This window comes from Arthrobacter sp. B055-34 (assembly GCF_059090425.1).
In genome coordinates this window covers 1-50,420 of record NZ_JBNHFQ010000017.1, presented here as the reverse complement: position 1 = coordinate 50,420, position 50,420 = coordinate 1, and the positions used below count along the sequence as shown (strand labels likewise).

Below are 50,420 nucleotides of genomic sequence, written 5' to 3'. Positions count from 1 at the left end.
ACTGCACCCGGGAGGGTGTGGGAGAGTAGGTCACCGCCGGACATCTTTTGAGCGTGAAGGGCTCCACCATGACGGTGGAGCCCTTCACCCATTTAAGCCGCAAATAAGTTGGGTCCATCCCGCTAGGCTTGGGGTATGAGCCCATCGCTGTTCTCGCACGCTGCTGAGGAACCTCAGCCTTCCAAAGCCTTGGAACCGATTACCTTTGAAGTCACGGTTCCGCACCCGCCGGAACAGGCTTTTGAGGGTTTCACCGATCTCATCCATCTGTGGTGGCCGGTGGATACCCAGAGCATCTTTGGCCCCGGCGCACATATTGAGTTCGAAGAGACAGTCCTGACAGAGACATCGGACCGGGACGAGGTCCGCAACTGGGGCGACATTCTTGAATGGGAGCCGGGCCGGCTGCTATCCCTGACCTGGCACCCCGGAGCCGGGCCCTTATCAGCCACCAGACTCGAAGTCCGGTTCACTGCGGAGGGCCAAAGCACCCTCGTCCGGCTGCGACACTCAGACTGGGACCAAACAGCCGATGGCGCAGAACGCCGACTAAGGTACCAGCAGGACTGGCCTTCCGTGCTGAGCAAATATGCGAGGTTCATGGGAGCCATTCGCTGAAGTAACGCTCCCCGGACATCGATACGGCATGGGCCCCTGGCTCTGGCAGCTTTCCGCGCCGTGCACAGCTCGCTTCTTCGGACCGAAAATAGTGAACGACGAGATTCGGAAGGCCCTACTTAATGACTGACTCAATCATTAGCGCATTGCAAGCTGCACTGCCAGCAGAACAGGTGAGCGTACGGGAGGACGTACTGGCCGCGCATGCGCTGGACCAAGGTCCCGTGATGGCCCACGAGCTCCCCATCGCCGTCGTGTGGGCGCAAAGCGTCGAAGACGTGCAGACCGTCATGAAGGTGGCCTACACGCACAGTGTTCCGGTAGTTTGCAGAGGCGCCGGTACAGGAGTGTCCGGCGGGGCCCATGCCACGACCGGATGCCTCGTCCTGAGCCTGGAACGAATGGACCGAATACTCGAGGTCCACCCCGAGGACGAAATTGCCCGTGTGGAGCCCGGAGTTATCAACGCCGATCTGAACACGGCAGTGGCGGAATACGGGCTGATGTATGCTCCCGATCCGGCCAGCTACAAAATATCCACGATCGGCGGCAACGTCGCGACGAACGCCGGAGGCCTGCGCTGCGCCAAGTACGGCGTTACCCGTGAGTCAGTCCTGGCTCTCGACGTCGTCCTTGCTGACGGCACGCTTATCCGAACCGGGCGACGGTCCTTCAAGGGCGTGGCGGGCTATGACCTGACGGGTCTTTTTGTGGGATCCGAGGGCACCTTGGGCGTCGTGGTGGGAGTTACGGTGCGGCTGCGCTACCTTCCTGCCGATGTGCAGACGATTGCAGCGTTCTTCCCCGAAGTGACGACGGCCGCGGCCGGTGTCCTGGCGGTCGGCAAGGCGCGTGTGCAGCCGGCCATCATGGAATTGCTCGACGGCAATACGCTGGTCCAGCTGGACGCAGAACAGGGCTCTGACCTGCGCCAGCGTGGCGGTGCGCTGCTGTTGATCCAGACCGATGGCTTTGCGGCAGAGACCGAAGCGAAGATCGTCCGGCAGGTGCTGGGGGATATCGGTGCCACCGTTACCGCTGAAGTTAGCGAGGAAGCAGTCCGATTAGTGGAGCTGCGCAGGCACAGCCGGGGCGCGGAGGTGGACGATGTCTTTCGTGTGGGTGAGGATGTTGCCGTGCCTCGGTCGCAGCTGGTCCATTACATCGCCGAGCTCGAACGCATTGCCGCCGACCACGAAGTGGGGCTCAAAGTTGTTGCGCATGCGGGCGACGGGAACCTCCATCCAACCTTTTGGGTGTCGGCCGGGGAGCCGGAGAAGGTTCCCGCGCTTAACGCCGCATTGGATGAGTCCATCGAGGTGGGCCTTGCGCTGGGCGGCACCATCACCGGCGAACACGGCGTCGGCCAGTACAAAGTGCGTTGGCTCCCGCTTGAACAGCGGGAAGAAGTGCTGGAGCTGCAGCGCGGGATCAAGGCATTGTTCGATCCCAAAGGGCTGCTGAACCCAGGCAAGGCCTTGCCGGAACGGATCGAGGCGTAGGCTGTGGTTGTGCGTAAAGAGACATTATGGGAAGCCCAAAAGCGTGAGAACCCGGGCCATTCGGCCTGGTACATCAAGCGCTTCGAGAACATGCGGGCCCAAGGAAACGACCTTCACGGCGAGGCCCGGCTGATCGATGCGATGGCAGAGCGCGGCAGCACGATTCTGGACGCAGGCTGCGGTCCGGGCCGGCTGGGCGGTGAGCTGGCGGTCCGCGGGCACCACGTGGTGGGGGTCGACATCGATCCGGAGCTGATTGAAGCGGCGCGGCGCGACCACCCCGACGTCAACTGGCTCGTCGGGGACCTAGCGGAGCTGGATCTGCCTGCACAAGGGATTACCGAAGCCTTCGACCTGATCGTCTGTGCAGGCAACGTGCTCACCTTCCTGGCTCCGGGTACCGCTCCGGAAGTCCTGGCCAGACTGGCGCGGCATTTGGCGCCGGAAGGCCGGCTGGTGACCGGGTTCGGCGCGGGCAGGGGATACGACTTGGACACGTTCATGGCGGACGCCGCCGGCGCTGGCCTGGCCGCAGAACACAAGTTCGGGACCTGGGACTTGCGCCCCTTCACACCGTCGTCGGACTTCCTGGTGGCTGTCTTCAGCCTGGCCGCGTAAACGCAGCGGGCGAGCCCCGGCAGGAGGCTCCACGACGGCCGTGCGGTTCCGGGGCCTCCACGCCGTTCCGTGGGGCTCCCGGGCCGGGCCTATTCGTCGTCGTCGTTGTCGAGTGCGTTCGCGGCGAGTAGCCGGGCGGTCTTGTCGTCGGGGTTGAGTAGAATCGCCGCTTCGTCCCGGCGGTGGCGCAGCACGTCGTCGATGTAGGCCTGGACTGCTTCCGCCAACGGCACGTTGCGGCGCTGGCTTTCGGAGATGTACCAGCGGTGCTCGAGCACTTGGTGGACCACCTCGGCCGGTTCCAGCTTGCCCGCCAGCTCGCGCGGAATGGCCCGCACTACCGGCTCGAAGACGTGGCGGACCCACGCGTGGGCGCTGATTTCCTCGTCCAGATCCGGATTGTTGTCCGCCCGGTAGCCGTCCAGGTCATTGAGCAGCCGCCGCGCTTGGTTTTCCTGCACGTCCAGCCCGGTCAGGCGGATCAGCCGGCGCTGGTGGTGCCCGGCATCCACGACCTTGGGCTGGAGCTGGATCTGGGACCCGTCCGGCGTCGTTTTGATGGAGAACTCTTCGACGTCGAAACCCAGATCATTCAGTCTGCGGATGCGGGCATTGACCCGCCAGCGGTCGCCCAGCTCGAAGGACTCCTTCTCGGTCAGTTCCGCCCAGAGCTTGCGGTAGCTGTCCATGATCCGCTCGCTGGTGGCCAGCGGGTCGACCTTGTCCTCGATCAAGCGGCCTTCAAGCAGATCCATCAGCTCGCCGGCAATGTTGACCCGTGCTATCTCCAGATCGTACTCACGCTGGCCGGTGGAGAGCTTCGGGTACAGCTCGCCCGTCTCGGCATCCACCAGATAGGCGGCGAATGCACCGGCATCCCGCCTGAACAGGGTGTTGGAGAGGGACACGTCGCCCCAGTAGAAGCCGATAAGGTGCAGCCGGACCAGCAGTAGGGCCTGGGCATCGATCAGCCGGGTCAGCGTGTCTTTGCGCAGGGTCTGGGAAAACAGCGCACGGTAGGGGAGCGAGAACTTCAGGTGCCGGGTGACCAGCACCGGATCCAGCTCCGCACCGTCCGTGGTGTGCCGGCCGCTGATGACGGCGACCGGCTCCACGCAGGGCACGTCCAGCCGCTGGAGCTTGCGGAGCATGTGGTATTCGTGCCGGGCGATATGCTCGCTGGTTTCCTTGATGGCAATGACGGAACCGCTCAGATGCGCGAACCGGACAATATGCCGGGAAATACCGCGCGGAAGAGCGGCCAGGTTTTTCGCCGGCCACTCTTCCAACGCGATGTGCCAAGGCAGGTCAAGCAGGCTCTCGTCCGTGGTGGCCGAGGTGATGTTCAGCGAACCCAGAACTGCGGCCGCTCCGCCATTGTGCGGGCGCGGCAGTTTTCCCACCTGGCCGAAGTCGGTAGGTTCGTTGTGCCAGTTGGCGTCCATCTGCACCGATCCGTCGAAAGCGCTGCCGGAACTCAGGCCTTGTCCGCCTCCAGCGGACGGTCCAGATCAGCCAGGGACGCGTGGGGTGCCGCCGGCGCATTATCGCCCAGCCGGAGGCCGGTCTGGGTGTCGAACAGATGCACGTGGCCCTGCTTCGGACGCACGTACACGGTGGTGCCGGCCTTCGGCGGCGTGCGGCCGTCCACGCGGCCCGTGATGTCGTGGCGGCTGCCGTTGACTTCAGTGTGGCCGTACACGTAGGCGTCGGCACCGAGTTCCTCGACCACATCGATCTCCACGGCCAGACCTTGGCCGTCCGGGGCCTGCTCCAGATCCTCTGGACGGACTCCGAGCATGACGGTGCTGCCGTGCGCCGCACCGAGAACGTCCCGCGGCACCGGATAGACCGTTCCGCCGAACTGGACGCCGCCGTCGGCCACGGGCAGTTCCAGCAGATTCATGGCCGGCGAGCCGATGAACCCGGCCACGAAGATGTTGGCCGGGGTGTCGTAGAGATTGCGCGGGGAGTCCACCTGCTGCAGTATGCCGTCCTTGAGCACGGCGACGCGGTCGCCCATGGTCATCGCTTCGACCTGGTCGTGGGTGACATAGACGGTGGTGACGCCGAGGCGCCGGGTCAGCGAGGCGATCTGCGTCCGGGTCTGGACGCGCAGCTTGGCATCCAGGTTGGAGAGCGGCTCGTCCATCAGGAAGACCTGCGGATTACGGACAATCGCGCGGCCCATGGCAACACGCTGGCGCTGGCCGCCGGAGAGCGCCTTCGGCTTGCGGTCCAAATATTCCTCGAGGTCCAGCAGTTTGGCTGCCTCGCGGACGCGCTGGGCGCGCTCCTCCTTGGCGATGCCCGCGATCTTGAGGGCAAATCCCATGTTGTCCGCCACGGACATGTGTGGGTAAAGCGCGTAGTTCTGGAACACCATTGCAATGTCCCGGTCCTTCGGCGGAACGTCGGTGACGTCGCGGTCGCCGATCAGGATCCGGCCCGAGTTCACATCTTCCAGGCCCGCCAGCATCCGCAGGGAGGTGGACTTGCCGCAGCCCGAGGGGCCGACGAGGACCAAGAATTCGCCGTCCGCGATCTCCAGGTCAAGCTTGTCCACCGCCGGCTTCTCTGTGCCCGGGTACAAGCGCGTAGCATTATCGAACGTTACCGTTGCCATGGTGTTTCCCTTCACGGGCAGGTACGTGCCCGACGATCCGTTGTGATGGGTTGATATTCAGTTAGGTGAGCTGGCTCACGGAACCAAGTATGGCATGCGGGGGCAAATTCCGAGGTTTTGCGGGCGGAGGCTCAGTTTTGTGGGGAGGCCCGGCGCAGTTCCGCCAGGGTCTCGAGTACCCGGGCAAAAGCGTCCGGGGAGTCCACCCGGAAAGCCGCTCCCGACTCTCCGGGGCCGATCTTGACGCCAAGATCCTGCGGCTGCAGGGCCTTGATGGCGTCCTCGTCCGTGACGTCGTCGCCCGCGAAGAAGACCGCCGTAGCCTCCGTAAAGGCGCGCAGGAGCTCCAGTCCCTGCCCCTTGTCGGAGCTCAGGACCGAGGTCTCGAGCACCCGCTTGCCGTCCGTCAGGTGCAGTCCCTCGATGGAGGACAGCTGGCGGCGTGCTTCCTCGGTGGCCGCTTCGGCCACCGGATCTTCCGCGGTGCGGGTATGGAGTACGACGCCGGCCGGCTTGGCTTCCAGCCTCGTTCCGGGGTGGGTTGCGACCACCTTTTCAACCACCGCGGTGGCCTGGCGCAGCGCCATCGCCTGTGCCTGATCCAGGGTCAGGGCGGGGCTGCCGGGGCCGGTGAAGACTTCCGCGCCGTGGGAACCGATGAGCAGGGTTCTATCGTCCGGCGAGGCAACCAGCCGCAGACTCTCGAGAGCGCGGCCGGAAATGAACGCCGTCGTTGTTTCGGGTAGTTCGAGCAGTTCCCTTACGGCAGCGGCGGCGGCCGGCAGTGCCCGGGCGTCTTCGGCACGCGCGACAATCGGCGCCAGCGTGCCGTCGAAGTCCAGCGCCACGAGCAGCCGCGGCGTGCTGCTGATTTTCTCCAGCGCACGGCGCAGCGCCGGACCCAGCTCCCCGCGGTTCTCGCTCGTTGCGGCAGGGTTCTCATTCATTGCCGCGTGCTCCTTACTCATTGCCGCTCCCCGCGGTTTTGCCCAGGGTTTCGCCATCGAGGGCGCGCAGGAAACTCTGGGACCATTGCTCGACGTCGTTCTGCAGGATCTGGCGGCGCATGACGCGCATCCTGCGGGTGGATTCGCCGGGCGCGATTTCGACGGCGCGCATGATCGCGTCTTTGAGCCCGTCGATATCGTGCGGGTTCACCAGGATGGCTTGTTTCAGGTGGTCGGCGGCGCCGGCGAACTCGCTGAGCACCAGCGCACCGTTGACGCCGGTCCGCGACGCCACGTATTCCTTGGCCACCAGATTCATCCCGTCGCGCAGGGCCGTGACCAGCATGACGTCCGCCGCAAGGTAGAGCGCCACCATCTCTTCCTTGGGATAGCTGTGGTGGAGGTAGCGGATGGCGGTGTTGCTCAGAGTGTCGTAGGTGCCGTTGATCCTGCCTACCGCGCCCTCGATCTCCTCGCGCAGCAGCCGGTAGGACTCGACGCGCTCGCGGCTGGGGCTTGCCACCTGGATCAGGGCCGCATCCTCCACGGTGACGCGGCCGTCTTCGAGCAGTTCGCCGTACGCCTTGATCCGGTGCTGGATGCCCTTGGTGTAGTCCAGCCGGTCCACGCCCAGCAGTACCGTCTTGGGATTGCCCAGCTCCTCGCGGATCTGCCGGGCCCGTTCGATCACCTCGGGGCTCTTAGCCAGCTGGTTGATCTGGTCCACGTCGATCGAGATCGGGAAGGCGCCCGCGCGGCAGATCCTGTCGCCGTCGTCGGTCCTGATGTTCACATGTTGGGACTTGATCGTGTGTCCGCTGAAACGCCGGACGCAGCGCAGGAAGTTGCTTGAGTCGCTGGGACGCTGGAAGCCCACCAGGTCCGCTCCCAGCAGCCCCTCGATCACCTGGCGGCGCCAAGGCAGCTGGGCAAATATCTCCAACGGGGGGAAGGGGATGTGGTTGAAGAATCCGATCTTGAGGTCGGGCCGCAGCTCGCGCAGCAGTTTGGGGACCAGTTGCAGCTGGTAATCCTGGACCCAGACGGTGGCTCCTTCCGCCGCGGATTCGGCGGTGGCCTCGGCGAAGCGCCGGTTGACTGCCTTGTAAACCTCCCACCAGGTACGGTGGAACTCCGGCGGGGCGATGACATCGTGGTAGAGCGGCCAGAGCGTCGCGTTGGAGAATCCCTCGTAGTACAGCTCCACATCATCGGCACTGAGCTCAACCGGCACCAGACGCATATTGTCGTGGTCGAAGGGCTTCAAGACTTCATCCGCGGCACCGTGCCAGCCGATCCAGGCCCCCTCCGTTTTCGCCATCACCGGTGCCAGGGCGGTGACCAGGCCTCCCGGCGACCGGCGCCAGCTGTTGCCGCCGTCCTCGCCTGTAACGCGGTCTACCGGCAACCGGTTGGAGACTACGATGAAGTCATAGTCTCCATAGCCGGATCCGTCCGACGCGCCAGAATTGTTCGCCTTGGTTTCCGCCATGTGACTCTCCTGACCGTAGTGAATCCTGATATTGACTCTATAAGACAGGAACCATCCGGCCGGCCCGGTGCGTTAATAATGAGTATAAGTGCGGTGAGTTCCACCACGAGAGCACTGCGAATATTGTAGTTTCAACTAAGCTGTTGCTCGGGCGGCCGGACGTGGCCGTCAGCAGAGCCGAAAGACTTGAGGACATATGGCATCCCAGAACACCCCCAGGCCCAGCAAGGCCGAGCGCACTGCCGAGGCGCGTGAAAAGGCCCGTCAAATGCGTGAAACGCAGCAACGCAAGGAAAAGCGCAATTCGCTGCTGGTCCGCTGGGGTGTTATCGGAGCCGTTGTCGCGATCGTCGCCATTGTTGCCATCATCGTGGCCACCAACCAGCGCGGCGACTTCCCGGATGCCGGCCCCACTCCGGCCAACGGCAACGAATACGGCGGCATCACGCTGACGTCCAGCACCGAGCTGGAGCCGACCACACAGACCACGGTGGACGTGAACAGCATCGACGCCGAGGCAGAGCCGCCGGCCGTGCCCAGCGGCATCGCCGAGGCCCCCGCGGGCGAGCCGGCCCAGGTCGTCATCTACGTGGATGCTGCCTGCAGCCACTGTGCCACCTTCGAAGCCACTTACAGCGATCAGCTGAAGGAGTGGCTGGACAACGGCGACGCCACGGTTGAATACCGCGCGGTGGCATTCCTCGACCAGCCGGCCACCGGGAACTACTCTTCCCGCGGCGCCAACGCCCTGGCTTGCGTGGCCGAGTCTTCGCCGGAGAACTACCTCTCCTTCATGGAACTGCTCTTCGAAAAGCAGGTACCCACAGGTCTCTCAAGCGATGAGCTCGCGGCCACTGCCGCCGAGGCCGGTGCCGACGGTGCAGAAAGCTGCATCCAGGACGGGACCTACCGCCCCTACGCCGCGTACGCCGATGCTCTGGCCCGTGCTGACGGCGTCGGCGGAACCCCTGCTGTTTACGTTGACGGCCAGGTCTGGGATAACACCGGCGACTTCGTTGAGTTCGCCCAGCCGATCATCGACGCCCGCTCCTAATCCACATTCCGAAGGGGATGCCCGGTTGGATGCTTTGCGTTTCGCGCGAAGCGCCCAACTGGGCTAACCTTATCTAGCTGGAATTTCCAGCAGAGCTGGCTGCGAAGCCAGTACGCCTCCTTAGCTCAGTTGGCCAGAGCACCTGTCTTGTAAACAGGGGGTCGCCGGTTCGAATCCGGCAGGGGGCTCCAGCACGAGAGGCTTCGGTTCCTTAAAGTTAGGAACCGAAGCCTCTTTTTGTTTTTTTGACAGTCCGTTGCGGACGCCCTGATGGTCTCCATGCGATGCGCCGATGCGGCTTCCCCGGAAGCTCATCGAGGGGAAGAATGAAACGATGACGGACGCGCACGTTCCTGCAGTGCCCGGGAGAGTGGATCCCGGGGCAAATGGTGGAGCAGGAGCAAGCCCGTGAAATCTGTGCCGGTCGGCGTCATTCTGGTCACCTGGGGGACAGCCTCCGGCGCCATCGTCGGTGCTTTCTACGGGTTCGTGCCCACGGCATTGTTTGCGTTCGCCAATACACCGGCAACGGCTCGCGCCGGTGGCGTGGACATGGGGCAGTTTGCCCTCATACTCGGCGCCATTGCCGGGGCTTTCATAGGGATCACAGCCAGCGTCGTATCGATCACGGCTCTTCTCATCACCGGGCGCCGGTTTCAGGGCAGGCTGTGGCTCAGGGCGGCTGTTGCCGGAGCCGGAGCACTGCTGGGCGCCGCTTTCGCATTCATTCTGATGATGACTGTACTGGGCGGCGGGGTTCCGTCCTGGGCGGAACTGCCCTCGGCCGCGCCTGTCTTCCTCGCCGCGGCAATGTTGGCGGCCGCGGCCGTCTTGCTTCTTGACCGAATTCGGGACTAAAAGCGGACACGCCGGAGCGTCATCCTTGACCGAGGGGCGAAATGTGGTTAAAGGATTTCCAAAAAACGTTCCATCAGGCGAGGTAAGCATCTAAGCTTCTACTTGTGCAAAAAACTGTTAAACCATTCATTGCCTTGGCTGTGCTGCTGATGATGCTGCTCCTGTCCGGGATGGGGCCTGCATCCGCGGTCACCCGGACGGCCAGCGACCCCTTCGTCAAGGAGGTGTTGCGCCTGATCAACGAGGAACGGGCCGGCCATGGACTGTCACCGGTGGTCTGGAACCAGAGTGTCGGCAACGTCTCCCAGCAATGGGCGGAAGAGCAGAACAACCGCATCAACCGGGACAAGTACAGCCTCTCGACGATCCATCGGCCCGGGTACGGAAGCCAGCAAATCCCCGACGGTTACGACTGGTACACGGAAATCATCGGCATCAACAACAATGCTCAGCAAATTGTGGACTGGTGGATGAACTCTCCTGTGCACAAGGCAGGTATGTTGAGTCCAAGCGCCACGGACATCGGCATCGGCTACATGAAGACGACCAAGTCCGGCTGGTACGGCATGTATGTCGTCGTTGCCAATATCGCTGGCTATCCTGGCACACGCGCGGAACTGCCGCCGCACCCGGGCATCAACATGGCGTCTTTCAATGATGGCGACGTCGCCGCCGTCGATTCCGCCGGAAACCTGTACAACTATCCCACCGCCTTCGGCGGCGACCTGTGGAAGCGCAGCTACATCGCCTCCGGGTTCAAAGGCGTGCTTGAAGTTGAGGTTGCCGACTGGAACGCTGACGGTATTCAGGACGTTATAGCCAGATGGAGCTCAGGAAAGCTGACCGTGCATTACGGGCTGGCGCGAGGAGGTCTGGCAGCTGCCCGTACCGTGGGCAGCTCCGGTTGGGCCAACTACGACATCACGGTGAGCGAATGGAAGCAGGGGGACCTGTACCCGGGAATCGTTGCCAAGAACGAGTCGAACGGCAGGCTCTATTACTACAACAATCCTTACGGCGAACGGCACGGCTCCCGCTTGCAGATCGGTGCCTCAGGGTGGGCGAACCTGGAAATATTCACGCTGGACTTCGACTACGACGGCATGATGGACTTGGTCGCCAAGACACCGCAAGGCCAGCTGAAGCTGTACCGCACCCACGGCAATGCACGGTTCGTTTCCGAATATCGTAGGATCATCGGCGCGTCCGGCTGGAACACCATGCACCATCTGTCTTCCATCAACAATCATCTGGGGAATAGCAGGCCGGGCATTCTGGCACGGGATAGGTACGGGAACCTGCATCATTACCCGGTCTCGCCGAACCAAGTCAACCGGCGCAGCACCATCGGCCAAGGCGGCTGGGACACACTCATGCTAGGGAGCTAACAGCGGGCCTGATCCGTTCAGGTTTCACGCTTTCGCCCCGAAGATCAGCGGGTCCGGCCTATAGTGGGCGGAGGAAGTCGAGGAGGCGGATTGTGAGCGAAGATAAACCGGAGCTGGATCCGGAGATTGACCAGCGGGAAGACGGAGTGGTCATTGAACCCGGGTCCGAGATCGACGAGGACCTGGAGGGCACGTTGCCCCCAGCTTCGGAGGGAACGGGCGACGCAACATCCTGATTGCAGTGCCCGCGGCACTGGGCCACCGGCCTAAGGCCAAGCTTCCGCGGGACCCGGTGTCCGTCTGGTCAGGAAGCCTTGGCTATCGCCGGATAATGGCTCCAAGTGCCGTGGTCTACCTCGAGGACCGTGCCGCGCTCGCCGTAGAGGACGTTGACCGATTCTCCGAAGTGCTCGCAACCTTCATCCGGGCACGTGTCCGAGAGGTCTCCGGCGTAGTCGTTGGCGAACCGCTGTTGCCATTCGTCTACTTTGCCCATAGCCCAGGCATTCCCCTCATCCGCCAGGGCTTCAAGCTCTTCGATGCTGTAACGCCGGCCCCGATGAGGATGCCGGGCGGCTGTGGTTTCGCCGCCGCGTTGCAGTGATTCGGTACTGGGTGTGTTCTTCGTGCTCATGCTCCCAATTTACGTCCCGCCACTGACGGTATTTGGTCTCTGCGTCGGCGCGTCCGGTATCAGGGAAACTCAGGCCGAATGCCCGGCGTCCAGATCCAGTACCTGGGAAAAGTGCAAGGGCTCTGTTCCCGGATTAGCCTCTATCTGGGAAGGGGCCAGCAGGAAGCCCACATGGTCGCCCAGATCAAACCGGTCCAGGACGTCCGCGATCATCCTGCGGGGACAGTCGGTCAGGACAGGAACGCCGCCTGGTCCCTCCCGCCAATTGCAGGAGCCGAACTTGTCCACCTCGTCGCCCGTATTTTCCCCGAACAGGGCAGCGAGCTCCCGTTGGCCGGAACCTGGAACATGAACTCCAAGCACGTTGGCGTTCCGGGCCACACGGTAGGTGCGGTTCTGCCTGGAAATGCAGACCATGAACCTGACGGGGTTGATGCTGCACTGGGTGGCATATCCGACCAGGCAGCCGGACGGCGACGTATCGCCGCCTTCGGTCGACGCTGCCGTGACGATGTACATCGGATAATCGAGCCCGGAGACAAAGGCATCCGTGTCCACATCAGTGCTCATGCTTTCTCCCGCCGCGCGTCACGCCAATGCCGGTGTCCGGCCGTTTGCTTCCATCCTACGTGCGGGTGTGCCGGTCTAAGAGCCGTCCTCGCGGCGAGGCAGCAGGGGTTCTTCAGGGCTGCTGCCACGGAGGAAGAACGCGCCGACGGCACCTGCCAAGGTGGCGAAAACGGCGACAGAATAGACCGCCAATAGCACTTCCAGCAGCCGCGCGAAGCCGCCCGCAGCAGTCAGTTCGCTGCCGGTAATGGTCGACATGGCAGCTTCATGCAGGGCATCGCCGTACCGCTGATAGGAGCCGGATACGTAGAGCAACTGGCTGGCGACCATCATGACCATGGCCGTGACTGCTGCGAGCCAACCGATCCGGCCCGAAAGCAGTCTGGCGGCTGAACGCCCGCCGCGGATACCGGCGGAGAGGACACTGCCGAACCTGGCCAAACGCGCCGCCCGGAACACCCGGAGCGCCTGCAACGCACGGAAAAAGCGCAGGAAGGGCACCAACAGGAAGATGATCTGCCACCAGTTGCGCTTCCAGAACCGGCGCTGGAACCTGGCTATGTAGGCGCGCAGCAGGAATTCCGCGACGAAGATGCCCCAGAACAGCCAGCCAAGAACCGACAGGATTGTCAGCAGCCCGGGCCGGGTGGCCAGCATCTGGCCGAGGACGACGAACACAAACAGCAGGCCCAGGACGCCCATCGGCCGGTCGAGCCGGGAGGCCAACACCTCTGCGCGGTCCAGGCGTGCCGCTGTTTCCAGATCGTCGCGTGGCTGCGCCATGTACCCTCCAGCTCGTCCGTGCTGTGAACGACAGGTCATTTACTGGGTCATTCCCTGCCAACGCTAGCGACTGGACGGGGCCTCGGCCAGCCGCTGAATCCAGGTCCTGCCAAGGCGCGGGCCGGTTTTGCCCATTCTCCGCCTGGGCCTTGACGTCATCACGACGACGGCGTTGGCTGGTGACAGTGCGAAGGAGACAACGATGCGGCTGCATTTCCGGACAAAGCCAGTGCCCAACGGCCCGCCTGCAGACAGCGGTGGCAGCGGTGCTGGCAGGGCCAGGGAACACAGCCGCAACGTAAGGCGGACCGGCGCAGCGGCCGCGGTCGCCGCCGTCGTGCTTCTATCCGGTTGTACCGCAACGGAGCAGGAGCCGGGCACGCAGACGGAGGGTGCAGCCTCATCCCCGGCAGCAGGAGGGGCGCCCGAACAAGGCGGCAGCGAAGGCGTTTCCATCCCGGACATCGTCGCCAGCGTGGAGCCATCCGTGGTGACCATCTTTACCGCGAGAGGCGGCCTGGGCAGCGGAGTCATCTACAGCGCGGACGGACTGATCCTGACGAACGAACACGTGGTCCGCGGGACGGATGAGGTTGACGTTGGTTTTGCCGATGGCAAGCGCGAGGCCGGTACCGTGGTGGCGGAGGACCCGGTGACGGACCTGGCCTTGGTCCAGGTGGAGCGGACCGGGCTGCCCGCGGCGGAATTCGAACCGTCGCTGCCCAGGGTGGGGGAGTTGGCGGTGGTGATCGGGTCTCCGCTCGGCTTCGCGAACACGGCGACGGCGGGGATCATTTCGGGGCTGCACCGCGAAATTCCCGGCTCGGCTTCCAACAGCCAGTCGCTGGTGGACCTGATCCAGACCGATGCTCCGATCAGCCCGGGCAACTCGGGCGGGGCCGTGGTCAACAGCGAGGGGAAAGTCATCGGCATCAGCGAGGCCTACATTCCGCCGCAGGCGGGGGCCGTAGCGCTGGGCTTCGCGATTCCGGCGGCGACTGCGATGGAGGTTGCCGAACAACTGCGCGAGGACGGCAGCGCCGAGCATGCGTTCATGGGGCTCGGGCCTGCGGGCATCACGCCCCAGATCGCGGAGCAGTTGGGCCTGCCGGATACGCAGGGCGCGCTGGTGCTGTCCGTTATGGACGGTGGTCCGGCCGCGGAAGCAGGACTGGAGCCCGGAGACGTGATTGTGGGGCTGGGCGGCGAAGAGATCCAGACACCCGAGGACCTGCTTGCGGCCTTGCGCGGCCATGCACCGGGGGACAAGGTGGAGGTGGAGATCAGCCGGGGCGGTGAAGCCAGCCAGCTCACCGTCACGCTCACGGACCGTCCCTCCGCCGAATGAGGCGGAGACACAGCAGGCCGCATGAGGGCAACGCACCAGCAGAATGGGGCAACGCAGAGCAGCCGGAATAGAACAGGCTGCGGGCCGTTATGACTGGTGTGCCGCTATCGAAAATTCCCGTCTCCATCCTCGACCGTGCCAACTCCCGTTCCGGAGGAACCGAGGCGGAGGCCTTGAGGGCGACGGCGAACCGGGCACGCCGGGCGGAGTCACTGGGGTACCACCGGTTCTGGGTAGCCGAACACCATGGCGTGCCGGGGATTGCCGGTTCGGCACCCACGGTCCTGATGGGGATCATTGCCGCGCAGACGGAGCGGATCCGCGTCGGCTCCGGCGGCGTGATGCTGCCCAACCACCAGCCGCTGGTGGTCGCCGAACAGATCGCGACGCTGCAGTCGCTCTTTCCCGGCCGGATTGATCTTGGCGTGGGCCGCTCCGTCGGGTTCACTCCGGCTGTCCGGCAGGCGCTGCGGCAGGACAAGGACGGCGCGGACCGCTTCGAGACGGATCTGGCCGAGTTGCTGGAATTCCTGACCGGGGAGGCCGCCATCACCTCCCGGCCGTACGACGGCGGTGCTACGCCGCCTTTCGTGCTGGCCACCGGCCAAGGTGCCGACATCGCTGCCAAGGCGGGACTCGCCGTCGTTGTTGGTGGTCCTGCCTACACCGGGCGGACGGGCATGCCGGCTGCGCTGGCCCGGTACCGTCGGAACTTCCGCCCCTCACGGTGGTATCCGGAACCGTATGTCATTGTTTCGGCCAATGTCGCCGTGGCGGCGACGGCCGGGCAGGCGCGCGAGCTCCTTCTCCCCGAGGCCTGGGCGCTGGCCCAGTCCCGCACCCGCGGCGAGTTCCCGCCGCTGGAACCGGTGGCAACTATCCTCCGGCGCCAGCTGACGGGGCGGCAGCAGAAGCTGATCGACGACAGCCTTGCCTCATCGATCTACGGCACTCCTGGGGAGGTCGCGGAGCAGCTCGCCCGCTTGCTCGACGCCACCGGCGCCGACGAGTTCATGGTCACCGGGAACACCTTCGACCCAGCTGCGCTCGCCGACTCGGACGCCGGACTGGCGGAGCTGGTGGGGCTGCACAGCCGCAGCCCCGCCTAAACCGGACCGCCCCCGTTCCAGTGAACGTGAGCGGTCCGGCGGGACTGTGGCCAGTATCAGGACTGGGAGACGCGGCCCGCCAGTTCGGTGGCATCGTCGGGGATGGACGGTGCTGACCGTTCATCGGCTACGTCCGGCGCATCTTCCATACCGGACGACTTCATGAAGTAAGCCACCAGGCCGGAGATGAGGCACCCGGCGGCAAGGTACACAGCCACCAGGTACCAACTGCCCCCGCCGAAGCCGACCAGCGCTGCGGCGATGAACGGGGTGAAGCCGCCGGCGATTGCACTGGCCACCTGGTAGCCCACGCCTGCGCCGCTGTTGCGGTGCTCCGCGCCGAACATCTGGGTGATCAGCGGCTGCTGGACGCTGACAGCCATGTCGTGGGCAACGTTGACCAGCAGAATGGAGAAGACGATGACGCCGACCAGGGAGCCTGCCTCCAGGAAGATGAAGAACGGCACAGAGCTCAGGACACCGATCACGCTCGCAGCCAGGTAGATCTTCCGGCGTCCGAACCTATCGGACAGATACGCGAAAGTGGGAATGCTGATCATACCGATCGCGCCCACGATCAGGCCGATGTTCAGCATGAAGCTGTTGTCCATGCCCAGTGTGTTCACCGAATAGCTCAGCGCAAACGTCGTCACGATGTACATGGTGAATAGCTCGATCAGGCGCAGGCCGATGATCTGGAAGAAGGCCTTGGGGTTCTCCTTGATCGCGTTGACGATCGGCAGTTTGTGCTTGCCCTCCGCACGCTCCTCTTCTGGAGGAGCTTCGAACGTTTCCACCACCTTGCTCCGGATGATCAGGCCGACGCCGACCAGCACGATGCTGGAAATGAAGGGTACGCGCCAGCCCCACTCGGCGAACTCATCGCCGGCAACGTTGCCCATGATGGTGACAAAAGCGGTGGCGAGCATCAGGCCTACGGAAAAGCCGATCTGGACGCCGCTGGAGTAGAGCGCCTTCTTGCCCTTCGGCGCGCTTTCCACCGCCATCAGGGCGGCGCCGCCCCATTCACCGCCGACGGCGAAGCCCTGCACGGCGCGCAGCAGCACCAGTGCCAGCGGAGCCAGCCAGCCGATCGTCTCGAAGTTGGGGATCATGCCGATGCCGGCCGTGGCGAAGCCCATGATCGTCATGGTGATCACCAGGGTCCGCTTGCGGCCAATCCGGTCGCCGTAGTGCCCAAAGACCAGGCCGCCCAGCGGGCGGAAGAGGAAGCCGACGCCGAAAGTGGCGAACGCGGCCAGCACGCCGATGGCGGGCGAGACGTCCGGAAAGAACTGGGTGTTGAAGACTGTGGCGGCAACGAGGCCGTAGAGCAGGAAGTCATACCACTCGATGACGGCACCGGCGAAGCTGCTGACGGCTGCCCGCCGGGCCTGCACCTGGGGGTTCTGAATCTTGGTCATAGGCTCGTACTTTCACTAGGGATGGAGTCTCTTGTGCGCAATGTGAACAACTGTGCGCTTTGTGGACTGCTAAGTGATCGTAGTCACCTTCCGGCTCGTTGGTCAATAGTGTTAACCGATTGGTCAGCGAAGGATGCATGAGCCGGTGAATCCGCGCTCGGGGCAAGGCGGCCGGAGGGATCGGGAAGGGCGCGCGGCAGCTCGGCGCTGGCACCGAGTGGCGCAGATGGTGCAGCCGGGTGCTCAATAACGACGGCGGCAACCGCCGAAGGTCTGTGCACGCGGACAGGGGGCAGGCCCAATGCGAGGGCGTTGCCGGTGGGCTGCTGACCTGCCGGGGCGGCGGAGAGCGGGCCGCGCTGGCTAAGGCCTAGGTGGTGCGCTGGCGTCCGCCGAAGTCGTCGGCGATACGCTCCGCTGCCGCTTGCAGCCGGGGCAGGATCGTTTCGGCGATGGTCTCTTCCGGACCGCGGTGGGTCTGCAGCGAGACATTGAGCGCGGCGATCAGGTCTCCGCCGCGGCGGACCGGAACAGCCAGCCCGCGCAGGCCGTCGTCGAGCTCCCGGGAGACCAGGGACCAGCCGCGCTCGGCCGTGCGTTCCACCTCTTCCCGCAGTTCGGCGATACTGCTGACCGTGTGCTGGGTGTACTTGGTGATCTCGATGCCGTCGAAGAACGCTTCGCGGCTGGCCAGCGGCAGTCCGGCGACGAGTACGCGGCCCATCGAAGTGGCCCAGGCCGGGAACCGGGTTCCCACGTTGACTGAAACCCTGAGCATCCGCGGCGCCAGCACCCGTGAAATGTAAACCACGTCGGTGCCGTCCAGGATGCACAGCGACGCCGTCTCATCCAGGTCCACGGCCAGTTGCTTCAAATGCGGTTCGGCGATTTGCGGCAGGGTCAGGCTGGAGAGGAAGGTGGCGCCGATGTCCAGCGCCCGCGGGGTCAGCTCGAAGACACTGCCGTCGTTGCGCAGGTAGCCCAGGTCGGTCAGCGTCAGCAGGAAGCGACGGGCCGCGGCGCGGCTGAGGTCTGCCTTCGCGGCGGCCCTGGTGATGGTCAGGCGCGGTTCGTCGGCGCTGAATGCCAGCAGGACTGCGAGGGTCTTCTCCGCCGACTTGACCCAATAGGCAGGGGTCTCCTCGCTGACGGCTTCGTCGAGCTGTTCCATGGTCCTAACTTTCCTTGCGGGCAATCCCAGTGATTCTAGCCGTGTTTGCTCAGCAGGTACTGCGCGGAGAGGCGGACCGGGGCGTTTGGCGCGCCGTAACCGTCGTAGCTGCTGCGGCGTTCGACTACTTCGAAGAACACGCTTCCCACGGTGGCTGTGTAGAAGTGCAGGAACTCGCCCTGGTCGTCCCTGTCGTAGAGCAGATTCAGTTCCTGCAACGTGGCCAGCAGCTCCGGAGCCAGCCGGAAGCGGGCCTGCAGGTCCGCGTAGTAGTTGGCCGGGATCTTCAGGAACTCGAGCCCGCTGGCTACCGCGTTGCGGGCCAACGCGATCAGGTCGGTGCAGGCGAAGGCGATGTGCTGCGGGTAGGCCGACTCTGCCGAGGGGCCCGGCTGTTCCATCACCAGCGGGGCGATGTTCAGCGCGAGGCGGACATTGCCGTCCTCGGTGCGCATGACCTGGCTGCGCACCAGGCCTACCGGGCTGGGGACCTCGGTGGACGGCCGCGGGGCCAGGGACAGCGTACTTTCGTAGAAGAGGACGCTTTCGTCGAAATGCTGCCAGGGCTGGGCGAGATTGACGTGGTCGATATGGGTGATCAGGTCCTGTCCCGACCGCTTGGCGCCGTCGGTAGTGAATTCGTCCGTCCAGGCTGCCGTTCCGTCCGGCGTCGCCTCGCAGAGGAAGATTTCCGTGGAGTCCGGTGCCTTAACCGCCTGGAGCACGGCCTCATTGGCCTGGCTCTGGCGCGGCACGGCGGTGGCCTTGAGCTGGAGGGCGCGGGAGGCGGCGACCAGCGGGTCTTCGACGTCGAAGGCCAGGGCCGCGATGGTTGGTTCAAGCCCGCGGGCCTGCTGTTCGTTGATGATGATGCGGGCCTGTCCCTGGGTCCACAGCTGCACCGGCTTGGTGCGGTGCCGGCCCCGGAAGGTGAAGCCAAGCTGCGAGAGCAGTTGCTGGACGTGATCCGTGTTCTCCGCCTTGACCTCGGCGAAATTGAAGCCGGTGGGTTCGGCCACCTGCGGCAGGGTTGCCAGCTGCATCGGGTAGCGGGCGTTTGGCCCGTCGGTTTCGAGCAGATGGACCGAGGTGCGTTCCTCGAGCCAGATCAGCGAACGCATCGCATCGACGGCGGTGCGTTCCTCGTCGGCCTGGCGGAAGACGTCGTTGAAGATCTCCAGCGACACCGGCCCGTTGTAGCCGCTGCGGACCAGGTGCCCCATGAACTTGTCCAGTTCCCAGGCTCCCTCGCCCGGGAAGACCCGGTAGTGCCGGCTCCAGGAGAGGATGTCCATGCTCAGTTGCGGTGCGTCGGCCAGCTGGACGAAGAAGATCTTCTCCGCCGGGATCTTTTCGATTCCGGCCGGATTCCAGCCGCGGGAGAGGATGTGGAAGCTGTCCAGGCAGGTGCCGATGTTCGGGTGGTCCGCCAGGTCCACGATCCGCATGGCGTGTTCGAAATCGTTGACGAACGTGCCCCAGGCCAGTGCCTCGTAGGCGATGCGGATGCCGTAGCGGGCGGCGAGGTCGCCGAGGCGGCGGAGCTGGGCCGCGGCGAGTTCGTCGTCGTCGATCGTGGCGGTGCCGACGTTGCTGCAGAGCAGCATCAGGTCCATCCCGAGGCTGCGCATCAGCCGGAACTTCGCCTCGGCGCGGTAGAGGTTCTCCGCCAGCAGCTCTTCGGGCACGCCCTCGAAATCCCGGAACGGCTGGTACAGGTCCAGGCTGAGGCCGAGCTGGGCGGCCAGAGTCCGGATCTCCTCGGGGCTGTGCGGGGAGACCAGCAGGTCCTGTTCGAAGATTTCGATGCCGTCGAAGCCCGCGTTGGCGCAGGCGTGCATCTTTTCTTCGAGCGTTCCGCTCAGGCAAACGGTGGCAATGGAGGTGCGCAACAGGGGACCTTTCGGAGGCAATGGAGAAATGCTAGAGGCCTTGGGCCAGGAGTTCGAGGAAGTGTCCGCGCATGCGGGCCGGATCCGGCTCCAACCCGGTGATGTAACGGAAAGCGTCGACGGCCTGGCCGACAGCCATGTGCCCGCCATCGAGCACGCGGCAGCCCTTGGCCGCGGCGGTCTTGATCAGTTCGGTCTCCACCGGGCGGTAGATGACGTCGGCGACCCAATGCCGCGGCTCAAGCAGCTCGGTGTCCAGCGGCAGGCCCGGGTGGTTGTACATGCCCACCGGGGTGGCGTTGAGGAGCCCGTCGGCATCGGCGAGGACGGCGGGGAGGTCTTCCATCGGCGCGGCGGCGACCTGTTGCTGGGGGAAGAGTGCGGCCAACGCGGCGGCGCGTTCGATGGCGCGGGCCGCGTCAAGGTCCAGCAGCGTCAGTCTCCGCGCACCCTTCTTAAGCAGGGCGTAGGCGACGGCGGAACCGGCGCCTCCTGTGCCCAACTGCACCACCGAACCGAGTTCCGCGTCCGGCAGCCCGTTGTCCATGCCCATGCTGAAACCGGAAAAATCCGTGTTGTGGCCGAGGAACTTGCCATCCCGAATCAGGACGGTATTGACGGCGCCAAGCCGGCGGGCGTCGTCGGAAATCTCAACCAGGTGTTCCATCACCAGCTGTTTGCAGGGATGCGTGATGTTGAACGCGTTGTAGCCGAGCTCGCGGCCCTGCCGCAGCAGTTCGCCGACATCTTCCCCCGGACGGCCGAGCGATGTCAGGTCAATGGGCCGGTACAGGTAGCGGAGGCCGTGGTGGTCGGCCTCGCGCTCGTGCATGGGCGGCGTCAGCGACACCGTGATCCCGTCGCCGATCAGGCCGACTAAATAGGACTCCGACACCGTGCTCATGTGACTACCTTCCCTCGTTCGGTTTCTGCACAATTGTACGCATATCGCACAGGAGATGGAAGACCGTAGGCGCGGAAGGGGTGCGGGGGATCGGTGAAGCTGGACATGGATGGCCTGAAGGTAGGCAATCCGCGTCTTGCGCATGCCCTGTGAGGTGGGCTACCTTTTAACGACCGTTCGATTTGTGCACACTCGTGCGAAATGCGCACAAACTACTTAGGCGGGACAGTCCGCCTCCGACCGTTTGTCCGGTCCGCCAGATCCCGCAGCAGTTGCAAGGAGCACTTCATGACCGCCGTTCACCAAGAGGATGAGGCTTTTGCCCATCACGGCAAGACGCCGAAGCGGGCTGCCATCGCCAGCTTCATGGGCAGCGCCGTCGAGTACTACGACTTCTTTATCTTCGGCTCCGCCGCGGCCCTGATCTTCCCGCATGTGTTCTTCCCGGACGAAAGCGCGAATGCCGGGATCATGTCGCTGGCAACCTTCGGCTTCGCCTACATCGCCCGCCCGATCGGCGCCATTTTCGTGGGGCATTTCGGCGATAGGATCGGCCGCCAGAAGGTCCTGATGTTCACGCTGGTGCTGATGGGTGCCTCGACATTCATCATCGGCTGTATCCCGGACTTCCAGACCATCGGCTGGTGGGCGCCGGCCATCCTGGTGCTTTGCCGCCTGATGCAGGGGCTGTCCGCCGCCGGCGAGCAGGCCGGTGCCAGCTCGCTGACGCTGGAGCATGCCCCCGACAACCGCCGGTCCTTCTTCACCTCCTGGACCCTGACCGGTACCCAGGGCGGCCAGATCCTCGCGGCCCTGGTCTTCATCCCCGTGGTGGCCTTGCCCGACGAGATCAAGTACGGCATCGGCTGGCGCATCCCGTTCTGGCTCAGCGCCATCGTTGTTATCGTCACCTACTTCATCCGCCGTTCGCTGCACGAAACCCCCACCTTCGAGGCCGCCAAGGCCAACAACGAAATCGCGAAGCTCCCGGTTGCCGTGCTGCTGAAGAGCCACTGGCGCGACGTCCTGCGCGTGATCTGCTGCGCGTTCATCGCCGCCGTCTCCACCGTCTACGGCACGCTGGCGATCAAGTACGGCGCCGAGGTCGGCAGCGTCGATGAAGGCATTACGCTGTGGCTGGTGGTCGCCGGCAATATCGGTGCCCTGTTCACCCAGCCGCTCTTCGGCAAGCTCGCGGACCGGATTGGCCGCAAGCCGGTCTTCATCTACGGTGCCGTCGGCAGCGCGGTCTTCATGCCGTTCTATCTGCTCTCGATGGAATCGGGCAACACGCTGCTGCAGTTCACCCTGTCCGTGGTGACCTTCTCCTGCGCCTACGCCGCGGCCAACGCCGTCTGGCCCTCGTTCTACGCCGAGATGTTCAGCGCCAAGGTCCGCTTCTCCGGACTGGCCATCGGCACCCAGCTGGGCTTCCTGATGGCCGGGTTCGCCCCGTCCATCGTGGCGGCCATCGGCGGGATCCAGGAAGGCGGCTGGGTTGCCACCAGCATCTTCACCGCGGTCATCTGCGCCATCGCGGCAATCTCCGCGCTGACCGCCCGGGAAACCTACAAGGTTCCGACCGAAGAGCTGGGCAAGCGCAAGCCGGTCACCGTCTAAATCCCACGCAGTAAAAGCCAGCGGACGACGCCGGCGGGAGACTTTTGTTCAAGTCTCCCGCCGGCGTCGCGCTTGGTTGGGCGCTAGTTGGTTGGGCCTGGCTGGTTTGGCCTGGTCAATTGGCCTATTCCGCGGCGAGCTGCTCGCGGACGGCGGGGGCAACTTCCTTGCCGTAGAGCTCGATGCTGCGCATCAGCTTCTCGTGCGGCAGCGTCCCGAGGCTGTACTTCATGTCCCAGCGGTCCAGTCCCAGGCCCTTGGTTACCTTGACGATCTTGGTGGCCACGGTTTCGGGTGAGCCGACAAACAGGGCGCCGTCCGGGCCGGCCTCCGCCTCGAACTGTCCGCGCGTCATGCGGCTCCAGCCGCGCTCGCGGCCGATGCGCTCCTGCATGTCCACGTAATGCGGCCACATCTCTTCCTTGGCCTGCTCGTCCGTGGCGGCGATGTAGCCGGGGGAGTGGGCGCCGACGGGCAGCCGGGGCTGGCCGAACTGGTCCAGGGCCTTGTGGTAAAGCTCCACGAAGGGCGCGAAGTTCATCGGGGTGCCGCCGATGATGGCGAGCATGAGGGGCAAACCGTAGTGGGCGGCCCGCACCACGGACTGCGGCGTGCCGCCCACGGCGATCCAGGTGGGGAGCGAGCCCGACGCCGTCGGCGGGTAGACGGTCTTGTTGTCCAGCGGCCCCCGCGTCTGCCCGGCCCAGGTGACCTGCTTTTCCTTGCGGAGTTCGGTGAAGAGCTGGAGCTTTTCGTCGAACAGGATGTCGTAGTCGGCCAGCTCCAGGCCGAACAGCGGGAATGACTCGGTGAAGGAGCCGCGGCCCAGGATCACTTCGGCGCGTCCGTTGGAGACGGCATCGAGCGTGGAGAAACGCTGGAAGACGCGCACCGGGTCGTCGGAGGAGAGCACGGTGACGGCCGAGCCCAGCCGGATGTTCCTGGTCTGGCCAGCGATGGCTGCGAGGACCACATCCGGTGCGGAGATGGCGAAGTCCTCGCGGTGATGCTCACCGATGCCGATGAAGTCCAGCCCGACCTCGTCCGCCAGCACCGCCTCGGCGACGACATTGCGGATCACTTGGTCCTGCGGGAGAGGCCTGCCGTCGGCGTCGTAAGTAACGTCCCCGAATGTATCCAGACCCAGTTCGATTTTCCGTGCCACGCTGCGGGTGCCTTCCTGAAGGGTAATCAATGCGTATGCATCATTCTTGGCAACCGCGGGGTAAGGGATCTTATTCCGGGCCGGGTTAATCCGACCGGGCCGCGGGGTTCTTCACCGGTGCCACGAACATGCCGACCGGCCGCCGGATCCACCACAGCCCGGTGGCCTTCTTTTCCCGCCGGGTGGAGTACCGGTAGTGGTAGACCAGCGCCCTGACCTGCCGGGGCTGTTCGCCGTCGAACGGATCGATCCTCAGCAGCCTCAGCGTCGCCCGGTCCGCGGCCAGCAGGCGCCGCAGGAACGGAATGAACCAGCTGTCGCCCGGTGCGCCGAGGGCCAGGAACCACATCAGCCAGTCCAGCCTCAGGTGGTACGGCGCGAACTGCCGCGGCATGCGTCCCGGGTCCCCGGGCTTGCCCTTGAATTCGTATTCCTGCCAGCTGACGCCGTCCGCCGATCCTTCGACGATGACTTCGTAGCGCTCGCGGGTGATGCTGCCGAAGGCGCCGTAGGCATTGGCCAGGTGCCAGCGGTTGAAGCTCGTGTTCATTAGCTGCCGCTTGGAAACCAGGTTGCGGGCCGGCCAGTAGCTCAAATAAACCATCAGGGCGGTCATGGCCAGGACGACGACGGCGAACCAGGCCGGCGTGGGCGCGTAGTCCGGCGTGAGTTCCGGACTGCCGGGCAGTACTGCGGAGATGGCGTCGTCGCTAAGGGCCGCGGCGGCGGCCAGGATGGTCAGCCAGTTCAGCCACGCGAAGTTGCCCGAAACCACCAGCCACAGCTGTGTGACGATAATGATGGCCGCGGCAATGCTGCCCACGGGCTGCGGGAAGAACAGGAAGAACGGCACCACCAGCTGGGCGAAGTGGTTCCCGATGACTTCGGCCTTGTGCAGCGGCTTGGGCAAATGATGGAAGTACCTGCTGGCCGGGTTCGGCATTGGCTGCGTCTCGTGGTGGTAGTACAGAGCGGTCAGGTCCCGCCAGACCCGGTCCCCGCGGATCTTGATCATGCCGGCCCCGAATTCCAGCCGGAATGTGAGCCAGAGGAAAAGCCAGAGCACCGTAACCGGCGGCGCAATTTCATTGGAGCCCAGGAACGCGGCCAGGAAGCCGGCCTCGAGCAGGAGCGTCTCCCAGCCGAAGCCGTAGAACGTCTGGCCAACGTTCACGATGGACATGTAGAGGCCCCAGAGCAGCAGGAAAGCAAGCATCGGCAGCCACGGCGGCCCCAGCTGCGGCAGCCCGGCCATCAGGGCTGCGGCCACGGCGGCGCCGGTCCACGCGACCACGAGCAGCAGCTTGTCCGAATACCGCCAACTGAACAGCGTCGGCCCGCGGGCAGCGGAGCGGGCCAGATACCGCGGCACCGGCAACAGCCCGTGCTCGCCGAGCAGGGCACGGAACTGCGCGACGGCGGAGAGGAACGCGATCACGTAGACGGCGGCGATCCCGCGCTGCAGCACCTGCCGCGCGACCTCGAAACCCTCGGCGTCCAACCAGTTCATGTACTTCCAACGTTAGGACCGCCGGCAACACTGTCAAGGCTTACCCGGCCCGAGGGGTTACATCCCCCGTGGCCCCGGGCCACAATGAAGGCATGAGGGATGCGGCGCAGGCAGAACGCAGGCGGGCCGTCCTCGGAACCGCGGCCTTCGGGGTGGCTCCGGTGGTGGCCGCCGGTGTTGTGCCCTGGCTGCTCACCCGCTGGCAGGCCCGGGCCCCGGTGCCCGGCGGTTTGCCGGCCAGAGCCGGCGGTGCGGTGCTCGCCGCCGGAGGCGCCGCCGTCGTTGTTGAATCTTTTGTGCGGTTCGCGCGTGAGGGCCTGGGTACGCCTGCACCGATCGCGCCGACGAAGTACCTGGTGGTCACTGGGTCGTTCCGCTACGTGCGCAACCCGATTTACGTGGCGTTGCTGTCGATGGTGCTCGGCGAGGCGCTGATGCTGGGTCGGCCCAAGCTGCTCGGCTACTGCGCCGTGATGTCCGTTCCCGTGGGGCTTTTCGTCAGGCTGTATGAGGAGCCGGCCTTGGAGCGGCAGTTCGGTGATGAATACCGGGGCTATAAGCGCAACGTGCCAGGTTGGCTCCCGCGGCTGACGCCGTGGCGTGCCGAGGGAAGAAGCGGCATCGAAAACTAGCCATCCGGCCCGTCGAGGATAGCGCAGCGGACGCCGCATGTGATGCGTTTCTCGACGCTTTCACGGCTTGCAGCAACGGCCGTGTGGGAGGATGAAACCGGCCAAAAATTCACCCCGAATACACAGGAACGGAGGGGCAGTGCAGGACAAGGACGGCCAGCAGGATTCAGGTACTCCGATGTCGCCGCGGGTCGGCAGCCTGCCCATCATCAAGATCCCCCGCAAGCCCGCCGACATGCCGGAAAACGGGGCCGGCGGGGAGACCGGAGAGCGCCCGGAACCGGGTTCGGGGACACCGCCGACGGCTAAGCAGCCGGTCGGCAAAAACGCGCCCCCGAAGCGCGGGGGAACCAAGCCCAAGGCCAAGCCGGCTATCCCCAGGAAACCGGTGGCCAAAGAGGCCAAGCCGGTTCCGTTCGGCACCGCTCCGCTGCCGATGCCCAAGGGCCAGCAGCGCACCAACGCCGCTGCCCGCCGGATGCTGCGCAAACTGGTGCAGGGCGAGGCGCCGCCCACGGCCCCGATGAGCATTGTTGAACGCCTTGCGGGGAGCCCGTACGCCAACCCGATGATCCAGGCCGCCGGTGTGGATACCTCCGCCCGGCTCACCCTTGATTTTGCGCTTGATCTGGCCGAGACCATGTTCCGCTACGGCGCCGGCGCCCTGGAAGTGGAAACGAGCATCATTGCCGTGACCGCAGCCTTCGGCCTGCGCGAGATCGACGTCGACATCACCAACCAGTCAGTGCTGATCAACTATGCCAAGGCGGACACAGTACCGCTGACCCTGATGCGCGTGGTTCGGTCCTGGACGAACAACTACGCCGGTTTGTCCCTGGTCCACCAGCTGGTCACGGACATCGTCAACGGTGGTGTGGGGCGGACCGAGGCCAAGGAGCGGCTGCAGGAGATCGCCGCGCGGCCCAAGCCGTTTGCCAAGTGGATGGCCATCGGCGCCGGCGGCGTTTTCGCCGGTTCCATCGTGGCGTTCCTCGGCGGCGGGATCTTCGCGTCGCTGGTGGCGATGCTGTCAACCGTGCTGATGGGTCTGCTGGGCCGCAAGCTGGGCAAATGGCGGGTGCCGGACTTCTTTGTTACCGCGATCGGGTCCTGTCTTGCCACCGCGGTTGCCTTGCTCTTCTGGCAGCTGCAGGTTCCGTTGAGCCCGTCGCTGGTGATCGCGGGCGGGATACTTTACCTCCTGCCGACAGGCCGCCTGGTCTCTGCGACCCAGGATGCAATCAACGGCTTCCCCGTCACGGCGGCCGGCCGTTTTCTCTCCGCTTTCCTCACCTTTGCCGCTATCGCCTCCGGTGTGGCCGTAGGCCTGGTGGGCGGTGAACTGGTGGGCGTCAGCCTGCCCGAGGTCTTCGTCGATGGCGAGGGCGAGTACCCCTATGTGGTGCGGGCGCTGCTGCTCATGGTTGCCACCATGGCCATCTGTATCACCGAGCAGACCAAGCTCAGCATGCTGGTACCGACGGCCTTGGTAGGTCTCGTGGCACTGCTGCTCTACGACCTTGTCCTCATGGCCGGCATCGGCGAGCGGATAGGTCCGGCGCTGGCCGCCGTCGTTATTGGTTTCCTGGGTCGCATTGTCGGCTTGCGGATGGGCTCGCCGCAGCTGGTTGTCGCGGTGCCCGCCATCCTGTTCCTGCTGCCCGGACTGTCGATCTTCCGCGCCACCTACGATCTGACCGTCAATGTGGATGACCCCTTCGTAGGCGTGCTCAACCTCTTCGGTGCGCTGACGGTAATCCTGGCGATCTCGGGCGGCACGGTCCTCGGCGACAACCTGGCCCAGCCCTTCACCCGGGACATGGGCTCCAACGAAGGCCGCCGCAGGAACCGTCGCCGCTAACCGGTGGGGCGGAGCCGGACCCAGCCAGGCTGTTTAGGTGGCCGGGTAGTTCTCCGGGAAGATCTGCCCGACCTCGGTCCGCTTTTCCGCCTGGAACGCGTCCTCAGCCCGGCCGTAGGCCCAGTAGCCGGAGATGGAAACCTGCTTGCGGTGCAGCCCATGGTCCTTGAACAGTACGTCGCGCAGCGATTTGATGGCCCCGCGCTCGCCGTGCACAAACGCGTCCACTTCACCGGCGGGCCAATCCAAGCCTGCCACCGCATCCCGCAGGAGCGTGGTGGTGCCCGGGACCTGGCCTTGGCGGAAGAGCCAGTGGAACTGGAGGCCGGCGGGGGCGTTGAGCTCCTGGATGTCCGCTGCGGAGTCCACCTCGATCAGGGCATGTCCGGCCGCATGTGCCGGCAGCGCTTCTATGGCCGCGCCGATGGCCGGCAGCGCGGAATCGTCTCCGGCCAGCAGGTACCAATCGGCGTCGGGGTTGGGGGAGTAGGCCCCGCCCGGACCGGTGAACATGACCCAGTCCCCGGGCTGCGCCTTCAGCGCCCACGGGCCTGCCAGTCCCTCGTCGCCATGCACAACAAAGTCGATGGCGATTTCCCCGGCGGTCCGGTCCACGCTGCGGACCGTGTAGGTCCGGGTGACCGGCAGCTTGTCCGCGGGCAGGGTCTCCTTCAGCTCGGCGACGTCTACCGGGAGCTCAACGTCCAGTTCCGGGTCGAGGAAGAAGATCTTCACGTACTGGTCCGTGGCGTCTTTGGCCGCGAACTTCGCAAACCCCTCGCCCCCGGCGAAAACCCGGACCATGTGCTCGGAGAGGCGCTCGGTCCGCAGCACCTGAAGGTTCGTCTGGGGCTTTCGGGGGCGGGCGGGACGGGCTGCGGGCTGGGCAGACATGAAACGGCTCCTGAATACGCAAGGCGTGGGGAAGGCTGATGGGGGTACTACTAAGGACAACCTAACCCACCGCCGGTTTTGTTCCCAACCACTATTACCGCGGCAGCTGCCAGTCCACCGGGTCTGCGCCCTGCGCCCTGAGCAGTTCATTGATTCGGCTGAAGGGGCGGGAGCCGAAGAAGCCGCGTGAGGCGGATAACGGACTGGGATGTGCGGATTCTATCCGCGGCACCGCGTCCAGCAAGGGTGTCAGGTTCTGGGCATCCCTGCCCCACAGGACCACGACGAGCGCACCGCCCCGCGCCACAAGCGACCTGACCGCCAGCTCGGTCAACTCTTCCCATCCCTTGCGACGGTGCGCCCCGGTCTTGCCGGCCTCCACCGTGAGGACCCGGTTGAGCAGCAGCACCCCCTGATCCGCCCAAGCGGTCAGATCCCCGTGCGGTGCCGGGGGAATGCCCAGGTCCGAGTCCATCTCCTTGTAAATGTTGGCCAGGCTGCGGGGCAACGGCCGAACATGCCGTTCCACCGCGAAACAGAGGCCGATCGAATGCCCGGGCGTGGGGTAAGGATCCTGCCCGACCACAAGGACTTTGATGGCCGAGAACGGTCGCTGGAAGGCCCGCAGAATATTGGCCGGCGCCGGCAGGATTTCACCGCCCGCTGCGCGCCGCTGCTCAAGGTAGGCAGCCAGCTCATGCACCGTTTGCGTCACCGGCGCCAGAACTTCGGCCCACTCGGGGTGCATGACCTCGTCCAATCCGGCCGGTGCAGAGAACGGAAAAGGCTCCCGGATGTCCACCGCTGACCCGGTGGCCGGAAGCTGGAACAGTGCGCCGTCGTCGTCAGTCATCTTCCTATGGTCGCTGATCGCCGCCTGCGCGGGCCAACCGCCGTCCGTCGCGGGACGCCGTGCGCGGCCGCCGCGGCGTGCACAAATGACAGGCCCGTGATTCGTTACCATGGTGGAGGACAGTTTCCCCTGCAAACAAAACGGAAGTGATGGTGTGTCTTGGCTGGTTCCGTCGATGCCAGTGCGTTTTCCCTTGACGCCGAGCTGGATTCATCGAGCCCGCTGAGCGAACGCGACCAGAAAATGCTGGCGCTGGAACGGCAGTGGTGGAAGTATGCGGGTGCCAAGGAACAGGCCATCCGCGAGCTCTTCGACATGTCCGCTACGCACTACTACCAGATTCTCAACGGCCTGATCGATACCGAAGAGGCGCTGGCCCATGATCCGATGCTGGTCAAGCGGCTGCGCAGGCTGCGGACGTCCCGCCAGCGCGCGCGGACTGCCCGCCGGCTGGGCACGGACGCCTAGCCTCGGGTTCCGCCGTTCGACTGCGCAGATATTTTCGATACAACTAAGGACGCACTCTTAGCGATGACCAAGTATTCCCGGGACGAGTTTGACCAGGTGCCCGAAACTTCAGACCGCCACGGCGTCCACCGGGCCCACATGGCCGCGTCGAAATCCAGCGGACTCGGCCTGATCATCCTGGCCACCGTACTGGCGCTCGCCGTCGGCGTACTGTCCTTCTTTGTCCTGCCGCTGCTCGGAGCAGGCGGCGCAAGCACGGGGCTCCAAGCCACCGCGGCGCCCTCGGCCAAGTCGGCATCCCCGAATGCGGCTGAGGAAACGACCGAAGCCACGGATGGCGCCGGCGAACCAACTGTGGACGCAGCGGGGACGGCCACAGAGCCTGCCGGAGAGTCCATGGAGGACGCCACCACGGAGCCCGCCGAGGAACCGACCGAGGAACCCGTCGACGAGGCTGCCGAAGCTGCCGCTGCCGTGAATAAAGCTGATCCGGTGCTGATCTTCAACAGCGTCGGCGTCACCGGGCTTGGCGGCGCGGTCTCGCAGACGGTCACGTCCGACGGCTGGGCCGTCGGGGTAGTGGATAACTGGCAGGGCACGCCCATGGCCAACTCCGTGATCTTCTACAACCCCGGCCAGAGCGCCAACGCGCAGGCGCTGGGCGAACTCCTGGGCATCTCCGACCTGCGCGAGACCGGGCAGGGAGCAGTATCCGAGTATGTCACCGTGGTGCTGGGTCCTGGATTCCAGCAAAACGGCTGACCACGTCCCTGTTTGGCCCGTCCGGAGATACGTCCGCGGCCACTGTTACACCTCCATAACATTCTCTGTGCCGGCGCTCACACCAGTGCTGCGGCATGGGTAGAGTGAGCGCATCTCCGCCGCCGGAAACAGAGGCGGCGGGGCCAGGTCTAGAAATATGGAGAGCAATATGGCGCAGGGAACCGTCAAATGGTTCAACGCGGAAAAAGGCTACGGCTTTATCACCGTCGATGAAAACGAAGCTGACGTATTTGTGCATTGGTCCGCCATCCAGATGGACGGTTACCGCTCCCTTGAGGAGGGCCAGCGCGTTGAATTCGAAATCGGGGAAGGGCAAAAGGGTCCGCAGGCTGAGGAAGTGAAGTTCGCTTCCTGATCTTTGCCAAATTACGACGGCGGCGTGCGGCTATTGATTTAGCCGCACGCCGCCGTCGTATGCAGTTCTAAACACCGCCCCCGGCTGCTTGGGCGGGATGCCTGCTACTCCTTGAGCGGAACACCCTTGGCATCGCGGCGGAACATTTCGGCTCCGACCAGGATCATGATGCCTTCGACGAAGCCCCAGATCGCACCGAGACCGAACGTGACGATGGTGACGACGATCTGCACGATCCCGATGCCGACGTAGCCCAGATAGAAGCGGTGGATGCCCAGTCCGCCGAGCAGAATGCCCAGCAAGCCGCCGATCAGGCGGGACTTCTGTTCCGGGTAGCCGGCGTAATACGGCTGGGCCGGCTGCCCGTAGGGAACCTGGCCGTACTGCGGCTGCGCGTAGGGATTCTGGCCAAGCGGCTGCTGGCCGTGAGGCGGTTGTCCATAGGGCGCCTGTCCCTGCGGCGGCTGGCCCGGTTGGGGCTGCCCGTACGGCGGTTGCCCCTGTTGTGGCTGCCCGTACGGCGGCTGGCCCTGCGGTGCTTGGCCGTACGGAGGCTTTCCTCCGGGCGCCTGTTCACCGGGCATATTGCCCAGGGGCTGTGTGGGACTGGTGCCCGCGCCCCGCAGTGGCTCGGTGGGATTCTCCCCGCGGGATGGTCCGGGCTGGTCCTGCCCGGCTTTGTCCTGCTTGCCGTCCGGATTTTCCGACATGTTCTTTTCCTTCGGTATGTGATGGTGCTGCGTGACTACCTACAATCTACGGCGCGGCACGGGCCCGGACTATCGGGGGGCACCCTGATCTTCGTGTCAGTGGCGGTCAGGGTGTTACGCGCTCTGTGAAGCTGTCCAAGTAATCCTGGCTGCAGCTTGCACTCGAGGGTGGTGAGTGCTAATTATTGTGTTAGCACTCTCGCTGGTTGACTGCTAAGCAGTCGGCCGACGGGGGAGAGTGAAAAAATCCAAACCACTGGGATGAGGGTGGCGGTGCGGCGTAAAGAGATCGCCGTCGTCGTTACCCGTCCGTCGCGGGCATCGCAGTGGTTAGCAGTCCTGGTTTATCCAAGGCTGCGCCCGCTGTCTACTGTCCAGAAGGGACGTATGCCGCCATGGCAAAGATCATTAGCTTTGACGAAGAGGCCCGCCGCGGCCTCGAGCGTGGACTGAACATCCTCGCTGACGCAGTTAAGGTCACGCTCGGCCCGCGTGGTCGCAACGTTGTCCTCGAAAAGAAGTGGGGCGCTCCCACGATCACCAACGATGGTGTTTCCATCGCCAAGGAGATCGAGCTCGACGATCCGTACGAGAAGATCGGCGCAGAGCTCGTCAAGGAAGTTGCCAAGAAGACCGACGACGTCGCCGGTGACGGTACCACCACCGCAACCGTCCTCGCCCAGGCCCTGGTCAAGGAAGGCCTGCGCAACGTTGCCGCCGGTGCCGATCCGCTGAGCCTCAAGCGCGGTATCGAAAAGGCTGTTGACGCTGTCACCGCCGAACTGATCTCTTCCGCCAAGGAAATCGAGACCAAGGAGCAGATTGCTGCTACCGCCTCGATCTCTGCAGGCGACCCGCAGATTGGTGAACTGATCGCTGAAGCTCTCGACAAGGTCGGCAAGGAAGGCGTTGTCACCGTCGAGGAGTCCAACACCTTTGGCCTGGAGCTCGAGCTCACCGAAGGTATGCGCTTCGACAAGGGCTACATCTCCGGCTACTTCGTCACCGACGCAGAGCGCCAGGAAACGGTCCTCGAAGACCCGTACATCCTGATCGTCAACTCCAAGATCTCCAACGTGAAGGACCTCGTTGCAGTTCTGGAGAAGGTCATGCAGTCCGGCAAGCCGCTGCTGATCATCGCCGAAGACATCGAGGGCGAGGCTCTGGCCACCCTGGTTGTCAACAAGATCCGTGGCACCTTCAAGTCCGTTGCCGTCAAGGCTCCGGGCTTCGGTGACCGCCGCAAGGCTCAGCTGGCTGACATCGCCATCCTGACCGGTGGCCAGGTCATCGCCGAGGAAGTTGGCCTCAAGCTGGAGAACGCAACCCTCGAACTGCTGGGCCAGGCCCGCAAGGTTGTTGTCACCAAGGACGAGACCACCATCGTTGAAGGTGCCGGCGACGCCGAGGAGATCGCAGGCCGCGTTTCCCAGATCCGCGCCGAGATCGACAACTCCGATTCCGACTACGACCGCGAGAAGCTGCAGGAACGTCTGGCCAAGCTGGCCGGCGGCGTTGCAGTCATCAAGGCCGGTGCCGCAACCGAAGTTGAGCTCAAGGAACGCAAGCACCGCATCGAGGACGCTGTCCGCAACGCGAAGGCTGCCGTTGAAGAAGGCATCGTCGCCGGTGGCGGCGTTGCCCTGATCCAGGCCGGCGCCAAGGCGTTCGCCAACCTGAACCTTGAGGGCGACGAAGCAACCGGCGCCAACATCGTCAAGGTTGCCATCGATGCTCCGCTGAAGCAGATCGCCTTCAACGCTGGCCTCGAGCCGGGCGTTGTTGCCGACAAGGTCCGCGGTCTGCCTTCCGGCCACGGCCTGAACGCTGCAACCGGTGTCTACGAAGACCTGCTGGCTGCCGGTGTGAACGACCCGGTCAAGGTGACCCGCTCTGCTCTGCAGAACGCGGCTTCCATCGCCGGCCTGTTCCTCACCACCGAGGCCGTTGTCGCTGACAAGCCCGAGAAGAACGCTCCGGCCATGCCCGGCGGCGACGACATGGGCGGCATGGGCGGTATGGGCGGCTTCTAGGAAGTCCGGCGCAAGCCGCTTCCAAGCCGGTCATCATCTGACCAGTTCCAACAGGAAGGCACGGTTCCCGATCGGGAGCCGTGCCTTCCCGGGTTAAGCCTCGGCCAGTTCGGTGCTCAGGTTCTGCCGGGCCTGCGCCAGCCAGAGCTTGCGGGCGGTGTCCGTCCGATACAACGGCTCCAAGGCCAGCAACCGGCGGACGACGGCGGCGCGGCCGGCTGCGAAATCAGCGTCACCGACGTGCGCGTACTCTTTCCGGACTGCGGCGAGGTAGCGGCGGTAGTTGTCCGGAGGGCTGCCGAGAATCGACAGGTCCGCATCGCACAGCATGGCTCCGGACGCGTCGTCGTCAGCCGGAGCATGATGCGCTGTCAGCAGCACCAGACGGACGCTCTCAGCAACCTCCTCAGGTCGGCAGCCGGCGCCGGTCAGCTTCCCGTGTGCCAGTGCCGCGGAATCTTCTTCATCCTTTCCTGCCACCCCTTTATAGACGGCGTCATGGAACCAGGCCGCCAGCCAGACGGCCCGGGTTTCCTCTCCCGGTCGCTCTCCGTGGTCCTGAAGCGTGCGCAGTGCCTCGATGACCGCCAGCAGGTGCGAATGGTCGTGGTAGTGCCGGTGGTCCTCGCCCCACCTGGAGATGAGCTCCCGGCCCAGTCGTTCCTGACCGGGGAGCAAGGCGTTCCAATGCTGCAGCAGTACGTGCTCCAGTTTTCCGGGTCTGCGGCGCGCCGGCACCCGCAGCCCGCTGGCGATCAGTCGACGCACCAGTTCACCGCCGGGAACGGCCACAGCACCCCGGGCGACAAGTTCCGCATGGCGTTCTGCCGGTACATCGTAATGGTCCAGATCAAATGCCCTGCTGGGGATCGCTGCGGCCGCCGCAAACTCGTGCAGCTGGTCCAATGAGGAGTCCGAGACCAGGTGGGAAAAATGCGTTCCGTGGGCCGGCCACAGCGGGGGATCGATAAGAATTGCCACCCTGCCAGCCTATGTCCGATAGGACCTTGCCGATCTGAAAAGATGGAGACTATGACGATTACTGCTGCCGCCGACGGTTCTGCCCTCGGCAACCCGGGCCCTGCTGGCTGGGCCTGGTACATTGACGAAAATTCCTGGGCAGCTGGAGGCTGGCCGCACGGAACGAACAACCAGGGCGAGCTCATGGCGGTGCTCGATTTGTTCCGTGCCACCGAACACCTGCCGGAAGAGCCCCTGCATATCCTCTGCGACAGCCAGTACGTCATCAACTGCATCACCAAATGGATGCCGGGCTGGAAACGCAAGGGCTGGCGCAAGGCCGACGGCAAAGCCGTACTCAACGTCGATCTCCTCAAGCAGATCGACCAAGTCATCAAGGGCCGCAGTTACAAGTTCGAATGGGTGAAGGGCCACGCCGGGCATGACCTGAACGAGGCAGCCGATGTCCGTGCCCGGGCAGTAGCCTTGGCTTTCCAAAACGGATCGGTTATTCCTCACGGGCCGGGGTTCCAAGGCCGGGCGGCCTCAGCCGCCCTGGATACTCCCGCCGTCGCCCAATCGGCCGTCCGTGTTCCCGAGCCCCGCATGCCTCAGCGGGCCGAGAACCCGGAGAGCCCGGAGCCCGATCTGTTCTCCGAGCTGGAGGACTTCTCCGCGCCGGACGCACAGGAACCTGTCGAGGAACTGGTCGTCAGGCTGGAACAGGAACTGCTCAGCCCCGGCACACGAGCCGACTTCGGACGGCTTGCCGTGCTCCTGCACCCGGACTTCACCGAGATTGGGCAGTCGGGCCGGATGTGGACCAGGGACGACACGATCAGTGCCCTCCAAGGCGATCCGGAGACGGAATCAACCGTGGAGGTCTTCGCCGCTGAACGGCTTGGCGAAGACAGTGTCCTGCTGACTTACCGCAGCAGCTCGCGAACCGGCTCGGCTCTGCGCAGCTCACTGTGGCTCCGCGAGGGGGAGCAGTGGCGGCTGCGGTTCCATCAGGGAACGCCGGAACAGAGCTAACCGGCAGTGGCGGCGCGGGGTCCAGATGGGGGATTCCGGCCCGACTGCGGTTCTTGGTCACGCCATGAACATGCGTGCGTTGGCTTCTTCGGCCTGAGCATACTGCTGCGATGCCTGGGCCAGTGCCGTATTGATGCTGGCCAGGGACTCTTCAACCTTCAGCTGCGTTGCACGCCAGTCAGTAATCAACTGCTGGAAGTTCGCGGAAGCGGAGCCCGTCCACAACGATTCCAATTCCCGCAGCCCGGACTGCATGGTGTTTACCTCGGCCTGCAGCCGGCCGATGGTCCCCTGGACCGCCATGCTCTTGGCGTTCAAGGCCTCACTGTCCACATGGAATACAGCCATGATGTTCCCTTCGAAGTAGTTGATCCAATCAATACTTCGAGGCTAGGGAGCGTAAGGAGTGCAGGCGAGGGGCCGGCGTGCGATTGTGGATAACGCGGAGTTGAAGCACGAAAGTGGAGGACCATGGTCCCGCGGCTATTTCGGCTTCCAAAGGCCCAGGGGCACCGTCGACTGCCCGTGTGGATCAGTTGTATTCGAACTCGCTGCGGTCGTCGTCGGGCGCTGGCTCATAGGGAATCCGAATGGACATGGTCGCCCCGCCGCCTTCCGTATCGAGCAGTCGCACAGTGCCGTCATGCTGGGCGACCAGTGCCGCGACGATGGCCAGGCCAAGTCCGGTACCGCCGGTCTCGCGGTAGCGTGAGGAATCCGCGCGGTAAAATCGCTCGAAGACCCGGGCGGCTTCTTCCTCCGATATCCCGGGACCGTGGTCGCGGACCTCGATCACGGAGTCCTTCTTGTCGTCGATGACCGGTTCAACGCCGACCGCGATTTCGATCGGCGAACCCTCAGGCGTGTAGCGGAGTGCATTGGTCATCAGGTTGGCCACGACCTGACGCAGTCTGCCTTCGTCCCCGACGATGGGCGCAGGCTGGGCCCCCGCCCCGTCGAGCCCAATGACCTTGATGTCCCGGTCCGGGGCGCTGGCGCGGGCGTCCATGGCGGCATCGTTGCCGAGCAGCAGCAGGTCCAGCGGCTTCGCCTCCAGCGGACGCTGTTCATCCACACGGGCTAGAGTAAGCAGGTCTTCCACGAGCTGGCCCATCCTGGTGGCCTCGCTCTCGATCCGGCCCATGGCCGCCCCGACATCGTCTTGGGTCTGCAAGGCCCCGTGGCGATAAAGCTCGGAGAAACCACGGATAGTCACTAGAGGAGTGCGCAGCTCGTGGGAAGCGTCCGCGACGAACTGGCGCATGCGCTTTTCGGAAGCTGCACGGCCGGCGAAGGCGCTTTCGATGTGGGCGAGCATAGCGTTGAGCGAACTGGAAAGCTTGCCGATCTCCGTGTTCGGGTTGCTCACTTCAACACGGCGGGTCAGGTCGCCAGCGGCGATGGCTGCTGCAGTTTTTTCGACCGTGCTCAGCGGCTTAAACGCTCGCGTAATAGCCAACCAGGCTATGGTCGATGCTGCCGCAGTGGCAAAGAGCCCGAGCAGAAGTGCACTGGCGGTGAGGGTTTCTACCGTCTCATTGACTTCTTTATAGGGGAGCGCAACGGCGAGGGAACCGTCAGATACGTGAAAAGCCATTACCCTCCAGCCGGCACTTTCCGAACTAGTTCCGGGCACGTTAAAAGGTGTGCCGTCCAGTCGCTCGACATCGTCAACGGTCAGATTAGGAATGACGGGCAGGTCGACTGCCGAGTTGTTGTTCGTCTCCCTCAGAGGAAAGAGTTTCTGAATATGTTCGCCGTCCGGTCGCATCAAGACAGCGGAATATCTGAGAACTCCTGAATTGGCATCACGAATGATTTGGCGGCTGATGGTCGGCGCGTTGTTGTAAATGTCTGTGTCCATCTGGCGGACCAAATCGTTCTCAAGAAACTTGATCATCAGCGCCGAAGTCAGGGCGATGGTAGCGGCCATTAGCACACAGATGATTGCAACCAACTGTGTGCGAAGCGAGGCGGACCTCCACCGTTGGATCACTGTCAGCGCTTTTCCGCCGTGCGCAGCAGGTACCCCACACCACGCTTTGTCTGAATGAGTGCCGGAGCCTCGGGATTGGCGTCGATCTTCCGGCGCAGGTAGGAGATGTAGGACTCCACGATGGACGCGTCGCCGTTGAAGTCATACTCCCAGACATGATCCAGGATCTGCGCCTTGGACAGCACCCGGTTCGGGTTCAGCATCAGGTAGCGCAGCAGCTTGAATTCGGTGGGGGAGAGGTCGATGACCAGCCCGCCCCGGCGGACCTCGTGCGCGTCGTCGTCGAGTTCCAGGTCGTCAACCTGGATGACGGCGTCGTCTTCGAGCAGCGGCTGGGTCCGGCGCAGCACGGCACGGATCCGGGCCACCACCTCGTCCAGGCTAAAGGGTTTGGTGACATAGTCGTCGCCGCCGACGGTTAGGCCGGTGACTTTGTCATCGGTGTCGTCGCGGGCGGTGAGGAAGACGACCGGGAAGTGGCGGCCGGCCGCACGCAACCGCCGGGTCACGGTGAATCCGTCCATGTCCGGCAGCATGACATCCAGCACCGCGAGGTCAGGGTTGTGTTCCTCTGCAGCGGCGAGGGCATCACGGCCGTTTGCGGCGGCAACAACTTCGAACCCGGCAAAGCGCAGGGAGGTTGAAAGCAGTTCCCGAATGTTCGGTTCGTCGTCAACTACGAGCAGTTTTGCTTCAGGTTCGTTTTTCTTCACGCTTTTCAGTATGCTCACAGATTCTGGGAGTTGTCTGTACATATCTTGGGTGCTGGCCCGGTGCCAGCCGTTACCCAGCCGTATGGAATAACGACGGCGGGGCCTCTTATTGTGTGTACGTAGCCTTCGACATCTGGTCCTCAGGCCCCATCGCGGCGGCTGAAAATCTCTACCGGAGCGAGCGTTCCCGTGCGGATCGCCTGCGTCAAATGTCCCATCCGGACGGGTCCTTCCGGTCCTAGCACCACCTGCATGCCGGCCAGCCGAGGATCGTTATCGGCCAGCCGGGCCTGCGCACGGGTCAGGAATTCCAACGCGAAACCGTGCCGGTTGCGTTCGCCCGTCACGGTGAAACCCGCTTCCTCCAGTTCCCGGATATAGTCCTGGGGCGAACGGAGGAAGGACGTTTCGGCGCTCGCCGCCCACGGCAGGGGGAACTGCGGTTCGCCCTCCCCGGTGAGCATGATGTCGTAAACCGCGAAGACCCCGCCGTGCCTGAGCACGCGGTGGACTTCGCGGAACAAGGCGTCCTTGTGTTCCACGTTCATTCCGACGTGCATCATGGTTGCCGCGTCGAATTCGCCGTCGCTGAAGGGGAGGTCCAGGCCGCTGGCCTTGGAGAAGCTGACCTGGCCGGTCAGGCCGCAGCGCCGGGTCAGGGATTGGGCCGTGGTCACGAAGGACGGGGTGAGATCCACGCCGTGTACCGTGGCGCCGAACCGGTGCGCGAACAAGCGTGCCGGTCCGCCGATGCCGGAGCCAATGTCCAGCACCCGCATGCCGCTGCCGATGCCGGCGCCGCGGGCCACGTCCTCGGCCGCTTCAGCACCGCCGATGTGGAATTGGTCCACCGCGGCCAAATCATCCGGCTCGAAATGGTCCGGATCGAGGCCGACAGCGGCCACCCCGGCGAGGATGGCATCCTCCAGATCCGGCTTCGCGTAATGCTCGGCGACAACTTGTTCAGCGTCCACGGCGGCCTCCCCACTGGTTTTGATGGCTGAAATTCTACGCCGCGCCGGCGTCTCCGGACCGGCTCAGCTCCCCGTCTTTCCCACGTCTTTGGCATCGAGAATGGTGTAGGCATAGCCCTGTTCGGCGAGGAACCGCTGGCGTTTGGCGGCAAATTCCTGGTCCAGCGTCTCCCTCGCCACCACGGTGTAGAACCGCGCAGCCCGGCCATCCGACTTGGGGCGCAGCAGCCGTCCCAGCCGCTGGGCTTCCTCCTGCCGCGAGCCGAAGGAGCCGGAAACCTGGATCGCCACCGCGGCCTCGGGCAGATCGATCGAGAAGTTCGCCACCTTGGACACCACGAGGGTGTGCAGGGAGCCGGAGCGGAATTCATCGAAGAGCCGCTGGCGTTCCTTCACCGAGGTCTCGCCCTTGATCAGCGGCGCGTCCAGCCGTTCGGCGAGCTCGTCCAGCTGGTCGATGTACTGCCCGATCACCAGCAGTTGCTCGCCCTTATGGTGGGCCACCAGCTGTTCCACCACACCGTTCTTGGTATCGGAGGTGGCGCAGAGACGGTACTTGTCGGCGTCGTCGGCCATTGCGTACGCCACGCGCTCGTCGCGCGGCAGATCCACCCGCACCTCCACGCAGTCCGCCGGCGCAATATAGCCCTGCGCCTCGATGTCCTTCCACGGGGCGTCGTAGCGCTTAGGGCCGATCAGCGAGAAGACCTCGCCCTCGCGGCCGTCCTCGCGCACCAGCGTCGCCGTCAGGCCGAGCCGCCGCCGGGCCTGCAGATCCGCAGTCATCCTAAAGATCGGCGCCGGCAGCAGGTGCACCTCGTCGTAGATGATCAGGCCCCAGTCATTGTTGTCCACCAGCTCCAAGTGGGGATAGAGCCCGCCGCGGCGCAGCGTGAGCACCTGGTACGTCGCGATGGTTACCGGCCGTACCTCCTTGAGCGAGCCCGAGTACTCGCCGATCTCGTCCTCGGTGAGCGTGGTGCGCTTGAGCAGCTCGTCCTTCCACTGCCGCGCGGAGACCGTGTTGGTCACCAGGATCAGCGTGGTGGTCTGGCTCGTGGCCATCGCCGCGGCGCCCACCAGCGTTTTGCCCGCACCGCAGGGAAGAACGACGACGCCGGAACCGCCGGCCCAGAAGTTCTCCGTAGCCACCTGCTGGTAGGGGCGGAGCTTCCAACCCTTCTCCTCCAGCGCGATCGGATGCGGCGTGCCGTCCACGTAGCCGGCCAGGTCCTCGGCGGGCCAGCCGAGCTTGAGCAGCAACTGCTTGAGCTGGCCGCGCTGCGAGGAATGCACCACGGTGGTCTCGCCGTCGATCCGCGGGCCGAGCAGCGGCTGGATCTTCTTGGCGTGCATTACTTCCTCAAGCACCGGATAGTCGTCGGTGCGCAGCACCAGGCCGTGCTGCGGGTCCTTTTCCAGCCGCAGCCGCCCGTACCGGGACATGGTCTCTTCGATGTCGATCAGCAGTGCATGCGGCACGGGGAAGCGCGAATACTGCAGCAACGTGTCCAGTACCTGTTCGGCATCCAGCCCGGCAGCGCGCGCATTCCACAGCCCCAGCGGTGTGATCCGGTAGCTGTGCATGTGCTCCGGCGCGCGCTCGAGCTCGGCGAAGGCCGCGATGGCGTGGCGCGCCTCGGTGGCCTGCTCGTGGTCCACCTCCAGCAGGATGGTCTTGTCGCTCTGGACGATCAGCGGCCCGTCAGCCATCGGTGGTGCTCCTCTTCTTGCCGCCGGTCTCGTCGACCAGCTCGATGTCCATCACGCGGTGGATCGAGACCACGCGCTCGCTGTCGCGACCCGCGTCGAAGACCCGCAACCGGCCGCCGCCCACGGAGAGCGGCTGCAGGACCTCGTGCCGTTGGGTTCCGTTGGGTTCCACAATTCCGATCCGCACCGGCCGCTTGAGCCGGATCGCCTTGCGCAGGGTCTCCAAGGCCAGCAGCGGTTCCGCCTCCGCGCCTGCGGCGGACTTGGCCGACGTGCCCGCTCCGCGCAACCGGTCCAGCTGGGCCTGCAGGTCTTCGTCCGTGAGCAGCCAGGGATTGGTCCGGACCGGGAACGACGACGGCGCGATGCCAGCTACGCGGGTGATCCCACCTTGTGCAGGGGTACTTCCCGCCGCGCCGCCGGCGCCGCCCGCAGCGGTGAGGGCAACGCCGTCGTCGTCCTGATCCGGTGCGGGGGAATAGCCGAGCTCGCGCAGGGTGTGCAGCAGTTCGCGGGCGCCCGACTTCGACGCCAGCACGGTAGGCGCCAGCCTCCGCAGCCCCAGCAGCGCGGCCCGCGGATCCGCCAGCAGCGCGTCCAGGAGTTCATGGTCCTCGCTGCGCAAATAGGAGGACATGCTGCCCACCCGGACGGCACCGTGCCTGGCGGCGGTGTCTTCGACAAGGTAGCGCAGGGGCTGCGGTACCTCGGTGGCCGAGTGACGGGTCAGGAACTCGAGGATGCCCTCGGCGTCCTGCCCCGCATCCAAGGCGCGGCGGACGGAATCCGCGGAGAACCGGTAGATGGCGGCCGGACCCTGCCCCTCGGCGGTGGAAAGCAGCGCCAGTTCGCGGTTCACCGCCGGCTCGAGGTAGCCCGGGGCCACTGCGGTCAGGTCCGCCTGCAGCAGGAAATGGCTCAGCGGTTCCGGCAGCTGCCGGTCCAGCAGCTCCGCGGCCTCCTCCGGCTCGCCGGCGGCCAGCGCGGCACCTAGTTCGGTCAGCGCACCGGAGCCGAGCAGGCCCAGCCGCGCGGACTCAACCAGCATGCCCGGGACCAAACGCTCGAACCGGCGACGCAGCCGCGGCTGGTGCCAGCAGAGGTAATCGGTCACCAGGGACTCCGCCGGTGCCGCCACCGAGGTGCCGTCGCCGATTGGGAGGGAGAGTTCGGCGAGGGCAGCAAGCAAACGACGGCGGACGGCGGGTGCGTCGGGACGCGACGCTTCCGCGGCGAGGGCGTTAATGCCGGGCTTCGCCGCGTCCGGCCGGGAGTCCGGCCGCACGCCTGGCCGGGATCCTGGGCGGGCGTCTGGCCGGGAGCCCGGCTGGGCCGGGGACCCCACCAGCGCAGGCGCGCGGTCGAGCGCCAGCCACGCCGTGGCCAGCAGCAGCCACTGATGGTGACGGTCGGACGCGGCGTAAGTGCCGGCGTCGTTGGTCCTCCACTTACTGGTATCCACGTCCAAGGTGAGCAGCCCGGCCGCGGCAGTCAGCTCGAGCAGCCAGGACACCTCGGCGGTATCGATGCGCAGTTCATCCGCCAGCCGCTTGATTTCCCGCACGCCGACACCGCCGGCGCGCAGGTTTGCCACCGGCGTCGTGCCGGCGAGCACCAGGAGCTCGGAGACCAGCCGCAAGGTCTCGGCGACGGCGGAATAGGCGGCATTGTCGCGCAGGCTGGCCCGGACCGTCCGCGCCCGCCCGGTGCCGGACCTCGCGGCTTCTTCCTCCGTCCCGAACCCGGGGGCCGCGGTTTGCCAGGGGTTGATGAGGGCGCCGCCGCGGGCCGCGATCCCGGCGGCGCGCGGCAGTTCAACGTGGCTTGCATCCACCGGCACCAGCAGACCGCGGGCGAGCAACCACTCCACCGGCGAGCCCCCGGCGTCGTGCACTGGCAGATTCCGGAGCGCCTGGGGGACTGTGCCCACCGGCGAGCGGCGGAACCGCTCCAGCAGCTCGCCGGTCTTCGGCGGCGCCTCAGCCAGCAGCGCCTCCCAGGTGCCGGGAGCGGAGAGCCACAATTCGAGGGCCCGGGCAGCCGCGGAAGCCTTGTCCGCCGGAGATAACTCAGTATCACTGTCAGCACTGTCGGTGCCGTCGGGCAGCGGATAGCCGGCACCCCTGAGCGCAGCGACGACGGCGACCATCCGTTCGCCCGCCTCGGGGCTGGCGGCAGCGAGCTTCGCATAGGTGCGGCCCAAACCGGAAGGGTAAGGACCCAGCACGTCAGGCAGGCTGGCCACCGGGAGGAACCCAATCCGCTGGTCCAATCCGGCCGGAACCGGTACCAGCAGGCCCAGCGAGTGCAGCTTGGCGAGGTAGCCGTCCAGCTGCTGCATGCCGGTGTTGCCCGGCTGCTGCACGGTGGTGTCCGGCTCAGGGACGAGCAGCGGTGTGAGTGCGTCCGCGTCGATGCCCGTGCCGGCGTCGACGTCGGTGGTCAGGACTATCGTTTCGAGCAGGTCCAGCTCCGGTCGGGAGAGTTTCTCCAGCGCCCGCTGCAGGCTGATTCTGGTGCACGCCCTGGCAGCGAGGGCGGAAAAATCCGGCACCGGAGGCAGGCACAAATCCGGGCGGGCGCCCAGCAGCGCCCGCAGCTGATTATCGCTGCGGGCAGCCAAATCATCGGCCAACGCACGGATGGAGGACATCAGAATAACGTTACCCCGCCCGGCAAGCCCTGAAACTGGCTGAAGACGCGGGGATCAGGGCCCAAGCAAGATCAGAAGCTGCGCCGGCGCCTGATGCTGCGCAGAATCAGGAAGCCCATCAAGAGGAACGCCACCGGGAAACCGGTCCAGGCGATGGCCAGGAACCCGGGCCAGGCTTCGTTCCCGAAGAGGGCGCTGACCAGGATCACGGTCAGGCTGGCAAGCCCCGCGAGGGATACGACGGCGGCAATCGTCACCAGGGTGATCAGGAGCCTGCCCGTCTCCGGGCGGGCCGCGGAACTGGACGACGGAACAGGGGCGGACATGCAGATAACGCTAACAGCGGACATGTTGCCGGCAAAGTCCGGGACGGCTGCCGGAACAAGCTAATCTAGATAGAGACTTCCCCGTCTATGGTTACCGTACAGCCAGCACAGATCGCTGGCACCGGAACCTGCACGGGACATGAAAGCGCAGCAGCGGGCGATTACCCTGCAACGGAATCGTAGAACGAGGTAACTGAAGTGCCCATCGGCAAGGTCAAATGGTTTGACACGGAAAAAGGTTTTGGATTCCTGGCCACAGATGAGGGCCAGGAAGTGTTCCTGCATGCCTCCGCGCTTCCGGCCGGCGTCACCGAGGTCAAGGCCGGCACCCGCATGGAGTTCGGCGTAGCCGAGGGACGCCGTGGAGCGCAGGCCCTTTCGGCCCGCATCATTGATGCCAAGCCGTCGGTCGCGAAGGCCGTCCGGAAGCCGGCGGAAGACATGGCCGTCATCACCGAAGACCTCATCAAGCTGCTCGACGACATCTCCAACGGGCTCCGCAAGGGCCGCTATCCCGACAAGGCCCACTCGGCCAAGGTCGCCGCAGTGCTGCGCCACGTCGCGGATCAGCTGGACGTCTGAGCCGGCGGAGTCCATACATGAGCAGCGCTGAGACAGAAACGGAATCTGCAGTGGAACCAACAGTAGACACCGCCGCGGAAAGCCCTGCTCCGGTACGACGCCGGCCCGCTGCCAAGCGGCCCGCCAAACTGGATGCACTGCTGGCCGCTGCCGTGGACCGTGCCCGTCAGGGCGTGCTCGAGATGGCACCGGCAGAACAGGTCGGCGACCATGTGGGCGTGGTGGCGGAAGCCGAACGCCTGGTGGTCCACCGGTTCGAATCCTATCTGCCCGGCTACATCGGCTGGCAGTGGTTTGCCTCCCTCGCGCGCGCCCCGCGGAGTAAAGAGATCACGGTCTGCGAAATCGGCCTGCTGCCCTCGGAGAAGTCGTTGCTGGCGCCGGACTGGGTTCCGTGGGCCGAGCGGGTCCGTCCCGAAGAGGCCGCAGCGGAAGCCGAGAGCATCGCAGACGAAAACAACGACGGCGAAAACAACGACGGCGCCGGCCAGGCTCCAGACGAAGCAGCGAACGACGTCGATGGCGCCGCTGAAGCTGGACCAGTCGACGAAGCTGCCGCTCCAGCCGTGGATGAATCCGCTGGCCGAGCATCGGCTGACCCGGATCCCTCAACTTCGGACTCCGCAACGTCGGAGAACGCGGGCTCAGCGGACGCAGTGCTTGAGCCCTCGTCGTCGGAGCACTCGGCCGACAAACTCGTTACGGACGAACTCGCCTCGGATGTAAAGACAGCTGAGGCTAACGCGGAGGCAGTTGAGTCCGCCCCGGAGACAATCGACTCCGGCTTCGAGGCACCTGAGACCACCCCACACCCGGAGGCAACCGCCTAAACCATCCGCGGCCATGTGAATCCTGCGGCAGAAAGGAGCGCCTGTATAGATGTTCCGTTCGCTGCAGTTCTTCAACTACCGCATCTGGTTTGTCGGGGCGATCGTCTCCAACATTGGCACCTGGATGCAGCGGACCGCCCAGGACTGGCTGGTCTACGACATCCTGACCAAGCAGGACGCCGCTGCCATGGGCATCGTCATGGCGCTTCAGCTTGGCCCGCAGCTGCTCATGGCGCCATGGTCCGGATTGATCGCGGACAGTTTCAACCGGCGCCACCTGCTCATGATCACCCAGATCTCCATGGCATTGCTGGGGCTTGGGCTTGGCATCATGGTGATCACGGGCGTTGTGGAGCTCTGGCACGTCTACGCCTTCGCCCTGGCCTTGGGCATGGTGTCCTCCGTGGATGCCCCGGCCCGGCAGACCTTTGTCTCGGAGCTCGTCCGCGATGACTTCCTGCCCAACGCCGTCGCGCTGAACAGCACTTCCTTCAACCTGGCCCGCATGGTGGGACCGGCCGTTTCCGGCGTGCTCACAGTCGCCGTCGGGCCTGGCTGGGTTTTCCTCATCAACGCGGGCACGTTCGGGGCGATGATCGCCGCACTGCTGGTGATCCGTGGCAGTGAGCTGCGTTCGCTGCCCAAGGCTGCCAAGGGAAAGGGCAGGATCCGCGAAGGGTTCCGCTATGTGCGCCACCGGCCGGACCTGATGATCGTCATGACGGCGATCTTCATCATCGGAACCTTCGGACTGAACTTCGCCATCTATATTGCCGCCATGGCCCGGACCGAATTCGGCGGGCACGCCGGCGACTTCGGCCTGCTGTCGTCTGTCATGGCCATCGGCTCGGTCATGGGGTCACTGCTTGCTGCCCGCCGCGACCGGCCCCGGTTGCGATTCATTTTCGGGGCCGCGGCAGCCTTCGCGGTCGCCTGTACGGCGGCCGCCCTGGCACCCAACGCCTGGTTGTTCGGCCTGGCCCTCGTGCCCATCGGAGTGTCCGCGCTGACCATCATGACCGGTGCGAACGCCTACGTGCAGACCAACACGGATCAGGTGATGCGTGGACGCGTGATGGCGTTGTATATGGCGATCTTCATGGGCGGGACCCCGATCGGTGCTCCCATCGTCGGCGCCGTCACCGACGTTTTCGGACCCCGGTGGGGCCTGGGCGTGGGTGCGCTTGCCGGACTGGCCGCGGCACTGGTCGGCTTCATCTGGGCATGGCGCGCCAAACAAATGCGTTTCCAGTTCGACCGTACTGCCAAACGGAAGCTGCGCATTACCTACCTGCAGCAACGGCCGTAGGCTGCCCGAACCCTTGCCGGCGCTCGCGCAACACAAACAACAAGGCACCCTGGGAAAACCAGGGTGCCTCGTGCTGCAGTTGGCAGGAATCAGCCGTTCAACTGCTCAATCACGTAGTCCACGCAGTTGAGCAGGGCACTGACGTCCTCCGGCTCGATCGCGACAAAGGTGGCAATGCGCAGCTGGTTGCGGCCGAGCTTGCGGTACGGCTCAACATCCACCACGCCGTTGGCACGCAGGACCTTGGCGACGGCGGCGGCGTCGACCGAGTCATCGAAGTCCACCGTGGCAATGACGTTCGAACGGTGCTCGGGATTGACCACGTACGGAGTTGCGACGTCGGACGCTTCCGCCCAGCTGTAGACGCGGCCGGCGGAATCTGCCGTGCGCTTCGCGGCGAACTCCAGGCCGCCGTTGCTGTTGAGCCACTCGATCTGGCTGTTCAGGGTCACCAGAGTGGTCAGCGCCGGTGTGTTGTAGGTCTGGTTCTTCAGCGAGTTGTCGATCGCCGTCTGCAGGTTGAGGAAGTCCGGGATCCAGCGGTCGGTGCCGCCGATCTTTGCGGCGCGTTCCAGCGCTGCAGGAGAGAACATGCCCAGCCAGATACCGCCGTCGGACGCGAAGTTTTTCTGCGGCGAGAAGTAGTAAACGTCGCTCTCTGAGACGTCCACGTGCAGCCCGCCCGCGGCAGAGGTGGCGTCGACGAGCACCAGCGACCCTTCGTCTGCGCCGTCCACGCGCTTGACCGGAGCGGCAACACCGGTGGAGGTTTCGTTCTGCGCCCAGGCGTAGACGTCTACGCCGGCTTCGGCCTTCGGGGTGGGCCGGGAACCGGTCTCGGCCTTGATGATGGAGGATTCCGCCAGGAAGGGGGCGTTGTTCGTGGCCGCGGCAAACTTCGAGCTGAATTCACCGAAGGAGAGGTGCTGTGCCTTGTTCTCGACCAAGCCGAAAGTTGCGACGTCCCAGAAAGCAGTGGCCCCGCCGAGGCCGAGGATAACTTCGTAGCCCTCGGGAGCCTGGAAGAACGTCTGGAGGCCCTCGCGCACGCTGCCCACAAGGTTCTTGACCGGTGCCTGGCGGTGGGAGGTGCCGAGCAGATCCCGGCCGGCCGCCACAACGGCGTCGATCTGTTCGGAGCGGATCTTGGACGGTCCGGCACCGAAACGGCCGTCCTGGGGCAGCAGGTCTGCGGGAATGCTTATTGACTGGTTGTCGCTCATAAGGGCTTCTTCCTGGCGGGCTTACGCTGATCTCTAGACAGTTCGCCTTCGAACCTCCTCACATTCTGTCGCAGAGGTCCGGCCGTCCGATACTTGAGACGCGCATATTTCGCATGCTGGACCAGTGATGCTGGCGCGTCCCGTCATCTGTCGTGCGTCTGGTGCAAACACCGGAATTATCGGCACTTGGGGCAAACAAGATAACCTTGTTGGGGGACCACGACGCCGGTGCGTCGGCTTTCGGATCTATCCCGCCACCTGCGCTGAGGAGCAAGAATTCCAGTGACTGATCTCATCGACACAACCGAGATGTACCTTCGGACCATTCTCGAGCTGGAAGAAGAGAACATCGTTGCCCTGCGGGCCCGCATCGCGGAGCGCCTGCGCCATTCCGGACCTACCGTTTCCCAGACCGTGGGGCGGATGGAGCGTGACGGTCTAGTGGTTGTCTCCGGAGACCGGCACCTGGAGCTTACGGAGAACGGCCGGCGCCGCGCCACCGAAGTGATGCGCAAGCACCGGCTGGCCGAGCGGCTCCTTGCGGATGTCATCGGTCTGGACTGGGCTTACGTCCACGACGAAGCATGCCGGTGGGAGCATGTGATGAGCGAGCGCGTGGAGCAGCGCCTCTATGAGCTGCTCGGCAAACCTACTGAGTCGCCATACGGCAATCCCATTCCGGGGCTCGAGGCACTGGGTGGAAAGCCTGCTGAGCAATTCATCAACGGTGTTGTTAACCTCACAGAGGCCATGCGGAAGTACCAACCGTCGGACACCGTGACGATTATCCGGCTGGCCGAGCCGATCCAGGTGGAGCCGGAATTGCTCCTCCAACTTGATGAAGGTGGCCTGAAACCCGGGGCCAAGCTGCAACTGGAAACCGTTGGCGAATACATTTCAGTTCGTGTCCCAGGCATCGAGGGCGCACTCGAACTGCCGCCCGAGGTAGCTGCCCACATCTTTGTGGCGTTCGATCCCGTCCCAGCCGGAAACGCTTAACCCTGTTGTCCACAGGTATGGATAAAGGAATTATTACTCTGAAGGGTTTCCCTTTATAGTTGTTGCTTGACGCCGATGCATTGGCGTCACCTGATCCGTAGCCGAACCCTGTCAGCGGATCAGCGACCCGCATTGACAGGGGCGGAGGACCCACGATCGGCAGCCTACCCAGCTGCCTAGGGGTGAAGCCACGCTTGATTTCGGTACCAGCTGCTTTCCGCACTGATACCGCACGTCTTGTGGCCGAGTTATCTCTTACTCGAATCCGACAGCTAACTTCGCAGGCTTATAGGAGAGGGAAGACTTTTGTCAGAACAAAGAGCCACGGGACGGCGTCGTTCGGCCGCCCCGGCAGGTAGGTCGCGTTCGCGTTCAGGAAGCACCGGCCGTCGACGCGCCGAAGCTGCTCCGTCGCCCGTTACCGCAGTAGTCCGAGGCGCCGGCCAAAAGGCCGCTATCGTGGCAACCGCATCCGGCATGGCGCTTACTGTCCTGCTGCCCACAACCGCAGGTGCCTCTGCGTCCGGCGAACCCACCGTTGATGCGGCAGCAGCCGAGGTCACAGCCGTCGCCGCCGCACCCGTGACGGCGGCAGCGGAAGTTGATCTGCACTTCCAGCGCGCCGGCCTGACGAGCAATTTTGACCCGGACGCCAAGCTCGAACAGGTCATGGTGGCATCCGGCAGTGATGCCAAGGCCGTCAGCAGTGAAGGTACGCTGTCCCAGCCAATGGAGATGGACAGCATGAAGATGACCTCGCCGTTCGGTATGCGGGTCAATCCCGTGACCGGATATGCCGGTGAAATGCACACCGGCCAGGACTACGGCGCAGCCTGCGGCTCGCCGGTCTACTCTGCCGCTGGCGGCACGGTCAAGGAAGCCGGCTGGTTTGGCGGCTACGGCAACCGCGTAGTGGTGGACCACGGTAACGGTCTTGAGACCACGTACAACCACCTGACAAGCATTAGCGCCAAGGTTGGCGACACCGTCAGCCGTGGGGAGTTGTTGGCCCAAAGCGGTACGACCGGTAATTCCACCGGCTGCCATCTCCACTTTGAGGTAGTTGTCAATGGCGACATGGTTGACCCTAAGGGCTGGCTGTAACCAAAGACACACCATTCCGTGACCGGAGTGTGACTTAGAAGATGAAACGTTATAGTGTCGAACCCGTGCCGAAGACCGGTTAGAGGTTTGGCACCTCCGGGTGGATTGCCTAGCTCTGCCACTTCCCGGGGTCCGTTCGCAACGATTTCGCATGGCAGGGGCGGGGGAACCAACTTCCGGG

47 protein-coding genes, 1 tRNA gene and 1 riboswitch are annotated in these 50,420 nt (G+C 64.7%); of the genes, 23 read left to right on the top strand and 25 right to left on the bottom strand.

Annotated elements, in window-relative coordinates; translation table 11 throughout:
- Positions 1 to 135: 135 nt before the first annotated feature.
- The 3 genes from AC5RWO_RS21180 (at position 136) to AC5RWO_RS21170 (ending at position 2,738) form a co-directional block, all read left to right on the top strand.
- Positions 136 to 618: an SRPBCC domain-containing protein gene (locus AC5RWO_RS21180; RefSeq protein ID WP_498733873.1), complete on the top strand. Its 483-nt coding sequence runs from the start codon at positions 136 to 138 to the stop codon at positions 616 to 618.
- Positions 619 to 740: 122 nt separating this feature from the next.
- Complete coding sequence (locus tag AC5RWO_RS21175; protein ID WP_498733871.1) at positions 741 to 2,120, top strand: FAD-binding oxidoreductase; 1,380 nt, start codon at positions 741 to 743, stop codon at positions 2,118 to 2,120.
- Between the two features lie 9 nt (positions 2,121 to 2,129).
- Positions 2,130 to 2,738, top strand: coding sequence for a class I SAM-dependent methyltransferase (locus AC5RWO_RS21170; protein ID WP_498733869.1), 609 nt, complete (start codon positions 2,130 to 2,132; stop codon positions 2,736 to 2,738).
- 89 nt (positions 2,739 to 2,827) lie between these two features.
- Here the strand turns inward: AC5RWO_RS21170 and AC5RWO_RS21165 are convergent, their stop codons facing one another.
- The 4 genes from AC5RWO_RS21165 to AC5RWO_RS21150 all read right to left on the bottom strand — a co-directional run bounded on the left by AC5RWO_RS21165 (position 2,828) and on the right by AC5RWO_RS21150 (position 7,803).
- The gene (locus AC5RWO_RS21165; protein WP_498733867.1) at positions 2,828 to 4,183 is read right to left on the bottom strand and encodes a DUF4032 domain-containing protein; all 1,356 of its coding nucleotides are present in this window, start codon (positions 4,181 to 4,183) and stop codon (positions 2,828 to 2,830) included.
- A 32-nt stretch (positions 4,184 to 4,215) separates the two neighbouring features.
- On the bottom strand, positions 4,216 to 5,364 hold the full coding sequence (locus tag AC5RWO_RS21160) for an ABC transporter ATP-binding protein (protein WP_498733865.1): 1,149 nt from the start codon (positions 5,362 to 5,364) through the stop codon (positions 4,216 to 4,218).
- A gap of 131 nt (positions 5,365 to 5,495) precedes the next feature.
- Positions 5,496 to 6,311 carry a trehalose-phosphatase gene (otsB, locus tag AC5RWO_RS21155; protein WP_498733862.1) on the bottom strand — a complete coding sequence of 272 codons (816 nt, stop codon included), beginning with the start codon at positions 6,309 to 6,311 and terminating at the stop codon, positions 5,496 to 5,498.
- Positions 6,312 to 6,324: 13 nt separating this feature from the next.
- A complete protein-coding gene (locus AC5RWO_RS21150; protein ID WP_498733860.1) occupies positions 6,325 to 7,803 on the bottom strand; it encodes an alpha,alpha-trehalose-phosphate synthase (UDP-forming) in 1,479 nt (492 codons plus the stop codon).
- Positions 7,804 to 7,999: 196 nt separating this feature from the next.
- On the opposite strand from AC5RWO_RS21150, the gene AC5RWO_RS21145 reads away from it, so the two are divergent.
- From AC5RWO_RS21145 to AC5RWO_RS21125, 5 genes are all read left to right on the top strand, one after another.
- Positions 8,000 to 8,857 carry a DsbA family protein gene (locus tag AC5RWO_RS21145; RefSeq protein WP_498733858.1) on the top strand — a complete coding sequence of 286 codons (858 nt, stop codon included), beginning with the start codon at positions 8,000 to 8,002 and terminating at the stop codon, positions 8,855 to 8,857.
- A 114-nt stretch (positions 8,858 to 8,971) separates the two neighbouring features.
- Positions 8,972 to 9,048: transfer RNA gene (locus AC5RWO_RS21140), tRNA-Thr, on the top strand.
- Positions 9,049 to 9,265: 217 nt separating this feature from the next.
- Positions 9,266 to 9,715 (top strand): hypothetical protein, encoded by a 450-nt coding sequence (locus AC5RWO_RS21135; RefSeq protein ID WP_498733856.1) that lies wholly within the window; start codon positions 9,266 to 9,268, stop codon positions 9,713 to 9,715.
- Positions 9,716 to 9,819: 104 nt separating this feature from the next.
- Entirely contained in the window at positions 9,820 to 11,103 is a 1,284-nt protein-coding gene (locus tag AC5RWO_RS21130; RefSeq protein ID WP_498733855.1) for a CAP domain-containing protein, read from the top strand.
- 92 nt (positions 11,104 to 11,195) lie between these two features.
- Positions 11,196 to 11,339: a hypothetical protein gene (locus AC5RWO_RS21125; RefSeq protein WP_498733853.1), complete on the top strand. Its 144-nt coding sequence runs from the start codon at positions 11,196 to 11,198 to the stop codon at positions 11,337 to 11,339.
- Between the two features lie 68 nt (positions 11,340 to 11,407).
- Here AC5RWO_RS21125 and AC5RWO_RS21120 read toward each other — a convergent pair whose 3' ends face one another.
- From AC5RWO_RS21120 to AC5RWO_RS21110, 3 genes are all read right to left on the bottom strand, one after another.
- Positions 11,408 to 11,737: a hypothetical protein gene (locus AC5RWO_RS21120; protein WP_498733852.1), complete on the bottom strand. Its 330-nt coding sequence runs from the start codon at positions 11,735 to 11,737 to the stop codon at positions 11,408 to 11,410.
- Between the two features lie 69 nt (positions 11,738 to 11,806).
- On the bottom strand, positions 11,807 to 12,307 hold the full coding sequence (locus AC5RWO_RS21115) for a flavin reductase family protein (RefSeq protein ID WP_498733850.1): 501 nt from the start codon (positions 12,305 to 12,307) through the stop codon (positions 11,807 to 11,809).
- A gap of 75 nt (positions 12,308 to 12,382) precedes the next feature.
- Positions 12,383 to 13,090: an ion transporter gene (locus tag AC5RWO_RS21110; protein ID WP_498733848.1), complete on the bottom strand. Its 708-nt coding sequence runs from the start codon at positions 13,088 to 13,090 to the stop codon at positions 12,383 to 12,385.
- Positions 13,091 to 13,292: 202 nt separating this feature from the next.
- Here AC5RWO_RS21110 and AC5RWO_RS21105 point away from each other — a divergent pair, with 202 nt between their 5' ends.
- Positions 13,293 to 14,438 (top strand): S1C family serine protease, encoded by a 1,146-nt coding sequence (locus AC5RWO_RS21105; protein WP_498733846.1) that lies wholly within the window; start codon positions 13,293 to 13,295, stop codon positions 14,436 to 14,438.
- Between the two features lie 89 nt (positions 14,439 to 14,527).
- On the top strand, positions 14,528 to 15,547 hold the full coding sequence (locus AC5RWO_RS21100; RefSeq protein ID WP_498733844.1) for an MsnO8 family LLM class oxidoreductase: 1,020 nt from the start codon (positions 14,528 to 14,530) through the stop codon (positions 15,545 to 15,547).
- Positions 15,548 to 15,603: 56 nt separating this feature from the next.
- On the opposite strand, the gene shiA is transcribed toward AC5RWO_RS21100, so the two are convergent.
- From shiA to AC5RWO_RS21080, 4 genes are all read right to left on the bottom strand, one after another.
- Positions 15,604 to 16,971, bottom strand: coding sequence for a shikimate transporter (shiA, locus tag AC5RWO_RS21095; protein ID WP_498733842.1), 1,368 nt, complete (start codon positions 16,969 to 16,971; stop codon positions 15,604 to 15,606).
- Positions 16,972 to 17,341: 370 nt separating this feature from the next.
- Positions 17,342 to 18,142: an IclR family transcriptional regulator domain-containing protein gene (locus tag AC5RWO_RS21090; RefSeq protein WP_498733840.1), complete on the bottom strand. Its 801-nt coding sequence runs from the start codon at positions 18,140 to 18,142 to the stop codon at positions 17,342 to 17,344.
- A gap of 35 nt (positions 18,143 to 18,177) precedes the next feature.
- On the bottom strand, positions 18,178 to 20,034 hold the full coding sequence (locus AC5RWO_RS21085; RefSeq protein WP_498733838.1) for a bifunctional sugar phosphate isomerase/epimerase/4-hydroxyphenylpyruvate dioxygenase family protein: 1,857 nt from the start codon (positions 20,032 to 20,034) through the stop codon (positions 18,178 to 18,180).
- Between the two features lie 31 nt (positions 20,035 to 20,065).
- On the bottom strand, positions 20,066 to 20,938 hold the full coding sequence (locus AC5RWO_RS21080) for a shikimate dehydrogenase (RefSeq protein WP_498733837.1): 873 nt from the start codon (positions 20,936 to 20,938) through the stop codon (positions 20,066 to 20,068).
- Positions 20,939 to 21,226: 288 nt separating this feature from the next.
- On the opposite strand from AC5RWO_RS21080, the gene AC5RWO_RS21075 reads away from it, so the two are divergent.
- Entirely contained in the window at positions 21,227 to 22,558 is a 1,332-nt protein-coding gene (locus tag AC5RWO_RS21075; protein WP_498733835.1) for an MFS transporter, read from the top strand.
- Positions 22,559 to 22,682: 124 nt separating this feature from the next.
- On the opposite strand, the gene AC5RWO_RS21070 is transcribed toward AC5RWO_RS21075, so the two are convergent.
- Together AC5RWO_RS21070 and AC5RWO_RS21065 are read right to left on the bottom strand one after the other, a co-directional pair.
- Positions 22,683 to 23,723: an LLM class flavin-dependent oxidoreductase gene (locus AC5RWO_RS21070; RefSeq protein ID WP_498733833.1), complete on the bottom strand. Its 1,041-nt coding sequence runs from the start codon at positions 23,721 to 23,723 to the stop codon at positions 22,683 to 22,685.
- Positions 23,724 to 23,808: 85 nt separating this feature from the next.
- Positions 23,809 to 25,233: a lipase maturation factor family protein gene (locus AC5RWO_RS21065; RefSeq protein WP_498733831.1), complete on the bottom strand. Its 1,425-nt coding sequence runs from the start codon at positions 25,231 to 25,233 to the stop codon at positions 23,809 to 23,811.
- Between the two features lie 92 nt (positions 25,234 to 25,325).
- Here AC5RWO_RS21065 and AC5RWO_RS21060 point away from each other — a divergent pair, with 92 nt between their 5' ends.
- Positions 25,326 to 25,865 carry a methyltransferase family protein gene (locus tag AC5RWO_RS21060; RefSeq protein ID WP_498733829.1) on the top strand — a complete coding sequence of 180 codons (540 nt, stop codon included), beginning with the start codon at positions 25,326 to 25,328 and terminating at the stop codon, positions 25,863 to 25,865.
- Positions 25,866 to 26,004: 139 nt separating this feature from the next.
- Positions 26,005 to 27,726 (top strand): threonine/serine exporter family protein, encoded by a 1,722-nt coding sequence (locus tag AC5RWO_RS21055; RefSeq protein ID WP_498733827.1) that lies wholly within the window; start codon positions 26,005 to 26,007, stop codon positions 27,724 to 27,726.
- Positions 27,727 to 27,759: 33 nt separating this feature from the next.
- On the opposite strand, the gene AC5RWO_RS21050 is transcribed toward AC5RWO_RS21055, so the two are convergent.
- Entirely contained in the window at positions 27,760 to 28,620 is an 861-nt protein-coding gene (locus tag AC5RWO_RS21050) for a siderophore-interacting protein (RefSeq protein ID WP_498733826.1), read from the bottom strand.
- Positions 28,621 to 28,714: 94 nt separating this feature from the next.
- Entirely contained in the window at positions 28,715 to 29,473 is a 759-nt protein-coding gene (locus AC5RWO_RS21045; RefSeq protein WP_498733824.1) for a uracil-DNA glycosylase, read from the bottom strand.
- Positions 29,474 to 29,632: 159 nt separating this feature from the next.
- Here AC5RWO_RS21045 and AC5RWO_RS21040 point away from each other — a divergent pair, with 159 nt between their 5' ends.
- The 3 genes from AC5RWO_RS21040 to AC5RWO_RS21030 all read left to right on the top strand — a co-directional run bounded on the left by AC5RWO_RS21040 (position 29,633) and on the right by AC5RWO_RS21030 (position 31,079).
- Positions 29,633 to 29,941 carry a DUF3263 domain-containing protein gene (locus AC5RWO_RS21040; RefSeq protein ID WP_074699753.1) on the top strand — a complete coding sequence of 103 codons (309 nt, stop codon included), beginning with the start codon at positions 29,633 to 29,635 and terminating at the stop codon, positions 29,939 to 29,941.
- 63 nt (positions 29,942 to 30,004) lie between these two features.
- The gene (locus AC5RWO_RS21035; RefSeq protein ID WP_498733823.1) at positions 30,005 to 30,703 is read left to right on the top strand and encodes a LytR C-terminal domain-containing protein; all 699 of its coding nucleotides are present in this window, start codon (positions 30,005 to 30,007) and stop codon (positions 30,701 to 30,703) included.
- Positions 30,704 to 30,872: 169 nt separating this feature from the next.
- Entirely contained in the window at positions 30,873 to 31,079 is a 207-nt protein-coding gene (locus tag AC5RWO_RS21030) for a cold-shock protein (RefSeq protein ID WP_169997102.1), read from the top strand.
- Positions 31,080 to 31,183: 104 nt separating this feature from the next.
- On the opposite strand, the gene AC5RWO_RS21025 is transcribed toward AC5RWO_RS21030, so the two are convergent.
- Positions 31,184 to 31,789 (bottom strand): TM2 domain-containing protein, encoded by a 606-nt coding sequence (locus tag AC5RWO_RS21025; protein WP_498733821.1) that lies wholly within the window; start codon positions 31,787 to 31,789, stop codon positions 31,184 to 31,186.
- A 395-nt stretch (positions 31,790 to 32,184) separates the two neighbouring features.
- Between AC5RWO_RS21025 and groL the strand changes: the two genes are divergently transcribed.
- The gene (groL, locus tag AC5RWO_RS21020; RefSeq protein ID WP_074699749.1) at positions 32,185 to 33,822 is read left to right on the top strand and encodes a chaperonin GroEL; all 1,638 of its coding nucleotides are present in this window, start codon (positions 32,185 to 32,187) and stop codon (positions 33,820 to 33,822) included.
- 93 nt (positions 33,823 to 33,915) lie between these two features.
- Here groL and AC5RWO_RS21015 read toward each other — a convergent pair whose 3' ends face one another.
- Positions 33,916 to 34,803, bottom strand: coding sequence for a DUF4031 domain-containing protein (locus tag AC5RWO_RS21015; protein ID WP_498733819.1), 888 nt, complete (start codon positions 34,801 to 34,803; stop codon positions 33,916 to 33,918).
- A gap of 51 nt (positions 34,804 to 34,854) precedes the next feature.
- On the opposite strand from AC5RWO_RS21015, the gene AC5RWO_RS21010 reads away from it, so the two are divergent.
- Positions 34,855 to 35,817: an RNase H family protein gene (locus AC5RWO_RS21010; RefSeq protein ID WP_498733818.1), complete on the top strand. Its 963-nt coding sequence runs from the start codon at positions 34,855 to 34,857 to the stop codon at positions 35,815 to 35,817.
- 57 nt (positions 35,818 to 35,874) lie between these two features.
- Here AC5RWO_RS21010 and AC5RWO_RS21005 read toward each other — a convergent pair whose 3' ends face one another.
- The 7 genes from AC5RWO_RS21005 to AC5RWO_RS20975 all read right to left on the bottom strand — a co-directional run bounded on the left by AC5RWO_RS21005 (position 35,875) and on the right by AC5RWO_RS20975 (position 44,192).
- Positions 35,875 to 36,165: a WXG100 family type VII secretion target gene (locus tag AC5RWO_RS21005; protein ID WP_074699746.1), complete on the bottom strand. Its 291-nt coding sequence runs from the start codon at positions 36,163 to 36,165 to the stop codon at positions 35,875 to 35,877.
- A 184-nt stretch (positions 36,166 to 36,349) separates the two neighbouring features.
- Positions 36,350 to 37,750 carry a sensor histidine kinase gene (locus tag AC5RWO_RS21000; protein WP_498733816.1) on the bottom strand — a complete coding sequence of 467 codons (1,401 nt, stop codon included), beginning with the start codon at positions 37,748 to 37,750 and terminating at the stop codon, positions 36,350 to 36,352.
- Positions 37,751 to 37,815: 65 nt separating this feature from the next.
- Positions 37,816 to 38,526, bottom strand: coding sequence for a response regulator transcription factor (locus AC5RWO_RS20995; RefSeq protein WP_074699744.1), 711 nt, complete (start codon positions 38,524 to 38,526; stop codon positions 37,816 to 37,818).
- Positions 38,527 to 38,666: 140 nt separating this feature from the next.
- Positions 38,667 to 39,500 carry a class I SAM-dependent methyltransferase gene (locus tag AC5RWO_RS20990; protein ID WP_498733815.1) on the bottom strand — a complete coding sequence of 278 codons (834 nt, stop codon included), beginning with the start codon at positions 39,498 to 39,500 and terminating at the stop codon, positions 38,667 to 38,669.
- Between the two features lie 63 nt (positions 39,501 to 39,563).
- Complete coding sequence (locus tag AC5RWO_RS20985; RefSeq protein ID WP_498733813.1) at positions 39,564 to 41,213, bottom strand: DNA repair helicase XPB; 1,650 nt, start codon at positions 41,211 to 41,213, stop codon at positions 39,564 to 39,566.
- Complete coding sequence (locus AC5RWO_RS20980) at positions 41,206 to 43,866, bottom strand: helicase-associated domain-containing protein (RefSeq protein WP_498733811.1); 2,661 nt, start codon at positions 43,864 to 43,866, stop codon at positions 41,206 to 41,208. The genes AC5RWO_RS20985 and AC5RWO_RS20980 overlap by 8 nt, the downstream gene beginning before the upstream one ends.
- A 71-nt stretch (positions 43,867 to 43,937) precedes the next feature.
- Positions 43,938 to 44,192 carry a hypothetical protein gene (locus AC5RWO_RS20975; RefSeq protein ID WP_498733809.1) on the bottom strand — a complete coding sequence of 85 codons (255 nt, stop codon included), beginning with the start codon at positions 44,190 to 44,192 and terminating at the stop codon, positions 43,938 to 43,940.
- Between the two features lie 198 nt (positions 44,193 to 44,390).
- Between AC5RWO_RS20975 and AC5RWO_RS20970 the strand changes: the two genes are divergently transcribed.
- Genes AC5RWO_RS20970 through AC5RWO_RS20960 form a run of 3 tightly spaced genes read left to right on the top strand, consistent with a single transcriptional unit; the run spans position 44,391 to position 46,913 of the window.
- A complete protein-coding gene (locus AC5RWO_RS20970) occupies positions 44,391 to 44,774 on the top strand; it encodes a cold-shock protein (protein ID WP_074699739.1) in 384 nt (127 codons plus the stop codon).
- Positions 44,775 to 44,824: 50 nt separating this feature from the next.
- A complete protein-coding gene (locus AC5RWO_RS20965) occupies positions 44,825 to 45,604 on the top strand; it encodes a DUF3027 domain-containing protein (RefSeq protein WP_498733806.1) in 780 nt (259 codons plus the stop codon).
- A 49-nt stretch (positions 45,605 to 45,653) separates the two neighbouring features.
- On the top strand, positions 45,654 to 46,913 hold the full coding sequence (locus AC5RWO_RS20960; RefSeq protein WP_498733804.1) for an MFS transporter: 1,260 nt from the start codon (positions 45,654 to 45,656) through the stop codon (positions 46,911 to 46,913).
- An 89-nt stretch (positions 46,914 to 47,002) separates the two neighbouring features.
- Here AC5RWO_RS20960 and serC read toward each other — a convergent pair whose 3' ends face one another.
- The gene (serC, locus tag AC5RWO_RS20955; protein WP_498733802.1) at positions 47,003 to 48,136 is read right to left on the bottom strand and encodes a phosphoserine transaminase; all 1,134 of its coding nucleotides are present in this window, start codon (positions 48,134 to 48,136) and stop codon (positions 47,003 to 47,005) included.
- A 282-nt stretch (positions 48,137 to 48,418) separates the two neighbouring features.
- Here serC and AC5RWO_RS20950 point away from each other — a divergent pair, with 282 nt between their 5' ends.
- Both AC5RWO_RS20950 and AC5RWO_RS20945 read left to right on the top strand, forming a co-directional pair.
- Positions 48,419 to 49,135: an iron-dependent transcriptional repressor DtxR gene (locus AC5RWO_RS20950; RefSeq protein WP_498733800.1), complete on the top strand. Its 717-nt coding sequence runs from the start codon at positions 48,419 to 48,421 to the stop codon at positions 49,133 to 49,135.
- Between the two features lie 89 nt (positions 49,136 to 49,224).
- A riboswitch (cyclic di-AMP (ydaO/yuaA leader) is annotated at positions 49,225 to 49,437 on the top strand.
- 157 nt (positions 49,438 to 49,594) lie between these two features.
- Positions 49,595 to 50,239: a M23 family metallopeptidase gene (locus AC5RWO_RS20945; RefSeq protein ID WP_244250838.1), complete on the top strand. Its 645-nt coding sequence runs from the start codon at positions 49,595 to 49,597 to the stop codon at positions 50,237 to 50,239.
- Positions 50,240 to 50,420 lie beyond the last annotated feature (181 nt).

Excerpts from the sequence above, each read along its gene's own strand:
- AC5RWO_RS21080 (WP_498733837.1), bottom strand. The coding sequence starts at position 20,938 with ATGAGCACGGTGTCGGAGTCCTATTTAGTCGGCCTGATCGGCGACGGG.
- groL (WP_074699749.1), top strand. The coding sequence starts at position 32,185 with ATGGCAAAGATCATTAGCTTTGACGAAGAGGCCCGCCGCGGCCTCGAG.
- AC5RWO_RS20980 (WP_498733811.1), bottom strand. The coding sequence starts at position 43,866 with ATGTCCTCCATCCGTGCGTTGGCCGATGATTTGGCTGCCCGCAGCGAT.
- AC5RWO_RS21035 (WP_498733823.1), top strand. The coding sequence starts at position 30,005 with ATGACCAAGTATTCCCGGGACGAGTTTGACCAGGTGCCCGAAACTTCA.
- AC5RWO_RS21000 (WP_498733816.1), bottom strand. The coding sequence starts at position 37,750 with ATGGCCGCTACCATCGCCCTGACTTCGGCGCTGATGATCAAGTTTCTT.
- AC5RWO_RS21175 (WP_498733871.1), top strand. The coding sequence starts at position 741 with ATGACTGACTCAATCATTAGCGCATTGCAAGCTGCACTGCCAGCAGAA.
- serC (WP_498733802.1), bottom strand. The coding sequence starts at position 48,136 with ATGAGCGACAACCAGTCAATAAGCATTCCCGCAGACCTGCTGCCCCAG.
- AC5RWO_RS21100 (WP_498733844.1), top strand. The coding sequence starts at position 14,528 with ATGACTGGTGTGCCGCTATCGAAAATTCCCGTCTCCATCCTCGACCGT.
- AC5RWO_RS21060 (WP_498733829.1), top strand. The coding sequence starts at position 25,326 with ATGAGGGATGCGGCGCAGGCAGAACGCAGGCGGGCCGTCCTCGGAACC.
- AC5RWO_RS21025 (WP_498733821.1), bottom strand. The coding sequence starts at position 31,789 with ATGTCGGAAAATCCGGACGGCAAGCAGGACAAAGCCGGGCAGGACCAG.
- AC5RWO_RS21065 (WP_498733831.1), bottom strand. The coding sequence starts at position 25,233 with ATGAACTGGTTGGACGCCGAGGGTTTCGAGGTCGCGCGGCAGGTGCTG.
- otsB (WP_498733862.1), bottom strand. The coding sequence starts at position 6,311 with ATGAATGAGAACCCTGCCGCAACGAGCGAGAACCGCGGGGAGCTGGGT.
- AC5RWO_RS21010 (WP_498733818.1), top strand. The coding sequence starts at position 34,855 with ATGACGATTACTGCTGCCGCCGACGGTTCTGCCCTCGGCAACCCGGGC.
- AC5RWO_RS21090 (WP_498733840.1), bottom strand. The coding sequence starts at position 18,142 with ATGGAACAGCTCGACGAAGCCGTCAGCGAGGAGACCCCTGCCTATTGG.
- AC5RWO_RS21110 (WP_498733848.1), bottom strand. The coding sequence starts at position 13,090 with ATGGCGCAGCCACGCGACGATCTGGAAACAGCGGCACGCCTGGACCGC.
- AC5RWO_RS21160 (WP_498733865.1), bottom strand. The coding sequence starts at position 5,364 with ATGGCAACGGTAACGTTCGATAATGCTACGCGCTTGTACCCGGGCACA.
- AC5RWO_RS20985 (WP_498733813.1), bottom strand. The coding sequence starts at position 41,213 with ATGGCTGACGGGCCGCTGATCGTCCAGAGCGACAAGACCATCCTGCTG.
- AC5RWO_RS21145 (WP_498733858.1), top strand. The coding sequence starts at position 8,000 with ATGGCATCCCAGAACACCCCCAGGCCCAGCAAGGCCGAGCGCACTGCC.
- AC5RWO_RS21105 (WP_498733846.1), top strand. The coding sequence starts at position 13,293 with ATGCGGCTGCATTTCCGGACAAAGCCAGTGCCCAACGGCCCGCCTGCA.
- AC5RWO_RS20960 (WP_498733804.1), top strand. The coding sequence starts at position 45,654 with ATGTTCCGTTCGCTGCAGTTCTTCAACTACCGCATCTGGTTTGTCGGG.
- shiA (WP_498733842.1), bottom strand. The coding sequence starts at position 16,971 with ATGACCAAGATTCAGAACCCCCAGGTGCAGGCCCGGCGGGCAGCCGTC.
- AC5RWO_RS21005 (WP_074699746.1), bottom strand. The coding sequence starts at position 36,165 with ATGGCTGTATTCCATGTGGACAGTGAGGCCTTGAACGCCAAGAGCATG.
- AC5RWO_RS21150 (WP_498733860.1), bottom strand. The coding sequence starts at position 7,803 with ATGGCGGAAACCAAGGCGAACAATTCTGGCGCGTCGGACGGATCCGGC.
- AC5RWO_RS21075 (WP_498733835.1), top strand. The coding sequence starts at position 21,227 with ATGACCGCCGTTCACCAAGAGGATGAGGCTTTTGCCCATCACGGCAAG.
- AC5RWO_RS21165 (WP_498733867.1), bottom strand. The coding sequence starts at position 4,183 with ATGGACGCCAACTGGCACAACGAACCTACCGACTTCGGCCAGGTGGGA.
- AC5RWO_RS20975 (WP_498733809.1), bottom strand. The coding sequence starts at position 44,192 with ATGTCCGCCCCTGTTCCGTCGTCCAGTTCCGCGGCCCGCCCGGAGACG.
- AC5RWO_RS21030 (WP_169997102.1), top strand. The coding sequence starts at position 30,873 with ATGGCGCAGGGAACCGTCAAATGGTTCAACGCGGAAAAAGGCTACGGC.
- AC5RWO_RS21115 (WP_498733850.1), bottom strand. The coding sequence starts at position 12,307 with ATGAGCACTGATGTGGACACGGATGCCTTTGTCTCCGGGCTCGATTAT.
- AC5RWO_RS21120 (WP_498733852.1), bottom strand. The coding sequence starts at position 11,737 with ATGAGCACGAAGAACACACCCAGTACCGAATCACTGCAACGCGGCGGC.
- AC5RWO_RS21180 (WP_498733873.1), top strand. The coding sequence starts at position 136 with ATGAGCCCATCGCTGTTCTCGCACGCTGCTGAGGAACCTCAGCCTTCC.
- AC5RWO_RS21045 (WP_498733824.1), bottom strand. The coding sequence starts at position 29,473 with ATGACTGACGACGACGGCGCACTGTTCCAGCTTCCGGCCACCGGGTCA.
- AC5RWO_RS21050 (WP_498733826.1), bottom strand. The coding sequence starts at position 28,620 with ATGTCTGCCCAGCCCGCAGCCCGTCCCGCCCGCCCCCGAAAGCCCCAG.